The organism is Streptomyces sp. NPDC042102 (assembly GCF_055582305.1).
Map to the genome: position 1 here is coordinate 690,717 of NZ_JBVJDL010000004.1, position 52,019 is coordinate 742,735.

A 52,019-nucleotide genomic window follows, 5' to 3' on the forward strand; every position below is an offset into this window, starting at 1 on the left:
CGGCAAGCTGGCGACCGTACGCGAGGACGGCAGCCCGCACATCGCGCCCATCTGGTTCCTCCTCGACGGTGACGACCTCGTGTTCACCACCGGCAAGGGGACCGTGAAGGGGCGCAATCTGGTCCGTGACGGCCGGATCGCACTGTGCGTGGACGACGACCGGCCGCCCTTCTCGTACGTGATCCTCCAGGGCACCGCCGAGATCAGCGAGGACCTGGCGGAGATGCGGGACTGGGCGACCCGGCTCGGCCGGCGGTACATGGGCGAGGAGCACGCCGAGGCCATGGGCCTGCGCAACGCCGTCCCCGGTGAACTCCTCGTCCGGGTCCGCATCGACAAGGTCGTCTCGGAGAGCGGCGTAGCGGACTGACAGCGCCGTAGCCCCTGCCCTTTACCCCCCCTACCCCTGCCCCGGCCCCTGCCTCGGCTCCTGCCGTACGGGTGCCCCGGACCGGCCCCTCATACGGAACCCGCCTGGGGTTCCACCGAGTCCAGCAGCCGGGCGGTGTGCACCCGCCCGGCATACTCGACCAGCCTGATCAGCAATTCCTTCCCCGAATCCCGGTCCCGCGCGTCGCACAGCACCACCGGCGTCCCCGATTCCAGGTCCAGCGCCCGCGCGACCTCCGTCGCCCCGTACCGCCGCGCCCCGCTGAAGCAGTTGACGGCCACCACGAACGGGATCCGCCGGTGCTCGAAGTAGTCCACCGCCGGGAAGCAGTCCTCCAGCCGCCGGGTGTCGGCGAGGACCACCGCGCCCAGCGCGCCCTGCGACAGCTCGTCCCACAGGAACCAGAACCGGTCCTGCCCCGGGGTCCCGAAGAGGTACAGCGACAGCCCGGAGCGGATGGTGATCCGCCCGAAGTCCATGGCCACGGTCGTGGTCGTCTTCTGGGCCACACCGCCGGTGTCGTCGACCAGTTCGCCCGCCTCGCTGAGAAGCTCCTCCGTCCGCAGGGGACGGATCTCGCTCACCGCGCCGACCAGCGTGGTCTTGCCGACCCCGAAGCCGCCCGCCACGAGGATCTTCAGCGCGAGCGCGGCCAGCTCGCCCTCGTCGTCCGGCTCCACGGCGTCCGCGTCCTGGTCCGCGTCCGGTCCGACGGCCCCGCCGGGCCCCTCGGAGTTCAGTCCCATCACAGCGCTCGCAATCCCTCGATGACTTCCCGCAGAATCCGCTCGTCCGGCAGCTGGGCGGGGGGCACGGGCCGACTGACCCGGACGTGGCCCGCCTCCAGCAGATCTCCCAGCAGTACGCGCACCACGCCGACCGGCAGGTCCGCGTCGGCGGCGAGTTCGGCCACCGACTGGGTCTCCGCCCTGCACAGCCCCAGCAGTGACCGGTGTTCCGGCCCGAGCAGCGACTCGGCCGCCGCCTCGGCACCGCCCGGATCCACCACGACCAGCGCTATCAGGTCGAACCGGACCCCGTGGGGACCCGGCTTGGTCCGCCCGCCGGTCATGGCGTACGGACGCACGAGCGGGCCCGCGTCGGCGTCGTACCACTGGCCGTCCATGTGCCGGACCGCCCTCAGCCGGCGGCCGGCGGACGCGCCGCGTACCGGGGCGGGGTGTAGAGGTGTTCCCCGACCCGCTTGACCAGCCGGGCCATCTCGTAGGCGATCAGGCCGATGTCGCACGATGCGGAGCTGAGGACGGCCAGAGCAGACCCGTCACCGGCGGCGGCGACGAAGAGGAAGCCCTCGTCCATCTCCACCATGGTCTGGCGCACGCCCCCGGCGTGGAAGTGCCGTCCCGCGCCCTTGGCGAGGCTGTGGAACCCGGAGGCCACAGCGGCCAGGTGCTCGGCGTCCTCGCGGCTGAGCGCGCTGGAGGCACCCACCGCCAGGCCGTCGTTGGAGAGCACGACCGCGTGCCGGACCTCGCGGACCCGGACCACCAGGTCGTCGAGCAGCCAGTCCAGTTCGCCGGAACGGCGTGCTCCGTCGAGGTCGAATCCCTGGTGTTCGATCATCTCTGTTCTCCTTCGCTGCCTGCGGGGGTGGAGTCGTCTTCCGTGCCGCGGACCCAGCCCGCCCGGTAGGCCGCCATCCGGGCCCGGGCCTCCTCCGGACTGCGCCCCGGCGGCCCGGCCGGGGCCGCCGGACCGGCCGCCGGCCGGGGCGCGGAAGCCTCGCGCAGCTGCGGGACGAGGCTGGCCTGGCGGACCCGGCGCGGCAGTTCGGTGACATCGGCCGGAACGGGCCCGGGCCGGGAGGGCCGGGGCGGCCCGGAAGGCGTAGGCGTGGCGGGACCGGGGGCCGAAGCGGCGGCCGTCCCCCCTACGGGTGCGGAGGCGGGGCCGGGCGCGGACGCGGGTCCAGGGGCGGGCGGTGCGGGGTCGGGGGCCGGTACGGCGATCGGCCTGCGGGGACGGAGGGTCGCCACCGGCGCCGGGCGCGGCTCGCGCCGTACGACCGGCACGGCAGGCGCACCCGGCTTCCCGGACCATGCCGGTGCCGACTCGGAGGGCGGCGCGGTGCCCGCGGACTCCTTCAGGTACGGAGCCCGGTCGGCCCGGGGGTACGGGGCCGGCTCCGGCGTCTCCCGGCGCCCCCGAACCGCCCCACCGTGAGCCACCCCGCCCTGGACCGATCCGTCGCGGACGAGCGCGTCCCGGACGAGCGCGTCCCGGACCGGCGCGCCGTGGCCCGCCCCGTCCTCGGCCGGCCCGCCCTCGGCCGGCCCGCCCTCGGCCGGTGCGCTCTTGGCCGGTGTGCCCTTGGCCGGTGTGCCCGCCGTGATCGCGCCCTGGAGCAGGGAGTTGGGCATCAGCACCACGGCCGTGGTGCCACCGTACGGTGACGTGCGCAGGTGCACCCTCACACCGTGCCGCGCCGCGAGCCGGCTGACGACGAACAGCCCGAGCCGGTCGCTGTCGAAGAGGTCGAGGGCCTCGGACTGCTCGATGCGCCGGTTGGCGTCGGCCAGGGTGCCGCTCCCCATGCCCAGTCCGCGGTCCTCGACCTCCAGGACGTACCCCGTGCCGACCGGCTCGCCGCTGACCCGGACCTTGGTGTGCGGCGGGGAGAACTGGGTCGCGTTCTCGATGAGTTCGGCCAGCAGGTGGGTGAGGTCGGCGACGGCGGCGCCGACCACCGCGGCCTCGGCGAGCCGGCCGACCTCGACCCGCGGGTAGTCCTCGATCTCGGAGACGGCAGCCCGCACGACGTTGGTCAGCGGCACCGGCATGCGCCAGGCTCGGCCCGGTGCCGCGCCGGACAGGATGATCAGGCTCTCGGCGTGCCGACGCATGCGGGTGGTGAGGTGGTCGAGGCGGAAGAGGTCGCCGAGCTCGCCCGGGTCGTCGGCACGCCGTTCCATGGCGTCGAGCAGGGTGAGCTGCCGGTGGACGAGGACCTGGCTGCGGCGGGCGAGGTTGACGAACACCCCGGAGATGCCGCTGGCCAGTTCGGCGCGCTCCGCGGCGGCGCCGAGGGCCGCCCGGTGGACGGTGGAGAGGGCCTCACCGACCTGGGCGATCTCGTCCTCGGCGGCCCGGCCGGGCGGGGCCTCGGCCGCGATGTCGATGTCCTGGCCGGCGCGCAGCCGGTCCATGGCATGCGGGAGTTTGCGGTGGGCGATCTCGAGCGCGCCGTTGCGCAGCGAGACCAGTTCGACGACGAGCCCGCGGCCGATACGGACGGAGATCACGAGGGAGGCGGCAACGGCGGCGAGGCCGAGCAGGACGGCGGCTCCGGCGGGTCCGAGCAGACCCTCGGCCAGCGGGTCGGCGGGGCGCGCGGTCCCGGTGTACCCGGTGTACCCGGCGTTCTCGATGTCGCGCATCGCCCCGCCCACGGTGGTGTACGCCGCGTCCCAGCCGGTGGGCGCACCGCGGGCGTCCTTTCCGGTGCCGAGGCCGAGCACCCGGTCCTCGGCGGCGATGAGTTCGGCGTACGCGGCGCTCTTGGCGATGGCCTGCCAAGCGGCTTCCTGCACGCCGGGCAGATCGCGGGCGGTGGCCTCGACGAGGGTACGGCGGGTCTCGGCGGCGCCGGTGAACCGCCGGAGCGTTTCGGCGCTGCGCTGTCCCGGAACGGCGAGCAGCGCGTCCTCGCGGGCCAGGAGCTCCCCGGCCCGGGCGAACTCCAGCAGCACCCTGGGGTCGCCGGCCGCGCCGGTGTCCTGCGCGGCGGCGAGCGCACCACCGACCGCGAGGGCGGTGTCGACCATCTTGGTGTACGTCTCGTAGGCCGCGTCCGGCGTCGCGCGGCGGTCGGTGATCTCGGCGCGGGCCGGACCGAGCGCCTCGGTGGCGCTGACGAACGCACCCAGCCGGACGGCGACGTCACCGGGGTAGTCGCCGGCGTCGGCGACGGTGTGCCGGTCGCCCAGGCGCAGTTCCCGCACGGCGCTGTCGGTGCGGCGGGCCTGGGTCTGCAGCCCGGCGGCCCGGTCGGCGCCGGGGTCGGCCAGGAAGCGGACGGCCGCGCGGCGTTCGGCCTGGAGCTCGGTGATCGTGCGGGTGAGCGGGGCGCGCACTTCCGCGTCGATCCGCTGCACCCGGCTGAGGCGGGCGATGTCCTGGGCCGTGCTGACGGTGGCGAAGGCCCAGAGGGCAAGCAACGAGACCACGGGGACCATCAGCAGCGAGACGATCTTCGCCCGGACGGTGGCGGGGCGCAGCCGCAGCCGCAGCCGGGGGCCGCCGCTCGCGGCGGGGACGGGCGCCGCGGCGGGTGCCGGGGCGTCCGCCGGGTCCTCCTCTGCCGGTGGCCCGGCGTGCGCCCGGCGGCCGCGCGCCGGTGGCGCGGGCAGCCGGGCCGCCGTGGCGTCCGGTGTGCTGCGGGAGATGCGCATGGGCTCCTCGTTCCGGGGAGGGGGGACGGGGCGGGAGAAGGGACGGGGCGGGAGAGGCGTCAGGGCGGGGGCGGCGGGTCGGGGGCGGCGGGTCGGGGGGACGGGGGAACGGAGGAACGCGGGAACGGCGTCCGGTCGCAGGCGGCGTATGGGCTTGCGGACCGGGCCCGGCGGCGTACAGGGGCGGGGCGGGCCGCACCCCCGGACGTGATCGGGGTCAGGGCGCGGAGGTCAGGGCGCGGGGGCCGTGGAGCCGAGGGTGCGGGCCGAGGCGGAGGCGGCACGTTCGTCGGCGGTCGGGGAGAGGGCGACGAACGCGGAGGTGATGAACAGGTAGGAGCCGAGGCCGACCGCGAGGGGGAAGATGAACTGCATGGCGGTGGCGCCCGGCAGGGCCGCGTCGGAGGGGGTGACGCGCACGGCGACGGCGATCATGCCCGTGTAGTGCATGCTGCTGACGGCGGCGCCCATGACGAGCGAGGCGACGGCGACGGCGAGCGGTGACTTGATGTTGAGCGCGGCCCAGAGGGCGGCGGTGGCGGCGACCACGGCGATGGCCACCGAGAGCCCGACGGTGAGCGGGTCGTACGTGACGACACCGTGCAGCCGCAGGGCCGCCATGCCGAGGTAGTGCATGCTGGCCACACCGAGTCCGGTGGTGAGCCCGCCGAGTACGAGCGCCCGGCCGCGGTTCTTGCCGTAGCCGACGGCGAACACCCCGGCGCCGACGACCAGCATCGCCACGATCAGGCTGAGGATGGTCAGCGGCACGTTGTAGTGGATCTCGGTGCCGGTGACGTGGAAGCCGAGCATCGCGACGAAGTGCATCGTCCAGATGCCCGTGCCGATGGCGGAGGCCGCGGTGATGAGCCAGTTGCGGCGGGAGCGTCCGGTGGCGGCGAGCGCGCGGACGGTGCAGCGCAGCCCGAGGGCCGCGCCTATGCATGCCATCACGTACGACAGCACGGGTGTCAGCCAGCCATAGGCTGCGTGGTCCAGGTGTCCCATGGCCAACGGACGCTAGTGCGGGTGAGGGCGCGAACAAGGGGCGCATTTCGAAAGCCGCTGGAACTGCTGGAATATGACAGAGCTACGTTCAGGTTCGATCACGCCGAGTGTCATCCTGCGCACGGTCCGCAGGCGGCGGCCCGTGGGGGATCATGGGGCGCATGAGCGAGGACCACACACACGTGCAGGAGTTCTTCGGGGCGCGCGCCACCGACTGGGACCGCAAGTTCCCCGACGACGCGCCCGCCTTCGAGGCCGCCGTGGCCGAGTTCGGGCTGCGGCCGGGCGACCGGGTGCTCGACGCGGGCTGCGGCACCGGACGCGCGCTGACGCCGCTGCGGGCGGCGGTCGGGCCGGCGGGCACGGTGCTCGGCGTCGACCTGACCCCGGCGATGCTCGCTGCCGCCGTAGGGGCGGGGCGGGCGCGGGACGGCGCGCTGCTGCAGGCCGATGTCGCGCGGCTGCCGCTGCGTGACGGCTGCCTCGACGCGGTGTTCGCCGCCGGGCTGATCGCCCACCTGCCCGAACCGGCCGCGAATCTGCGGGAGCTGGCGCGGGTCGTACGCCCCGGCGGCCGGATGGCACTGTTTCACCCGATCGGGCGGGCGGCGCTGGCGGCGCGCCAGGGCCGGGAGTTGACTGCGCAGGACATGCGGGCCGAGCACAACCTCGGCCCGCTGCTGGCCGGTTCGGGCTGGGACCTCACCTCGTACGCCGACGAGGACGCCCGCTTCCTGGCGCTGGCCGTACGGCGCGCCTGACGCCGTACGGCGCGGCTACTGCTGGGCGTCGGCGCCCGCGGCGCGGCGGGGGTGCGGAACGGGGCAGCCACCCCGGCCAGGGACCGGGAAGGTGCCCAGCTCACCCACGTCGTAGCCGTCCGGGTAGCCCTTGATCTCCCGGTTCTGGCGTCCGTGGTGCGCGGTGGCGCGGGGCGGCAGGAGCCGGACCGCGCGCCCGCGCAGCCGCAGGGCGCCCCGGGCCAGCCGCACCGCCGCCGGGCTCGGCCGCCCGTAGCGCAGGGCCGCCAGCAGAGGCTCGTCCATCAGGGCGAGGATGCCGCCGCGTACGAGGGGCGCGAGCGGGGCCGGGTACCAGGAGACCGCCAGATCGAGGGTCGCGTCGGCGACCTTGCGGCCACCCTCGTCCCATCCGAAATGTTCCTGTTCGTAGGCGTTGAGAGCGGATTCGAACTCCTCATAGGAGCCGGGGACGTCCTGGATGCCCAGGTGGGCGCCTAGCGTCGCGTAGTAGCGGGCGCAGGCGTGCTGCTCGTGGCGGCTCAGCGGACGCCAGCCGTAGACGTCCAGCCAGCGCTTCGGAATCACCACGAACGTGCACAGGACGTACCGCATGTCCTCGTTGCTGATGTCGTAGCTGCGGTGCATCTGGTTGATGCGGCGGATGGCCGTGCGCCCGGTGTCGCTGTCGAAACCGTGCTCCACCACCGCGTCCAGCAGCAGCGCGGTGTCGTCGTAGCGCTTCTGGGTGCGGTCGGTGAATTCGGCGGTGTCGCCGAGCAGCCGGCCGATGCTGGGGACGGCGTAGGTCCGGTAGAGGGCGAGCTCCAGCGCGCGGGCGAGGTCCCAGGGGAACTCGTAGGTGGCGGTGAGCCGGTAGATGGCCAGGAAATCCTTGTCGGGATCGAGCCGGAGGATCTGCTTCAGCCGGTCGTAACGCTGCACCGGGGCGTCCCTTTCTGTGGCGGGTCCCCAACTCTACGTGCAGGTGGTGGGCTTGGAAATCGCCCGCCGCGGCCTCTCGACGCGCGGGTTACTCGCTGGTTAGGGTGCGCCGACGAGAGAGCGACCGGGAGGATCAGTGTCCGACGACGAGGGTGGCGGGTCGCTGTACGTGCTGTCCGCCGTGCTGCTGACCCCCGCGCAGTTCCCGAGCATGCTCGGCGACGACTATCCGGAGGCGTGCGCGCTGCTCGGCGTCCCGCCGGCCGCGGACGGCTACGGGCTGGTGCTGGGGCAGGACGAGGACGGCGCGCGCTGGACGGTCGTCGTGGACGACGTGTCGCTGGTCGCACTGGCGATCTCCTCCTGGGACTGCGGGATGGACTACGACCTGTCGCCCGACGAGCGGAGCATCGTGGTGTCGCTGGCGGGCTGGCCCCTGGCGCTGTCGGTGGCCGCGCCGGGCATCCCGGAGCCGCACGATCCCGAGCAGGGCGCGGACGGCACCGGACGGGTACCGCTGAGCCCGCCGACGGCCGATGTCTGGGGCCCGGTGCAGCGGCGGCTGGGCGCGGACCAGGTGGCGCAGCAGTGGGCCGAGTGGCGGGAGCGCTACGAGGCGGACGGCCGGCGCACGGTCTCGCACCCGGGGCTCACCCGTGCGCTGGCGGAGGCCCGGGCGTACGAGCGGACCCCGCCGCCGCCGGGCCGGGTGCGGTCCGCGTTCGCGGGCGAGGGCGCCCGGACGCTGCGGGTGGACGGACCCGGCTGGTCACTGGTGGCCCGCACCGACGACATCGCCTTCGTCCTGCTGGACGAGGAGCCCAGCGAGGTCATCCCGGTCCCCCGGGAGGGCGAGGCGGACCTGCCGGGGCTGCTGGAGGCACTGAACCGCGTCGCGGTACGCCCGGCATGAACGGACGGCCTGAACGCTGGTCTGAACGTGCGGGACGGCTGCCCGGCACCCGCGCGCGTACTCCTGACCGGCGCGCGGCCCATCCCCGCCGACCCGGCCGCCCGGGCGGGCGGGCCGGCGGGCAGCACGGCCGACCGGGGGGCGGCCGTCAGACCCGGTCGAGCGGGATGTGCGGCAGCGGGGGCAGGGTCACGGATATGGGGTCGCCCGGGCGGATCGTGCCGCCCTCGTGGACGACGCCCATGATCCCGGCCCTGCGGACGATCCGGCCCTCGTCGTCCCGGCCGACCACCTGCTTGAGGAGGCCGTCCTGGAAGGCGTCGATCTGCAGGCACGGGTTGCGCAGGCCCGTGACCTCCACGACCGCCTCGTCACCCAGGCGCAGCAGGGTGCCGACGGGCAGGGCCAGCAGGTCCAGGCCGACCGTGGTCACGTTCTCCCCCAGCTGTCCCGGCTCGACCGTGAAGCCGGCCTCGGCCACCTCCTCGAACAGCTCCCCGTGGATGAGGTGCACCTGGCGGAGATTCGGCTGGGTAGGGTCCTGCGCGACGCGGGAACGGTGCTTGACCGTGACCCCCGCGTGCACGTCGCCTTCGACACCGAGCCCCGCGAGCAGTGTGATGCTGTCGCGGTTGGGCTTGGTGAACGAATACTCCTCGTTCCTGCTGACCGCCGTAACCCGGCCGGCGGCCGTCCCCGTGCTCATGCCTGTCCCCCCTGCCGCGCTCAGCGGCCGATCTGCTTCCTCGATATGCCCCGCAGGCGGCGCCGCTGGGACGAGTCCAGCAGCAGGTAGGCAGCCGTCGGCACTCCGATCAGGACCAGCAGCCCTGCCCAGAATCCGACGGTCCAGAACAGCACGATGGCGGCCACGACTCCGGCCACCGCGACCTTTCCGCTGGTCGACATCTGACGGACACCTCCTCCTGCCTCCTGCTTGGGGGCGCTACTCCCTACAACGCCGGGCCGCGGCGGAGCGTTCCCACGACTTCCGGCCCGATCCGGCCTCCGGGATCCGGCCTCCGGGATCCGCGACCCCGCCCTCCCCTTCCCCCCTCCCCCCTCCCCCTCCGCCCTCCACCCGGGACCTGAACCGTGCGCGACCTGGCCGACGCGGGCCTTGCCGGGCCCCGGCGCCGGGCAGACGATGGGGCGCTCCGGGAACCGTTGCCTTCGGGAGGCTGGCATGGGCGAACCGTCAGTGGCGCTGCCGGGCGGGACCGACCCGGTCCTGCGGGCCCGTGAACTGCGGCGCGCCCACGACGCGTTCACGGCGGACGGGCGGCTCCTGGGCCGGATGCGTCCGGTGATCGCCCAGTCGTGGCGGCGGTGCGCGCGGGCCCGGCTCAGCCCCGAGTGCCACAGCGCCCCGGAGCTGGCGGACGCCGAGCTGCTGGCGTACCGCGCGCAGCATCCGCTGGCCCGGGTGATGCCGGTGTTCCGGGAGCTGGTGGGGGCGTTCGCCGCCCACGAGGCGCATCTGCTGGCGGTCTGCGACGCCCGCGGCAGCCTGCTGTGGGTAGAGGGCGACACCGCGACCCTGGACCGGGCGCAGGACCTGGGATTCGTACCGGGGACGCGCTGGGCGGAGTCCGCGATGGGGACCAACGCGCCGGGAACGGCGGTGGCGGTCGGGGAACCGGTGCAGGTGTTCGGGGCGGAGCACTTCAGCCGTCGCGCGCACCCCTGGACGTGCGCGGCGGCGCCGGTGCGGGATCCGCGGACCGGCCGGCTGCTGGGCGCCATCGACATCACCGGCGGGGACGGCCTCGCGCATCCGCATTCGCTGGCGTTCGTGCAGGCGGTGGCACGGGCGGCGCAGGCCCAGCTCGCGCTGCTGGATCCCGGCCCGCCGACCGCCACCGCGCCCACGCTGACCGCGCTCGGCCGGGACACGGCGCTGCTGGTGCTGGGCGACGGGCGGCGGGTCCGGCTCGGGCGCCGCCACAGCGAGATCATGGTGCTGCTCGCGCACCGGCCGGAGGGCATGCACGGCGAGGAACTCCTCATGACGCTGTACGAGGACGAAGCGATGTCACCGGTGACCCTGCGCGCCGAAATGTCACGGCTACGCGCCCTGCTGGGCCCGCGGGTCCTGCTCTCACGCCCGTACCGCACGGCCGTGCCGCTGGAGGCGGATTTCACGGCCGTCACCCGCCACCTCTCGGTGGGTGCGGTCTCGGCCGCGCTGACCGGGTACGCGGGCCCGCTGCTGCCCGCCTCGACGGCGCCCGGGATCGTACGGCTGCGGCGCCGTCTCGAGGACGGTGCGCGGGCCGCCCTGATCGCCCGCGCGGATCCGGGGCTGCTGGCCGACTGGGTGTGCAGCCCGTGGGGCGAGGATGACCCGGCGGCCTGGCGGGCGCTGGCGGCCGCCCTCCCGCCGGGCGCCCGGCCGGCGGCACTCAGCCGGGTGCGCGCGCTGGACGCCGAACTGGGCGGCGTACGCGGCGGGCCCGCGACCACGTAGCCGGAGCGCCCGGCGCACACCGCGCGCGGCGGGCCGGACCGTGACGCACACGGCGGCCCGCGCCACGACAGGCGCGCCAGGATCCGGGACGACGCACGCGGCGGGCCCCGGACGCCGTACGCGCGGACGCCCGACGCACCCACCGCCCGGCTGTGGGCGCCACCCACCGCCCGGCTCGGGGCGCCGCCCCCGCCCGGCCCGAACCGGCGGCGGGGAGACGCCGCACGCGCCGCGGGACGCACCGGTACCCCGCCGTGCAACGTCCTCGCAACCCGCCCCCTCCTAGCCTCGCCCCGCGCGCTGTCCGACGGTGGACGGCGCCGACCGGCATGGGGAGGACAGCATGACCCGATACGCGGCACCCGGCACCGAGGGTGCGCTGATGTCGTACGCGTCCCGCTACGGGCACTTCATCGGCGGCGAGTACGTCGAACCCGCGCGCGGCCAGTACTTCGCCGACCCCTCCCCCGTCACCGGCCAGGTGTTCACCGAGCTCGCCCGCGGTACGGCCGAGGACGTGGAGCGCGCCCTGGACGCGGCGCACGCCGCCGCTCCCGCGTGGGGCCGTACGTCCGCCGCGGAGCGCTCGACGATCCTGCTGCGCATCGCCGACCGCATGGAGCAGCACCTGGAGGCCCTCGCGGTCGCCGAGACCTGGGAGAACGGCAAGCCGGTGCGCGAGACCCTGGCCGCCGACATGCCCCTGGCCATCGACCACTTCCGCTACTTCGCGGGGGCGCTGCGGGCCCAGGAGGGCACGCTGAGCGAGCTCGACGACGACACCGTGGCGTACCACTTCCACGAGCCGCTGGGTGTGGTCGCGCAGATCATCCCGTGGAACTTCCCGATCCTCATGGCGACGTGGAAGCTCGCGCCCGCGCTGGCGGCCGGCAACACCGTGGTGCTCAAGCCCGCCGAGCAGACCCCGGCGTCGGTGCACTACTGGCTGAGCCTGGTCGCGGACCTGCTGCCGCCCGGTGTGATCAACATCGTCAACGGCTTCGGCGAGGAGGCCGGCAAGCCGCTGGCGTCGAGCCCGCGGGTCGCGAAGATCGCCTTCACCGGGGAGACGTCCACGGGGCGGCTGATCATGCAGTACGCCGCGCAGAACCTGAAGCCGGTCTCGCTCGAACTCGGCGGCAAGAGCCCGAACCTCTTCTTCGACGACATCTGGTCGGTCGACGACGACCTGCGCGACAAAGCCCTGGAAGGCTTCGCGATGTTCGCGCTCAACCAGGGCGAAGTGTGCACCTGCCCGTCGCGCGCACTGATCGAGCGGGGCCGGTACGGCGACTTCCTCGACGCGGCGATCGCGCGTACCGAGCTGATCGTGCCCGGCCACCCGCTGGACACGGAGACGATGATCGGCGCGCAGGCCTCGTCGGAGCAGCTCGACAAGATCCTCTCCTACCTGGAGATCGGCCAGCAGGAGGGCGCGAAGATCCTGACGGGCGGCGGGCGCCGGGAACTGGAGGGCGAGCTGGCGGGCGGATACTACGTCCAGCCGACGATCTTCGAGGGCACCAACCGGATGCGGGTCTTCCAGGAGGAGATCTTCGGCCCGGTGGTCTCGGTGACGTCCTTCCAGGACTTCGACGACGCGGTGCGGATCGCCAACGACACGGCGTACGGCCTGGGCGCGGGCGTGTGGACCCGCGACATGAACACGGCCTACCGGGCCGGCCGCGCGATCCAGGCCGGCCGGGTCTGGACGAACTGCTACCACGCCTACCCGGCGCACGCGGCGTTCGGCGGCTACAAGCAGTCGGGCGTGGGCCGCGAGACCCACAAGATGATGCTGGACCACTACCAGCAGACGAAGAACCTCCTGGTCAGCTACTCGCCGAAGAAGCTCGGGGTCTTCTGAGCGCCTGAGGGCGGAGCCGTCTCGGGGTAGGTGCACATCTACCGTTCGACGGCTCCGGAGCCACTCCGCTGAGGCCTCCTCATCGCCGGGCAGCAGTCCCTTGACTTCCGGACCGAGCCATCGGAACCACTCGCACTGATGGCGGTCGGGATCGAAGTCGTCCTCCGGAGCCGGGTCCCAACGGCCGACACCAGTAATCACGAAGGGCATCCCTCCGCCGAATGACTCGGCCACAACACCTCCGCCAGGGTTGACCTGAACTCACGTTCGCAGGATGTATTTCCAGCTGGTCTCCCGGCGGTTCGACGCTCCTTCGCCCGCCTGCCTGGTGCCCACATCGGAGTCGACTTGCCGCCAACCACAGCAGCACCGTCCCGAGATGACCCGTCTCCTCTGCCTCGGCGGCCGAAACGGGAAGCTCGTACACGTACTCGCGGAGCTCTCCGAATATTCATTCATGCCAATATCCGGAAAGCGTGAATGTCAACCGTGGTACGTACAATTCAGTCGCCCGAGTTGTTTACACTGCCGAAGGAAAGTGGATACGTAGAATGTGACAGATTCCCGTGGGCTCCGTCTCTCCTACCCGTTCGCCGTCCCGTTCCGCCTCGACCTCGACCCTCAGTATGAGGAATGCCGGAGGAGCCAGACCCTGACTCCGGTTCAACCTGCCCACGGCGACCCGGCTTGGCTCGCCACTCGGCATGAGGACATCCGAGCACTGCTGGCCGAAGTGCGTTTCAGCCGGGCTGAGGCCACCTGCCGGGACGAGGCCCGCCTCACTCCGTCGCCGGTCGGCACCGGCACGCTGGGCATGGACCCGCCGGAGCACACAAGACATCGGCACTTCATTGCAGCGGCCCTGGCCTTCACCCCGCAGCGCCTCGAAGAACTGCGGCACGGCGTACGTGCACACGCCACCGCGCTCGCTGCCGAAATGACCGCCCAGGGACCGCCCGCTGACCTCGTCGGCGATTTCGTCAAACCCTTCGCGAGTCACGTGGTCTACGACCTGCTCGGGATTCCCGCCGACGACCGGCCCGATTTCCTGCACTGGTCAGAGGCGTTCACCAACACCACGCTGGTTCCCGAGGACATTCAGACGCGCGCCACGGACATGTTCGACTACATCGTCAGGGTCATCGCTGCCTGGCGTGGCCAGGACACCGGGTGCGAGATCGCGCGGCTACCAGAACAGGCGACGCGGCGTCTACCCGATCTCACTGATCAAGAGCTCATCGAGCATTTGGGTCAACTCTTGATCGCCGGACCGGACATCACCTCGGCGCAGCTCTCCAACGGCCTCTACGCCCTGCTGAGTCGTCCGGACCAGGCAAACGCCCTCCGCGAGAACCCGGACCTCATCCCACTCGCCGCAGAGGAGATTCTGCGGTACGCCCCCTTCCCCTCCCACGCGACTTTCGCTCGCTATGCCATGGAGGACGTCGAGGTCGGCGGTACGGTCGTCCGTAAGGGGGAGGCGGTTTTGGCCGCTCTCGCCGCGGGCAACCGTGACCCGAGTGTCTTCCCCACACCCGAAGTATTCGACATCGGACGCAAAGAGAATCCCCACCTGAGCTTCGGCTTCGGGCCGCACCACTGCGTCGGTGCGCCACTGGTCAGGCTTCAGGTGCGCACCGCGCTGTCGGTGCTGATGGAGAAGTTTCCGCAGCTCAGGCTCGCGGTGCCCGAAGAGGATCTGCCCTGGCGTGCAGAACCGCTGATCCGACGGGTCGAGCGGCTCCCTGTCACCTGGTGAGCGCGTCCGGGCGGCCGCATCCACCTGGGCGGGAGACGTCCGCGGGCAGCGGCCAGGGGGCATTGCGAACAGCCGCCGCACTCTGAGCTCAACGTTTATCCAGTTCGTCGGAGTCTGGTGCCGGTCTTGTGGTGTGCGTGACGCGTCCCGCCTCGTAGCGCGTGGCGGGTCTCGGGAGACAAAGGCGGGGGCCCACCAGTTGGCCTTGCCAGCGAGTTGCATGAGGCAAGGGACGAGAACGCCGCGGACGAGGGTGGCGTCGATGAGGACGGCGAGGGCCAGTCCTGTGCCGAAGACCTTCAGCGGGGTGACGCCAGAGCTGGCGAGCGCGCCCATCATGGTGGCCACGATGAGGGCGGCAGCGGTGACCAGGCGGCCGGTGCGGGCAATTCCGAAAACGATGGACGGGGAGTGCGCGCCGGTACGGACGTATTCCTCCTTGATCCGTGAGAGCAGAAAGACCTCGCATTGAGCGGGCAGGCCCCCGACCAGGTGGGAGCCAGGTGCGGGTACCTGCCGTACGCGCTGTACGAGGTCGTCTGTGCCGGCCGTGTCCAACGAGGAGCGCCCGGTGACGGTCAGCCATGTGGTGGCCGATGCGATGAAGCGCTGACGGCCTGTGGCGGGCCCAATGGAGGGGGCGCCGGGTGAGAACGTGCCGGTGGCCGCTTCCACGGTGGCCACGCCGGGAACATCGGCGAGGCGTTGGGCGTAGAGGCTGAGTTCGGTGTCGTGCGTGAGGGGGTCGGTGCCGGGGAGCAGGACCGCCAGCGTCCGGTCCGCAAGCGCGGGGAAGTCGCGGCGTACGTACTCACCCGTGGCATGCGCCTCAAGGCGGGCCGGGAGGGCGCGCTCGTCGGGGAGACCGAACTGGGCCTGCTGGAAGGGAACCGTCAGGGCGATGAGTGACGGCGCCGGCGCGGTGCACGGCACCGCTGCTCTGCAACACGGACACTGGCGGATCAAACGGATCACCCGAATGCACGTGTGCTGGTGTACCACCTCGCTGCGCACCCCCTGGACCCGGATCACCATTGCCATCCGGAACCCGCTGTCCAAGGCAGCTCAGAACGATCCGTGACCTGCGCCATCGGGATGACCCCGACACACACCCCGCAAGAACCCTGGCCCCCGACAGCTCGGTTTGGACGGATCTCCGCACCATGCTGTCGAGCCCAGCCGTGGCACTCGCCAACGGCTGCCTCACTCCGCGGCTACCCCGTCGAGCAGGACGTCTACGGACTTTCACCAAACTCCGCACACGCGGCGTTCGGCGGCTGCAAGCCGTCGGGCGTGGGCCGCGAGACCCACAAGATGATGTTGGACCACTACCAGCAGACGAAGAACATGCTGGTGTCGTACTCCCCGAAGCGGCTCGGCCTCTTCTAGAGGCACGAGAACAGGCGCCTGACCTGGGCTCTTTTGCCCGGCAGCCGCCTCGCCTGAACGGGTCGCCATCACCCGAATGGCGCAACATGACGTGCCACCCGCATGGTCGAAGATCAAGCTGGCTAGTGCCCCAACCGCGGCAATCCGTGAAAGGGAAACCAATGCGCATTCGACGAATCCTCGCCGCCGTCATCGCCACGGCAGCCCTCACGGCCGGAGTCGGCCTCACAGGCGCCGCCACCGCACAGGGCGCCCCAGCCGTCGTCACCCCTTCGGAATGCCAGCAGGGCGGCGGAACGGCCGATCTGACGGCCAACTTGTGCAAGGGCGGTATGCACGACGGGCAGCAGATCGACTGACCCTCGCAAGGCGCCCCGCAGCCACGTGCTGCGGGGCGGTACCGCGGGAGCGCAGCGACCCGGCAAGGCCGGGTCGGCCTACGGCGTGCGTCCGCGTCGGTCAGCGGGTGCGGAGACTGCTGGTGTACACGTCCGTACGGTTCTGTGGTGCGCCGGAGTGGGTCTTGGTGAGCACCGCCCGTACTCCCTTGCCGTCTGCCACCAGGCCCTGGTAGTCGCCGAGGAAGTAGCCGCCGGCGAACGGCGCCTGCAGCCAGTCGAAGACCCGCGAGATCCGTCGTTCGGTCCGGAGCTTCGGGTTTCCGTGCTGCAGCGTGACCAGTTGGTAGGCGGTGGGCAGGGTTGTGGTGTTGCCGGGCTCGAGGAAGCGCAGATCGTAGTAGGTGAGCGCGACCGTGCCCCCCTCGGTGACCGCGATCGAGGGTGAGAAGGCCGGAACGCCCCTGGGGCTGATCAGCTTTGGCGTCCCCCAGGTGCGTCCGCCGTCGGTGGACCGTACGAGCTGGACGGAGTCGAACTCTCCACCGGAGAAGTCCGAGCCCTCGTAGGCCATGTACAGCGTGCCTGTCTCGGGGTCGACGGCCGGGCTCGGCAGGGTGGCCCCGGCGCGCAGCAGTTTGGTGGGGTCGTTCGGGTCGACCTCCGGTACGGACGTGTCCCGGGCCACGGTGACCGGGGCGCTCCAGGTCTCCCCGGCGTCGGTCGAGGTGACCACCGCGTAGTGGGCTTCGACGACGGTGCTCAGGTCGTCGGCGTAGGTGATCGTGTCGAAGAAGTCGTACAGGGTGCCGGTGCGCGGGTCGACGACGATCACATGGCCGATGGTCTGTGTGTTGGGTACGGCGCTGGTGTCGACGAACGGCCGGGCCTCGCTCCAGGTGCGGCCGCCGTCGCGGGTGAGGGAGATGTATCCGGGACCGTCGAGGGAGCTGGGCCCGGGCGGGTCGTTGTCGAGGCGGTCCCAGACCTGGTAGGCGGTGCCCTTGCGGACCGGGTCGGCGGTGATGGAGGGCTTGTCGTTGAAGAACGGCTGCTCGTCGACGTGCGTGGTGGTGAGGTTCTGCCAGGTACGGCCGCCGTCGCGGGACGTGGCGGCCAGGAGGGCGCTGCGCGTGCTCCTCGTGAAGTCGACGCCCTCCCCGCCGGCGTAGACGGTGCCGTCCGGTCCGGTGCTCACCCAGGGGTCGGTGGCCCGTTCGAAGTCCGCGCCGCCCGGGGCGCACAGGCTGAACGGCAGCGTGCTCCGGCGGAAGGTGCGGCCGTCCGTGGTCCAGGCGGCCACCAGGCCACGGGCGCCGCCGTCGTTCCACCGGTCCTGCTGGAACACGGTGACCACGCGCTTCGGGTCGCGCGGATCGACGGACAGGTACGGCTCGACCTCGGTGCCCGGATAGACGACGCTGTCGGGGGATCGCGCGCCGATGGTGCAGTCCGCGTACGGGTCGCCCTGGGACACCTTGACCAGTCGTGTGCCGTCGGGGTTCCGGTCTGCTGCGGCGGGAGTCGCGCCGGTGACCGTGACGAGCAGGAGCGCGGCGGTGGTGACGGCGGTCAGAGGCAGGAAGGCGCGCATGCGGGATCTCCTCCGGGCCTCTCGGCCGGGGTACGGGACAGCCGTCATCGGAGCGGCCTGGGGCGCGGAGGCGTACGGGAACGCGAGGGCGGGGCGACTCCGCTAGGTCCTTTTCGGCGCTGCAGCCGTTGCCCTTGATGGGCCGAACGACGGAGTCGTCCCCGGGGGTCGTCGAGGAGCACGGCGGAGCCGACCGGCGGGTGCGGTGCCGGTCGGCTCCTTGGTCGTGCTGTTACGGCGCCGTCTCCAGGTCCCAGGTCCCCGGAGTGGGCCGTGGGCCGCGCCGGTTGGCGGTGCCGGCGGGTCGGCCGGTTCTCAGACGGGTTGGTGGAGCGGGGTGACCTGCTGGATCTCATCCACGGTGGGGATGAATCAGGGCGGCATCGGCAAAGGGCCACCTCCATGCGGACAGCGGCGCGATCATCGCCCGCGTCAGAAGGTCAGAAGGAAGGCTCCATCACCGTCGGCACATCCAGGCGCATCCAGGCTCGAGGCCGGCCGCGGGCTGTCCACCCGACGGTGGACCGGGTGCCGTCACTCCATACCCATCGCGCCGGGCGCACCGGCCGGACTGATTGCCCAGCCGTGCGCCGATCGGTCAAGTGATCTGCTGCGTGGTCCCGTCAGGCAGCGCGCAGGCCTCGCCGGAGTAGGGGCGTGAAACGATCTGTCCGCCGGCGGCCGTGCATTCGTCCCTGGAGATGTTCGGAGACGAGGCGGCCCCGGCGCTGACGGCGCCGACGGCGCTCATGCCGGCAAGGGTCGCCGCGGCCAGGGCGAGACCCAGGATTCTTCGCATGCGCATGACTTCCTTCTCCTCTCAGGCGCCTTCGTTGGGCCTTCAGGAAGGGCAAGTCTCAAGACGACGGCGCCCTCTTATTCAGCATGGGCGCTCCGCATGGGGCCCGCGAGGCGAGGCTGGGCGCCGCGCCCGGGCGGTAACTGCCCGGGCGCGGAGAGGCATGACGTCACCAGGAGGGGACGGGCCGTACCTAGCCTCCGACCGGTGCCGGCGGGCGGCTGCCCCGCGCGGTCCGCTAGCGCGGTTCGTGGGCCGCCGCCCGGCAGGCACCGGTCGCGGCCCCGCCCGCCACTCCGGCCCCGGTCAGCCCGGTCACACAACTCTGCAGGTCTCCGACCACGCCACGGCTACAGGCCGCTGAGACGGCGCCGGAATCGGTGGCACCGGCCAGTTCGGCCATCTGTGTGCAGGCGGGGATGTCCGCCCGGACCGCGGGAGCGGCGAGGACCGCACCACCGAGGGTGAGCGTCAGGCCGGTGAGGGCACCGGCGATACGGGTCGACGTGCGCATGGGACGCACCTGCCTTCCGGGTTGGTCGCGCGGTCCTGGTCCCGACGGGTCGGATCCACGTGGTAAGGCCGTCTGGCGACGCTCGGTGAGCGGTGCCCCGGTCGGCGCTGCGTCGCATCCATCGAGCCGCACCGGGACATGGTCGCCGGGCCGAAGGAGAGGGCCCCGGACCGGATGAGACGCCCCCGGACCTCCACTCGCGGGCCCCTCACTCCAGCGTCGCATCCTTTCCCCCGGCCGTCCTGGGCATCCGGGGAGCCGCGCTGAGCACCTGCGATGACGCGAAGCGCGGCAGCCGGCCCGTCCGGCCGACCAGGTGGATCGGACGGCCCGCGTTCCGCCCGGTCTGTCCACTGCACATTCTCCGGACCAGCCCCCGCCAGAAAGCCACGCCAGCTGCCGTCTCCGCTGGTCAGCGTGGGTGTAACTGCCGTGCCGCCGGAAGACGAAGAATCTGCTGGCGTCCCACTCCCCGACGAAGCCGGGCTTCTTCCAGCGCACCCAAAAGAGGCGCCTGACCTGGGCTGGTACGGGAACAAGACCTGGATGCTCTGGTCGGCTCGGCGGGCACATTCCGCGGGGGCCACGCCGGAGTGCAGCCAGAACGAGATGCCTGTGTGGCGAAGGTCGTATGGCCTCGTGGCGAGAAGTGACGACTGGTCATGGCCTTGGAGGGCCTTCGCACATGCCCGTGCCCACGTGATGCCGTAGGCGCCTGCCTCGACGTGGTTGCCAGCCGCGCTACGGCTCCCACACCCTCCCCCTACGACACCGACCTGAAGGCCCACACCACCGACCGACGCCGGCGCACCGAGATCTTCGTGGTCGCCCTGCGACCGGACTCTGTTCGAGCGAGTTTCAGCACCGCCACCACAGGCACGCCAAGCCCGACACGACGAACTGGAACATTCGTTCACCATCCGACCCCGATTCGACCGTGACCGGCCCGATCGGGAGCCGTTCTTAGAGCACCAGTACCAGCCGTGCGCCCATCCGGAGGACCCCGTGAATCCGCTGCCGAACCAGGCCACAGCCCCCGCCGCATTCGAACATTCCGCGTCCGGCCCCCGCCTCTGCCTGGCCGCCGGGCGCCGTGTTGACGGCCGCCCCTCGTGTGGCCGCGACGCGCGACCGGATACCGGGAGGGCCGCGTGAGCAAGGACTCCACGGCGGGATCCGGCACCGCGGGGGTGTCGGATTCCGAGCGGCTCCTCTTCGGCGGCGAGCTCGCCTACGACATCGGCTGGGACCGGCACGAGGGCGCCTGGCTCAAACTCGGGCTCTCGACGATGGCGCGGCAGCTGCCGCGCCTGGTGGGAACCGGCCTGCGGCTCGCCCACCTGGCCGATGCCCGAGCCCTGCGTGTGGTCCTGGCCGCGGAGGTCGGCCGCGGCATCGCCCAGGCCGTCGGCCTGGTCGCAGTCAACAGCGTGCTCGGGCACATCCTCTCGAGTGGCAGTACCAACGAGCGCCTCGTCCAGGCGGTGCCCGCGCTCACGGTCGTGGCCGTCACGGCGCTCGTCGGTTCCCTGCTGCGGTCGGCGTCGACGGCGGCCACGGGCACGCTGGAGCCGAAGGTGCAGCGGGTGGCGACCGAGCAGTACCTCGGTCTGGTACACCGCGTGGAGCTCGCCGCGATCGAGGACGACGAGTTCCACCGGCTCCTCGATGCCGCCCGGTACGGGGCGGACTCCGCCCGGCGCATGATCCGCTACTGCACGAACACCCTCAACGCCGCGGTGTCGTTGATCGCCGCGGCCGGCGTGCTGACCGTCCTGCACCCGGTGCTGTTGCCCCTGCTGGGCCTGATGACGCTGCCGAGTGCGTGGAGTTCGCTGATGATCTCCCGCCAGAAGTACGTCTCCTTCCACGCCTTCGTCCAGCACGCCCGGGCCGGCCATCTGCTCGGCCAGCTGCTGATCCAGAAGGAAGCGGCGGCGGAAGTCCGCGTCCACGGTGTCGGTCCCTTCCTGCTCGGGCACTTCCGGACCATGGCCGAGACCAGCGAGCGCGAGCAGACCCGACTGGCCCGCCGGGCCGCGCGGATCGGGCTCGTCGCCGACGGCGCCGGCGGCATCGCCACCCTCCTCACGTACGGAGCCCTGGGTGCGCTGCTGTGGGGCGGGGCCATGGACCTCGCGGTCGCGGGCACAGCCGTCCTGGCCATCCGGACCGGCGCGACGAGTCTGGACACCCTGGTGCTGCAGATCACCGAGCTGCACCAGGAGTCGCTGTTCGTTGCCGACTTCGAGCGGCTGTGCCGGGAGGCGACGACCCGGGCGATCCCCGTGGGCGGGCAGCCGCTGCCCGAGCAGTTGCGGGAGGTCCGCTTCGAGAAGGTCACCTTCACCTACCCCGGCAGCGGCAGCGGCAGCGACCAGCCGGAGCCCACGCTGCACGACGTGAGCCTGTCGTTCCCCGCAGGGAAGATCACCGCGCTGGTGGGCGAGAACGGCTCCGGCAAGTCCACCCTGGTCAGGCTGCTGGCCGGCCTGTACCTGCCGGACGAGGGCGGTGGCACGATCTGGTGGGACGAGGTCGACGCACGCGCCGCCGACCGCGACCAGGTCTTCGGTCGTGTCGCACTGATGTCGCAGGACTTCCACCACTGGCCGTTCACCTTCCGGGTGAACGTCGCAATCGGCCAGCCCGGCCAGGCCATCGACGACCGAGCGGTCGAGGAGGCCGCCGGCTTCTCCGGGGCCGACCAGGTCCTCGACGACCTGCCGCGCGGCCTCGGCACCCTCCTGGCACGCGGCTACCGCGGCGGGCACCAGATCTCGGGCGGCCAATGGCAGCGCATCGGCATCGCGCGCGCCAAGTACCGGCAGGCCGAGATCCTCATCGTGGACGAACCCACCAGCGCCCTGGACGCGGTCGCGGAACAGCGGGTCTTCGACCAGATCCGCGCTCTGGCCGCGACCACCGGGCAGACGATCGTGCTCATCACCCACAGGCTGCATTCGGTGCGCCATGCGGACCTCATCCACGTCCTCAAGGACGGCCGGGTCGCCGAGTCGGGCACCTTCGAGGAACTGATGGACCCCGCCACGGGCACCGGGGACTTCCGCGACGCCTATCTCGTCCAAGCCGCCGCCTTCGATGCCACGATCCCGGCCCAGTCCGCCGGCGACCACGACGTCCTGCGCACCGAGGAACACACATGACCGCTACGGCCATGGACCCTGGGGTGAGCGACGCTCTTGCGGCGGAATCCCCACCGAGGTGGTCGGCGACCGACCGGCAGGCCGGGCCTTCTCCGCGTCCCGCCGTGCCCGAGGCACCGCTGCTGCCCGTCGATGGTCATCATCCGCTCCACCGTGCCCACTTCGGATTCCCCCGGCGGGTGACCTCGGCCGGCGGGGAGTGCCTGCCCGAGACCGCGTCCGGCCGGACCGGGACATGCCTGGCCCGGGCCCGCGCACGGTGGCAGGAGGTCTTGGCCTGGCGGGAGGCGCTTCGTCTGAACGCTTACGTCGCGGTGCCTGGTGACCTCCTCACCGGCCGGGCAACCCCGGAGCCGAGGCCGGCAGGCCAACTGCTGACGGAAGCAGACCTGTGGTGACCCTCCCCGTCCCCCAGCCTCCTGCCGGACAGCAGGCTTCCGCGCTCGGGCCGGGGTTCAGGCTGTATCTGAGCGGAGAGGCCGCCGGGCTGGTGGGGACATCGGTGCACCTGGTGGCCCTGCCGACGCTCGCCGTCCTCGAACTGGACGCGACGGCAGGGCAGGCAGCACTGCTGGCCTCCCTTGCCCACCTGCCCACGTTCCTCCTGGCACTGCCGGCCGGAGCCGTCGTCGACCGGCACGGAAAGCGGTCCCTGATGGTGGGCACCGATCTTGCCGCCGCCGCAGCCGTCGCGGTCATCCCGGCGGCGGCGGTGGCCGGTGTGCTGTCGATGCCGGTGCTGTACGGAGTCGCGCTCGTCCTGGGTGCGGTGAATGTGCTGCACCAGGCGGCGGCCATCGCGATCGTTCCACAGCTGGTCGAACCGGCCCAGCTCCACCGGGCCAACGCCCGCGTCGGGGCCGCGTTCGGGGCCGCCGACACCGCCGGGACATACCTGGGCACTGCGGTCGTCGCCGTCGTAGAGGCAGCCAGGGCGTTCTGGCTCGATGTCCTCTCGTATCTGGTGTCCGCCTGGTGCGCGGCCCGAATTCCCGAACCGGGCCGGCCGGTGGAAGTCGCCGCCAGGGCACGGCGCAGGAGTCGGTTCGCCGCTGAGATCTGGGAGGGCTTGGTCTATACGGGCCGTACCCCGCTGGTGCGGGATCTCGTGCTGGCGCTGACCCTCACCGGTGTGGGTGTCGGCGTGACCGGCGCCCTGTTCGCGTACTACCTGCTGACCTCGCTGGAGGCGGGGCCGACCGGGCTGGGGATCGTGATGGGGGTCTCCGGCGCCGGCGCGCTCGCCGGGGCGCTGGTGGCCCCGCGGATCGTGGCCCGCTTCGGCCCCGGACCCACCCTGCTCGCCGGCTTCGCCACCTGCCCGGTGGCGGGCGTACCCCTGCTGATCGCCGGGCGCGGCCCGAGCTGGCTGGCGGTCATCGCCGCGGCGGGCGGTCTCCAGCTCGCCGCCGCCGCGGTGGCGGGTACCACCCAGAGGTCGGTGCGCCAGCAGGTCTGCCCGCCGCAGCTGCAGGCGCGGGCGCAGCAGACCTCCACCTGGCTGGTCTCCGGGAGCAAGCCGTTCGCGGCTCTGGCCGCCGGCGCCGTGGCCACCGCGTACGGGGCCCGTACGGCGCTGGTCGCCGGGACGGTGGTGCTGCTCGTGCCGGTGGGGGTGCTGTGGCGCTCCCCCGTCAGCCGCCTGACCGCCATGCCGGTTCCCGCTCCACCGGCCTCGGCGTCCTGCCCGGTCGGGCCTGATCGCCCGCCCACCGAACCAACCGCACCAGAACCACACCCGTGAGCGTCGCCCCTCCACCGCCTTCGCCCCGCCCACTCCCCTACGTGTGAGGCTCGCTTTGCGCGCTCCAGGAACGCCTTGAGGGAGCCCGCTCAAACAACCGCTTCGCCGAGAAACGCATCGCCGACCTGGAGGCCCAGCTTGTCGAGCTTCACCACCACGCCCAGCTCGTCCCCAGGACCACCGAGTGACGGGCACTTCGTATCAGCGGCCGGAGACTTCACGCAGCCATCGCGCATGCTGACGGACCCGCGAAGCGTCCTCGGGGAAGTAGCTGGCCCAGTCCTCGTTCAGGGACATCCAGGCCGCCGGCTGTCCACTCTCTGTGACCAAAGGCGTTGCTGCACTCGCAATCGCAACGAACGACAGCCCAAGAGTCGCTGGCCACTCCGCGCGGTAGGAACGCACCGTCGCCGCGGCAGGTTCGGGCAGCAGCTCCACTTCGACGCCGGTCTCCTCGAAGAGCTCGCGGCGTGCTCCTTCCCGGGGTGTTTCTCCGGGCTCAACGCGCCCGCCCGGCGGAACCCAACCACGCCACCGGTGCTGAACCAGCAGCACCCGAGCGAAATCCTCGTCGAAGACCCACACTTCTGCGGCAAGCGGCTCCGAGAGTCCCTGGCCGTGGGCAGTCAGCCACTGGCCAGCACCGTCGAACTCCATTTTCGCCAGTCGGACATCAGCGGCTGCGGCCTCTACCACTCGGTGGTCAAACGCGTCACGAATCACCGGGACAACATAGGGCGGGGGTCTGACACCGGGACGGCGCTGGACAACGTCCCGGACTCCTACGCGACGCTCAGGAGCAGGTCACGGACGATCCGAACGCCGCGCAGGTCGGTAAACTCGCTGAAGTTCCACGAGCGGGAAGTCGCCGCGTACCGGTCGTGGGTGCCTGCGCTCGGGCACAGGGCTCCCCGGCTCATCGCTGCCGACACCGAGGGGCAGGCCATGGTCGTCACCGCGCTGGCCGGACGTCCGCTGCACGGCATGGTCCTCCCCGCTGCCGACGAGGCACGGGGCGGCCGGCACGATCTGGGCCGTCTCCTCCGCACCCTCCACAGCAGCGCGCCCGAGCAGCCCGCCGAGTCCGCCGAGTCCGCGACGGCCGCCGACAAGATCAAACGCCATCTCGAAGGCGCCCGCCCCTACCTGGCCGAAGGAGATGAGGCCCTGCTCCTCGCCTTGGCCGGCACCTACGCGGACCTGCCGAAGCCGGTGCTCGTGCCCACCCACGGGGACCTGCAGTACCGCATCGTCCTCCACGCCGCCCGACACGCGTGACCTGTCACCCTCCGTCTCCACCTGCCCTTCGAGAAAGGAAGTTCCGTGTCCGAACCCCGCTTGGCCACCCCCGCGGGTGCCGCGGAGATCGCCCGCCTGAGGTCGGAGAACATCCTCAGCGAACCCCTCGACCCAGCCTGGCTGGCCATCGGCGCCGACCAGCTCGCGTTACGCCTCCGCGAGGGCGGTGACGCGGTGGCCACCGACCCCGCCCACCGGCGCCGCGGCCACGCCCGGGCCGCGCTCGCCGCCCTCCTCGACCACCTGGAGCGCGACGGAGTCACCGTCTACGAGCTGTACGCCAGTGCCGGATCCGCCCCGCTGTACCAGGGGCTCGGCTTCACGGCCGACCCCGCGCTCATGCGCATGACCCGCTTCCCCGCCGAAGGGACCGCATCGTGAGCAGGAAGTGGCTTCCGCCGGAGGAGTTCGCCGCGACACTGCCGAAGGCGACGGTCTTCGGCGCGGTGTTCTTCACCGATCAGGACGACCGGCCCGTCCAGCTGCGCGCCACCTACTCCAGCGCCCACCCCTGGCAGTGGCCCGGCGGCATCGCCGAGGCCGGCGAACGGCCCTGGGAGACCGCCGTACGCGAGTGCCGGGAGGAGACCGGACTCCACGTGGCGGGACCCCCGAAGCTCCTGGCCACGGTGTTCGGGCTACCCGGCAAGGACTGGCCGCTCGCCGCCGTCGGGTTCGTATTCGACGGCGGCCGGCTCTCCGCCGGGCAGCTCGCCGGGATCGTGCTGGACCCGGACGAGCACGACCAGGTCCGTGCCCTGACCGTGCCCACGTGGCAGGAGCTGATGCCGGGACGGGACCACGCACGGCTCGAAGCCGTGATGGCCGCCCGCCACACCGGGATTCCGGCGTACTTCGACACGTGGGACTGGGAGGCCTGATGCGCATCGTCTTGATGTCCGACCCGCGGGTCGCCGCGACCCCCGTCGCCGACAACGGCCAGCCCCTCGCCGACGTCCGCGCCGGCGGCCAGCTCCTCCTCGACGACCGCCGCTCCGATCCCGCATACGCCTTCGCCCACCTCCGCTCCGGCGTCCTCGACCGGCTTCTGAACGCGCAGTCGCTTCTGCCCGACGGCCCGCGCCTGCTCGTCGTCGAGGGATTCCGGCCGCCCGCGCGGCAGCAGCGGTACTTCGAGGAGAACGCGGCCGAGCTGCGTGCCGCGCATCCGGGCTGGTCCGCGGAGGAGCTGCGGGCGCAGGCGAGCCGGTACGTGTCTCCGCCGGAGACCGCCCCGCACAGCGCCCCAGCAGCCTCCGACCTGTCCTGAGCAACCCCGACGAACAGGGAGCCCACACCGCCATGAGCACCACGTACACCGCGCTGGACTGGCACGCCCACTACGAGGGCGGCGGGGACTTCCGCCCGCTGACCGTCGCCGAGAAGACCGTGCTCGCCGAGCACCTGGCCCTGGCGGAGGACGCCCAGGGTGCCCGAGCCTTGGACGTGGCCTGCGGGACCGGAGAGCTCGCCCGCCTCCTCGCCGCGGCCGGGTACCGGGTCGACGGGGTGGACTGGGCCGAGTCCGCCATCGAGCGGGCCCCCGCCGCTCCGTCCGACGCGATCGCCTACCACCGGATCGACATCACCAGCGAGGGCATCACCGCACTCGTCCCGGTCGCCGGCCCCTTATACCGGGTCATCACCATGCGCCGGGCCCTGGCCCACCTGCCCGACCGCACCCGCACGGTCTCCGAACTCGCTGCCCTGCTCGACGAGGACGGCACACTGTGTGTGATCACCCCGCACGCCGACCTGCACCCGCAGGAGCAGCGCGGGATCTGCCTGGACGACGCCGAGATCGATCTCCTCGCTGACGGCTGGCAGCACGTCGAGCGCATCGAGGCCGACGACTCCACCGTCCTGCTGCTGCGGGGGCCCAGGACCGACCCGGTCACCTACAGCGAGAAGCGGGCTCCGAAGCCGGCCGCGATGGCCGGTGTAGCGGTCGTCGTCACCAACGACCGCGGGCAGGTCCTCCTCGGCTGGAACGGCTCCCACGCCATGTGGGAGCTCCCGGCCGGGAAGGTCGAGCCGGGCGAGGCGTTCGAGGCCACCGCGGTACGCGAACTCGCCGAAGAGGCAGATCTGCACGCCCGGCCGGAGGACGTGCTCCTGCTGGGGACGCTGTGCGACTCCACCCACGGCTTCACCCGCATCACCGAAATCGCCCGCATCACCGACTACACCGGCCAGCCCACGGCGCAGGAACCCGAGCTGATCAGCCGCTGGGAATGGCACACCCCCTCCGACCTGCGCCGTCTGCCACAGCCGTTGTTCACAGCCTCCGCGCAGGCCCTGAACGTCGCGTGCCCGGGCCTGCTGCCCGAGGTCCCGCCCGCACACCACACCCCCAGGCCCGCCGGCCACGTGCCACTGACCTTCGGCGAGCCGACCGCGGCGGTCCGGCTCCGCGAGTAGCTGATCCGGGATTGCCCGACACCATCACAGCCCCGCCGACGCGGGGATGTCCGCCAGGGACTCCGCGAGCGTTCTCAGGGCAGGCTCACGGCCGATCAGGGAAGCGTCCATGCCCCGAGTCAGCCTTCAGGACTGTCAGCGTGTCCTCGGATACAGCTCCAGTGTGTCCTTGGAGGCGCCGCCGCCGCAGGTGGGGGCGCCTGCGGCGAAGTAGGCGCGGCCGTGCACCGCGCCGGCGCCGAATCCGTGCCGGTTCCGGGGCAGAGGGCTTGTGGCGGACCAGTCGTCGGACTGCGGGTCGTAGACGGTCACGTCGCCGAAGGTGGTCCCGCCGGAGCCGCATTCGCCGCCGGCGTAGACGATCCGGCCGTCGAGGACGACCGCGGCCCCGGCCGACCGGGGTGCCGGAAGCGGCGCCGCCGTGCTCCAGCGGCCCGTGCGGGGGTGGTAGACGTCGTGGCGGGCCAGGTTGTCGGTCACGTCGGCCACCCTGCCGCCGAACACGTGGATGTCGCAGCCGAGGACCGCGATGCCTGCGTGATCGCGAGGCTCGCCGGGCAGCGGCTGCGCGCCGGACCATCGACGCCGTCGCGGGTCGTACACGAGGTGCCTGTTCACCGTGCCGAACCCCAAGGAGATCGGGGGATCCGGAATCGTGACGACCGACGTCGATTCCCGCCCGCCGATGACGTGGAGCTTGCCGTCCACGGCGGCGACGGCGACCGATCCGAGCTTGTGGGGCATGTCGGGCAGCCGGCTCCATCTGTCTCTGGCCGGGTGGTAGACGTAGGCCACCGGCTGCGGGTTCAGGTGCACCGCGTCGGTGAACCCACCGAAGGCGTACAGCCTTCCGTCGAGGGCGGCCACCCCGACGCGGGTGAGCGGGCGGGGCAGGGGTGCGTGTGACGACCACCGGTCCATGCGCGGGTCGTAGCTGGTGACCACGTCCGATGCCCACACCGGTGCCGCGTTGTCCCGTTGGAGGGTGCCGCCGACGACATACAGGCGGCCGTCGAGCGTGGCGGCCCCGACTTCGGCGCGGGCCTGCGGCATCGGGGTCCTGGCCCGCCACTGGGCACGGTCGCCGGCAGCGGACTCCATGGCCTGGGCGCTGCCGCGGGGCGGGGCCGGACCGACGGCGGTGATCGACAGTCCCACCAGCGCGCTCAGGGCGCTTCGTCGCGAAAGAGGCATGACACGACCACCACGCGGCTCGGCGCCATGTCGGTCAGCGGGACGACGGCCAGTTCCTCGGACAGGTCGTGCCCGAGCGGAGTCATGCCGACCGTGCCGTTCCACAGCACGGCCTGCACACACTCCGCAACGCCCCGGACGACGGGGCCCTGGCGCGGTTCACCGCCGTTCCAGTACGACCGCCAGTACGGGTCGGTGCCGTCCGGGAACTGGAACCAGCGCCGCCCCGCAAGGTCGGCCAGTTCCAGGTGGTCGTGTCGGGCCAGCGGGTCGTCGGCGCGCAGCACCGCGCCCACCGGGTCGGCGCGCAGTTCGCGCACGGTCAGGCCGGTCTCGTCGAACGGTGCGCGGGTCAGGGCGACGTCGACCAGTCCGGCGCGCAGTCCGCAGGTCGGGTCGGTGAGGTCGGTCTCGCGGATGCGGACCTCGACCTCCGGGTGCCGGCGCCGGTACGCGGCGGCCAGCCGCTGGGCACCCCGGTCGGTGCCGTCACCCAGCATGCCGACCGTCAGGACGGAGGTACCGGCGGCCGCGGCGACCCGCACCCGCACCTGATCGGCGCGGTCGAGCAGGGTGCGTGCCTCGTTCAGGAGCACCGCGCCGGGCGGGGTGAGCGTGACTCCTGCGGGGGAACGTTCGAGCAGAGAGGTACCGAGGTCGGCCTCCAGCTGCTTGATCGCCCTGCTCAGGGGAGGCTGGCTCATGCTCAGCCGCGCGGCGCCCGGCCGAAGTGGAGTTCCTCGGCCACGGCCACGAAATAGCGAAGGGTGCGCAGCTCCACGGCCGTTGACGGTACCCGTACGGTATCCGGCCTGGCCAAGGCCTGCCTGGAGCCGGCGCCGCGCACGGGGGTCTGCTCACTCACCCGCAGGAGGTGAGCGCCGCCCTCCTGGGCTTCCCGACCCGCCATTGACCGCCCATCAGCCGTTCGTGCGGTGCCAGGGGATCTCGGCCCACACCTGTTTGCCGCCGCTGAGCGGGACCGAGCCCCAGGCCATCGTCATCGCCTCGACGATGAGCAGCCCTCGGCCGCCGGTCGACTCCCAGCTCACCGAGACCGGTTTGACGGGGCTGCGCGGCGAGGCGTCGTTCACGGCGATCCGCAGCCGGTCCGCCGAAAGGGTCAGGTCCATCCCCACCTCGCCCTGCGTGTGCGCGATGGCGTTGGTGACCAGCTCGGACACGACCAGCAGAGCCGTGTCGACTTCCTCCACCAGTCCCCAGGACCGCAGGGTGCGCGCGGTGAAGCGGCGGGCGTGCATGACCGCGTCGGGCAGCCGCCACACCGTCCAGTGGTTCCGCATCGGCCGGTCCTGTGCGCCGTCGTAGCGCAGCAACAACAACGCCACGTCGTCATCGCGTCGGCCCACGGTGACGACCAGCTCGTCGGCGACCCCTCCCACATCGACCGGGTTGGCCGCGGCGAGCACCTCGCGCACCCGCCGCATGCCCTCGTCCAGGGGCAGCCTGGCGGACTCGACCAGGCCGTCCGTCAGCAGAGCGAGCAGGGTTCCGGGGAGCAGCCCCGCCTCGGTCATGGGGAATTCGGCTTCCGCGAGCACGCCCAGGGGAGGCCCGCCCTCGACGGCCATCTCCTCGGTGACGCCGTCGGGATGGCGCAGTATCGGCGGCAGATGGCCCGCCCGTACGACCTTGGCGATGCCCTCCTCCATGTCCAGGTCCACGTACGCGCAGGTGGCGAAGAGATCGGTCTCCATGCCGACGAGGAGCCGGTTGGCCCGCGCGACCACCACATCGGCCGGATGGCCCTCCACCGCGTAGGCCCTGACCGCCGTACGTATCTGGCCCATGATGGTGGCCGCTCCCGTGCTGTGCCCCTGCACGTCCCCGATGACGAACGCCACGTGACCGCCGCTGAGCGGAATGACGTCGTACCAGTCGCCGCCGACCTCGAGTCCCGCCGTCGCGGGAAGATAGCGGGCGACGGCGATCCCGCCCGGCAGCTCCGGGAGCTTACGGGGCAGCAGACTGCGCTGGAGCATGGTGGCGAGTTCGTGGGCCGCGTCCAGCGCGTGGGCGCGCACCAGCGCCTGCCCCACCAGCCCCGCGGTCGCGGTCAGCAGCGACCGCTCCTCCGGTCCGAACCGGTGCTCGGCGTCCCACCCCACCAGGCACACTCCCACCATCCTGCCCTCGGCGGGCAGCGGCAGCACCGCGAGCCCCCCGGGCCCGACGCCCAGCAGACCGCGCTCGAGAGGCGCGCCCGGCGGCCACAGGCTCATATGCCCCTCGCGCAGCGCGCTCTGCAGCGTGGGCAGATCGCCGAGCGACACGTCGGGCCACTCGGACCGCCAGTCCGAGCGCCAGACCTCGGGCCAGGCATCGGGCTCCGGCGGGTCGAGGGCGGTGACGATGAGCCGCTCCGGCTCCAGTTCACCGACCGCGATCCGGGAGGCGCCCAGCGGCTCGCGCAGCGCGGCGACCACCAGTCGGCTGACCTCCCGGACGGTCCCCGCTCCCACCAGCGTGGCCGACAGCCTCTGCACGAGGGAGACCTCATCGGCACTGGGCCGCAGATAGGCCGCATCGGCCACGACGCCCAGGACGCGCCGCGGCGTGCCGTCGGAGTCCACCTCCACGCGGCAGCGCAGCCCCAGCCAGCGCAGCTCACCGTTCGGGCGGCGGATACGGAACGCCAGCTGCTGCCCGTCGCCGGCCAGCCGGTCCGGCTCCACGATCGCCATCAGCGCGGGCATGTCGTCGGGGACGGCACGGGCGAGCAGCGTCTCCACCTGCCCGTCGAACTGCTCGGGGGGCAGACCGAGCAGTTCCAGCACATGCGCGTGTGCCTCCATGCGGCCGGTGCTCAGTTCCAGGATGAAGGCGCCGCCTTGGTGCGGCACCAGGGGCTGTGCCAGGTGCACCTGCGGGGCTTTGCGACCTGCGGAGCGGGCGGCGACCGACTCGAGTCCGGCGGCGACCTGATCGGCGTAGAGCTCCAGAAGGCTGCGGTCGTCGGCGCTGAAGCCGTCCCGGACCTCCCCGGCCACGATCAGGCACCCGAGCTCCTGGTCGCCGTGTCCCAGGGGCAGCGCGCCCAGCGAGATCGTGGCCGGCGAGTGGGGGTCACCGTCCCGGACCCGGGTGGGGACGTGGTGGGGATCCTCCTCGATGAACGTGGCGAGTTCCTTGGGGGTCAGCCACAGCGGGCGGCCGGAGCGGAAGGCATTGGCGGCGGGCGAATGGCCGCTCACGGCCAGGACCGCGGGCAGTCCGTAGAGAACGCCGCGGTTTCCGGTCAGCTCGGCCAGATGGAGCTCCCGGCCCTGGTCGGCGACCACATAGACAGCGGCAAGCTCAGCGCCGCAGAACGCGAAGCCATCTCCGGTCACCGTCTGTATCGCCTCCTTCCGGAGACATCCCGCCCACCCGCTCTCTCTCCATGCTGTCCCGCCCGGGACCGTCCGGGCGAGTCGGAACGCCTGGCGACGTTCATCCCGCGCGCGGGGGCGGGGGCGGGGGCGGGGGCTGATCCTCGGGCGGGTCTTCGTACGACCCGGGCCGCGGCTCCATCCGGGCCACCATCTCCGTGAGCCGCACGCAGACCCGTTTGATCTCCTCATATGTCTTGTCACGTTCGGTGATGACGGCCGCGAGGAGGAGGGCCGTCAGCGCCGTCGTGCCGTTGAAGGCCTGGAGCGTGACCATGTCGGCGAAGACGTCCTCGCCGGCGAAGGGGCCTCGGTCGGCGGCGGCGGCCAGAATCGCGAGCGTCGACACCGCGAGCGCGCACGGCGCCGCGCCGGGCAGCCGGAAGCGGAAGGCCGCCCAGATCAGGAACGGCGAGACGAGGAAGAGCAGGTTCGAGTCGGGCGTGCGCGTCACCAGGAGCGTGACGGAGACGGTGCCGAGCGCCAGCGCCACCGCCTCGAACCATCGGCCGGGCCCGGCCCGCGACGGCCACCGGGCCTTGCGCAGGACGAGCAGGAAGGGTGTGACGACGAGGATGCCCATCGCGTCCCCGGTCCACCACACCGACCACGTCGGCCAGAAGTCGCCCGCGTCCACGGCTCCGGACAGGACCAGTACGCCGCTGCCGATGGTCGAACTGATCACCATCCCGACGAGCGCGCCGAGGAAGACCAGCGCCAGTACGTCCCGCAGGCGGTCCAGCTCGTTTCTGAACCCGGCTCTGCGCAGCATCAGACAGGCGCAGACCGGCGCCAGCGTATTGCCCGCGGTGATGGCCAGTACGGAGATCAACGACGGCCCGAGGACCACATTGACGAAGAACGCGCCCAGTGCGATGCCCGGCCAGACGCGCATCCCCAGCAGGAGCAGCCCGGCCAGCGCGACGCCCGTCGGCGGCCACAACGGGGTGACCTGGTCACGCACCAGCTGCAGCAGAAGGCCGACCCGTGCGGCTCCGTAGTAGACGGCGGCGACGGCGAGGATGCGCAGAGCGATGGACCCGTGACGACCCATCTCCGCGCTGCGCACGACAGCAGTCTGCACGCGGATCCCGCCACCGGCGACTCCGGCGGCCCCGGCGGCCCCGGCGGCCCCGGCGACGCGACGCCCATCGGTCAGGCCGGCTCGTCCGGCCCGTCGTAGCGGAGGACGAGGACCGCGGCATCGTCGCGGTGTCCCGTCAGGTCGGCCACGTGGACGACGTCGGAGGCCAGCACCTCGGGATCCGCGTCGACCCCCGCGCGCGCCAGTTCGACCACCTCGGCCAGACCGGATTCCATCGGGTAGTGCGGGCCCTCCACCACTCCGTCGGTGAGCAGCACGAGGACCCCTGCCTCGGTCAGCCGCCGGTGGGTCACCGGATATCGCTGACCGGTCACGATGCCGAGCGGAGGTCCGCCACGGTCGAGTGCTGTGCCGCATCGGCCGGCGGCCGTGGCCCAGACCATCGGGACATGACCGGCTCTGGAGTCCGTCAGATCGCGGCTGACGGGGTCGAAACGGAGGAAACAGCACGTCGCGAAGAGGCCGCCCCCCATGGCGATCAGCAGATCGTTGGCGCGGCCCAGCACCTCGCGGGTGTCGGTCGTCGCCTGGGCGAGGGCGCGCAGGCTCGTACGCACCTGCCCCATGAAGGCGGTGGCCTCCACGTCATGGCCCTGTACATCACCGACCGTGAGCGCCAGTGACCCGTCATGCATGACGAAGGCGTCGTACCAGTCGCCGCCCACGTCCAGACCGCCTCGTGACGGCGCGTACCGGGCGGCCATGTGCAGCCCGGGCAGTTCCGGCAGCCCGGGCGGGAGCATATGGCGCTGGAGAGCCATGGCCAGCTCGACCCTTGCCCGCTGGTACTCGACCCGTTCCAGGGCCTGGTCGACGAGCTGCCCGAGTGCGACCAGAAGTTCCTCGGCATTGTCGGACGGCTCGGGACGGTGTCCGCGCATCACGGCTCCTGGCTCTCCCACCGCCTTCTCACCTCACCCTAGCCGCCGCTGCGGCACGCCACCCGTCGGGTCCGGTCCGGTCGATCTGTACTGTTCGTCGCATCGACGACAGAGAGTGATGAGGCTGCCATGAGTGAACCGACGAAGCCCGAGGTCGAGGTTCCGGAGGGCGACCCTCCTACCGAGCTGACCATCCGGGACCTGGTCGTCGGGGACGGGGCCGAGGTGAAGCCGGGCATGGTGGTCAGGGTCCACTACGTCGGGGTGACCTTCGCGTCCGGGAAGGAGTTCGACGCCTCCTGGGACCGGGGCCAGCCGTTCAAGTTCGCCCTGGGCGCTGGCCGGGTCATCAAGGGCTGGGACCGGGGGGTGCGGGGGATGAGGGTCGGCGGCCGGCGCGAGATCATCGTTCCCCCGCGGCTCGGCTACGGCGATCAGTCGCCCTCGCCGTTGATCCCGGCGGGCTCGACCCTGGTCTTCGTGGTGGATCTGCTGGACTCGTACTCCGGCACGGCCGGGTGGAGCGGCGCGGGCTCCGGCGGCGCCCGCTGATCCCGCCGGCAGCCGCACGGCCCCCCGTGCCCGCTTCCGCCATGTCGCTCAGCGGCCGCCCGCGGGGTGCGGGCAGTCCGGCAGCGACGGCCGGTCCCTGGTGCGTACGGCGGGGAGCCAGACCGCGGGCGGCGGGGAGCCCGACGGGAGGCGGACGCGGTACCAGTGGGTGGAGCGCACGTCCTCCTCGTCGATGATGGGCTCGCCGCCGGCCAAGCGGCAGTCGGCGATCAGGACGTCGCCGTGCCACACCCTGGTCTCCACCACGTTGTCCGCCGTGTACGGCCGGGCCGGGTCGATGGCCAGGCCCAGGCTGCACTGCCGGTCCCGGTCGGCCCGCTCCCGGCAGCCGCGCTCCGCGTTGAACACCCGTACCGCACCGGCCGTCGCGCCCGCACGGTCCGGCGGCGCGGACGGGCCCGTCCGTACCGCGTCCGAGCAGAGGCTCGCGCCGGCGATCCCGCACAGCGCGGTGGCGAGGACGGCGGCGCGGCCCCGGCTCCGCAGCCGCCCCGTCCCCGGCCCCGCCCCCGGCCCCGCCCCCGGCCCCGCCCCGGGCCGCTCCTCGTGGGCGGTGATACGGGCGAGCAGGCTCTCCGCGGTGTGCGGGGCGCGGGTCTCGTGGTCCGGGGCGAGGCAGTCGGCGGCGAGGGCCCGCCAGAACGCCGGGACCTCGGGGTCCATCCGCAGCGGGACACGCCCCTGGCCGTACGCCTGGACCGAGGCACCCCGCGCCATGGGAGTGGCGCCGGGGAACGGTGAGCCGCCCGACGCGAACACCTCGTGGACGACGATGCCCAGGGCCCAGATGTCGGCGGTCGGCCTGACCCGTACGCCCAGTTCGCCGAGCGGCGCCCGCCAGCGCTCGGGCGGGAGGTAGTCCAAGGTGCCCATGGGCGGGGCGTACCCGTGCGTGCCCGTCAGTTCGGTGGCGAGGCCGAAGTCGGAGAGCTTCACGGAGCCGTCCCTGCCCAGCAGGACGTTCTCGGGCTTGAGGTCGGCGTGGACCCAGCCCGAGCGGTGCAGATGGGCGAGGCCCTCGCAGATGCCCGCGATCAGCCGGCCACGGTCGGCCTCGGGCACCCCGGCGTCCAGGAACTCCCGGAGACTGCCGGCGGCCCGCTCCATGACCAGGACGATCGCGCCCTCCAGCGAGGGGTGGCCGGGCGCGGCGAGCACGAACGACTCCACGAGACCGATCAGCCGGGGATGCCCGGCCCTGCGCCCGAGATCGACCTCGCGGCGGGCGGAGTCCACGATCCTGCGCGTCTGCAGCGGCGCGAGCCCGGCCGTCGGCATGATCTTGAGCGCCACGTCGGTGGGGCCGCCGGAGGACGTGCTCGCCGGCCGCGCCGCGTACACCGTGGACCAGCCTCCGGCGCCGATCAGCTCGGTCACCACCCAGTCCCCCACCGGGAAGCCGGGAGGGAGCGGATCCGTCCGGTCGCACTCCGTGGTGTCTCCCGGGCCGTGCAGCCGTGTCATCGTGCGGCCTGCCGCTCCCGCCCGCCGGCCGCGGACAGGGGCGGCAGCAGCGCGAGGTGTTCCTCCCGTACGAGTCCGAAGCGCAGCGCGAGTCCGACGATCTCCTCCCGCTTGCCGTTGCGGCGGTCGCCCTTGCCGGGTTCGTGGGCGTCCTGGCCGCCGATGCGCAGCTTCTCCTCGGCGAGGTAGTCGATGTGCGAGCTGACCGCCCGCGCGGTCAGCGTGCCGCAGCCGGCGTGCCCCCTGAGCCGCTCGACGATCTGGGGCGTCGTGGGGACCGCCACCCGCGACTGGTCGCGCAGCCGCGGTTCGCAGAGCGCGACGAGCACCAGGAAGTAGGTGGCCGTCTCGTCCAGGGAGTACGCGGTGACCGTGCTGTTGCCCCAGGGGAGCCCCATGGCCTCCGGATCGAGATAGATGTGGTCGGGGGCGAACACCTGGAAGGAGACCGTGACGTCACCGCGGGTGGGCAGCACCACGCGGGAGAACTCGAAGGGGATGGGCGCCCCGACCCGGCGCGGCGGCACCCTCAGGTACTCCCCCGCGCCCTCCGGGTTCTCCACGAGATAGCTGTGGGTCGTGCTGTGGTTGGTCAGCTGCCAGTGGTCGTCGGTCACGCGGATCTCCCCGGCGAGCCGGGAGATCGCCGGGTCGGCGAGGCACAGCTCGACGGGGACCTTCGGGGAGCCCCGCCCGAAGCGGGCGACCTCGCCGGGGCCGAGCCGTAACGTCACGGCTTCGCCGTGCGGTTCGGCGCCGTCGGCGCCACCGCTCCCCCGCGGCAGATGGACGACTACGCCGCTCACCGCTCCCCCCGTTCCCCCGCGTCGCTTGTCGGACGAGCGGAACGATACTCATCTCTGGGGGGAGTTCACCGGCGCACCTCGGCCACATCGCCGAAACCGGTCCCCGGTGGCGGCTCGCCCGCCGGGCGGGGGCGGGCCGGTCCGGCCGGTGAACTCGCCGCGAGGAGTGGGCAGACGGGCCGCCGCCGCGTGGTGGGCCGAGCGCGGGCAGCCGCGTCCGGGCCCGGCGCGCGCGACGGCGAGGGCTCCGTCCACTTGGCGCGATCCGCACCCTCCTCAGAGCGCGGGGCTGCCCGGTACGAGCGGCGCGACCGCGCGCTCGCCGAAGGCCGCCCAGGGCCGCCAGCCGCCGCTCGGCCGCTCCTGGACGCGGGTCCGGATCAGGCCCGCGACGGTGACGGCGAAGACGTGCTGCCGCCCGGTGGAGTCGAGCGCGGACGTCGGTGTGGCCGCGAGCCGGAGGCCGGGCTCGCCGAACTCCCCTCCGGGCGCCCAGTCCCCGCCCGGTGCGACCTGCCAGCGGTGGCCGAGCCGGGCGCCGCCGGGCGACAGCGAGAACGCCTCGAGCCGGCCGTCGGCGTTGGCCGCGAACGCCGGGGCGGCGGCGGACCAGCCGAACAGCGGCAGCCACCCGGCCCAGCCGCCGCTCGCCACGGCCTGGCGGCGGGCGAAGGTGCCCACGCCCGACGGTCCGATCGCGGCGACGGTGAGCCGGCCGCTGCCGTCCCGGGCGACCCGGGGCGCGGCGCCTGCGGCGGTGCCGTACGGGTGCCATGCCGCGGTCCACGGACCGCCGGGGGTCTCCTGCCAGCGGTGGCGGATCCCCGCGCCGCCGGGCGAGAGGACGAAGACCTCGAGGCGGCCGTCGGCGTTCGCCGCGACCACCGGTGGCGCGCCCGCCGCCCCGCCGAAGCCGGTCTCCCAGCCGTCCCAGGCCAGTGACCCCGCCGACCGCTGCCGCCGCCGGGCGACGGAGCCGCCGCCGGGGCTCAGCGCGAAGGCCTCCAGCCGGCCGTCGGCGTCGCGGGCCACGGCCGGTGCCGCGCCGGCGGGGCCACCGAACTCCTCCCACCCGTACCAGCCGCCGTCCGGCCGTTGCACCCGGTGGTGCAGGTTGACTCCGCCCGGGGCGAGCGAGAACACCTCCAGCCTGCCGTCGGTGGTGCGGCCGAGCGTGGGCACCGCCCCGGCCGGCCCGCCGAACGGTTCCCACTCCGACCAGCTGTCGGTGGACGGGTCGGTCTGGACGCGCCGCAGCATCGAGCGGTCGGCGGCGTCGAGCGCGAACACCGTGAGGCGGCCGTGGACGTCGAGGCCGGCCACCGGGTTGTCGGGGCTCTGCCACGGTGGCGGTGCGTCGCGCCAGTGCAGGGGTGCCAGGTACAGCCCGTGCCGGAACCAGCCCGCGGCACTGGCGTACCAGGTGTCCCCGTCGCGGACCACCTCGACGGCGTGACCGGCCACATGGCCCGCGTAGCCGCCGAGTTCGAAGTGGAAGGGGTCGCGGGAGGCCAGCACGTCCGTGCCTTCGTAGCCGCCCCGCGGGCCGATGAACAGGTAGTACCAGCCGTCGCGTTCGACGGCGTACGGCGACTCGGTGACCGAGACGGTCGCGTCCGTGCTCGCGTCGGTGAACGCGACGCCCGGCTCGCTCCAGCTCAGCAGGTCCGCGGAGCGCCGGTACGCCACGACGTGGTGCCCGCCCGGTCCCGACAGCTCGGTGTAGTACATGACCCACTCGCCGCCGATCCGCACGACCATCGGGTCCCGTGCCGCGAGACCCCGGAAGAGCGGGCCCGACGGCTCGCGGGTCCAGGTGAACAGGTCGGTCGACGTGGCGAGATTGACGGCCGCACCGCTCGCGCCGCCCGCGGCGTAGAACATCCAGTACCTGCCGTCGGCCTCGACGACGTACGGCGCCCACAGGTGCTCCTCGCCGAAGTACGACGGGTCGACGGTGAGCGCGTCGGCGTGGCTGGTCCACGGCCCGTGCGGGCTCGGCGCTGAGGCGTGGGCGAAGGTGATCTCCTCGGAGCTGTCCGGGGATTCGCCGCGCGGGGCGCTGTCGCCGACGATGCCGAACAGGTGCCAGCGCCCCCGGGCCTGCACCAGGGTGTGGTCGTTGAGATAGCGCGGGCCGGTGGAGGCGGAGGGGTCGTGGACGTACGCGAAGGGGCCCGCGCCCACCCAGCGGGCGGGCGGGGCGTCCCCGGAGGACGCGGCGAGGGCCGGGGCGGCCGCCGCGCCCAGGAGCGGGAGCGCGGCCGCGCCGGCCGCTCCGCGCAGCAGGCTCCGTCGGCTGATCGCAGGCATGGGTCCTCCGGACGTGCCGCGCGGCCGGCCGTGTCGCAGGGGCACGGCCGGCCACGGAGTGGTGGGGGTCGGGGCGGGGACGGTCAGTCGAGGGCGGGACCGGCGGTGTCGTTGACCCAGACCCAGTCGGCCCAGGAGGCGAAGCCGGTCTGCCAGGTGTGGAAGGTGCCGCCGGGGTTGGTGCCGAAGACCTCGATGCGGCCGTCGGCGTTGGAGGCGGCGGTGACCTCGGTGCCGCCGGTACCGAAGGAGGCCCACTGGCTGTAGGGGGCGTTGAGGCCGGTCTGCCAGATGTGCATGGCGGACGTGCCGTTCATGGCGAAGACCTCGACGCGCCCGTCCGGGGTGCGTTCGCTGGTGAGCTGCGCGTTGGCGGGGCCGCCGCCGGTGCCTTCCCAGCCGGACCAGCCGGCCGGACCCGTCTGGTATCGGTGGAAGACGCCGACCGGGCCCGAGGCGAAGACCTCCAGCCGGCCGTCGGCGTTGTGGTCCACGGTCAGGTCGTGGCCGCCTTCGCCGAAGGCGCCCCAGGCCGACCAGCCGCCGTTGGGGGCGGTCTGGTACTTGTGCTCGAAGGTGCTGCCGTTGAGGGCGAAGACCTCCAGGCGGCCGTCGGGCGCCTTCCCCATCTCCACCCGGCTGTCGGCGGGGCCTCCGCCCGTGGGCTCCCACTCCGACCAGCCGCCGTTCGGGGCGAGTTGGTAGCGGTGGAAGAGCCCGACCGGTCCGGACGCGTAGACCTCGATGCGGCCGTCGGCGTTGACTCCGGCCGCGGTGTCCCGGCCACCGACACCGAAGGTCTCCCAGTTCGACCAGCCCCCGGACGGGTTCAGCTGCCAGCGGTGCTGGAAGGTGTTCCCGTTCAGGGCCAGCAGCTCCAGGCGGCCGTCGGCGTTGGGCGCGATGGCGAGCTGGGCGTTGCCGGGTCCGCCGAGGGATTCCCAGGACGACCAGTCGCCGTTGACCCGCTGCTGCCAGGCGTGGTGGATGCCGTCGGCCGCGGCGGCGAATACCTCCAGGCGTCCGTCGGCCGACCGCGCGGACACGACCCGGCCCGACTCCGCCGGATAGACCAACGGCCTGGGCTGCGGACCGGTGCCCGGCGTGCAGGGCAGCACGATGCCGCGCTCCGCGAGGTGGACCTCGGGGTCGACGCCCCACGAGGCCGACCGGTCTCCCCAGATCCGCAGATGGAGGTGGGGGCCGGTGGACTGCCCCTCGGAGCCCATCAGCGCGATCTGCTGGCCGGCCACGACGCGGTCGCCCTCGAAGACGTCCCGGCGGGTCATGTGCCCGTACTCGGAGATCCTCCCGTCGGCGTGCTGGACCCGGATCCACTGGCCGTAGCCGGGCTCGTGACCGGAGATGGTCACCACGCCGTCTCCGACGGCGTGGATCGGTGTCCCGACGACGTTGGCGATGTCCACGCCGTTGTGGCCGCTGTGGTAGTGCTGGGTCACGGTGCCGGCGGCCGGGCAGGCCGCCCCGGAACCGGCGGCGACGGCGCCGACGGCTCCGACGGCGTCGGCGGACGCGCGGGCCGGAGCGGCGGCCGCGGCCGGGGCCGGCGTCGTCGGGAGCAGCAGGGCGGCGGTCGCCGCGAGTACACAGGTCAGTGCGCGTCGGGAGAGTCCACGGAACACGGGACGCTCCTCCCCTCGGCGGTCTCGGGGTGAGTGGGACGGGATCGCGGTGCGAGCCGTACGGTCACGCCTTGCGCAGCCGGTCGATCACGCCGTCGATGTCGCGCACCAGCATGTCGTGGCGGACGAAGTGGCCGCCGGGCAGTTCGTGCCACTCGTGCGGGATGCCCGCGTGGCCCAGGGCGGCACGGAACTCCCGTTGTCCCGCCAGCACCTGGGTCTCGTTGGCCGTGTCGAACCAGCTGATGGGACTCGGGCTGGTGCCGGCGACCAGGAAGACGCGCTTGTTGCGGTAGCTCTCGATCCGCTGCATCGGGTTGTCGGCGTTCACCCGGGCCTCGTCCCAGAACGGCGCGCCGTAGACCGTGCCGCCGGCCAGGTCCAGGCCGGCGGAGGTGGCGTTGGCCCAGTGGACCACGAGGCCGTTGTCCCGGCGCAGGCTGGCCGGGCCGGAGTGGGAGCTCACGGAGGCGAAGTGCCCCCAGTACTTGGCGGCGTACTTCAGCGCGCCGAATCCGCCCATCGAGAAGCCGGACACGGCACGGCCGTCGTACTCCGGATAGGTGCGGAAGTTCGCGTCGATCCACGGGATCAGCTGCTCGATGTGGAACGTCTCCCAGTTGCGCGGGCCGACGTTGGAGCTCACGGGGTTGGAGTACCAGCCGGCGCGGCCGCCGTCGGGCATGACGACGATGAGCCGCTTGCCCGCGGTCCAGTCGCGGATGCGCTCGCGGTCGAAGGTGATGAAGTCCTGGCCGTTGCCGCCTCCGTGGAAGAGGTAGAGCACGGGATAGGTGCGGCCGCTCCAGTGGTAGTCGTCCGGGAGGAGCACGTTGACGGCGGGGTTCCAGCCGATCGCGTTCGTCTGGAACCGGTAGTACCACATGCGGGGGTCGGCCTCGCCGCGCTCCACGATGCGCAGGCCGAAGCCGTCACCGACGGCGGCGGCGGAGGACGCGCCCGCGAGGACGCCTCCGGCGCCGAGGGCCAGAGCGGCCGAGAGGCCTCCGGCGGACTTCAGGATGCTCCTGCGGGTGGGCTGCTGCGCGCTCAACGTGTCCTCCTGGTCGGGAGTGCGGCGTGGTGTCCGATGCGGCGGGAAAACGCCGTGGGAACGGGCGTCTGGAAGGTAGCAACGCCGGCGCGCGGGGGGACTCCGGAAGGTTACGGACTGACAGGCCGCGGGCTCGTCGGCTAGGGCCTGGTGTGTCATCGGGATTTCATCGCCCCTCCCTAGCGTGTCCGCGTTCGGACCAAGGCCCGTACCCCAGGGGAAGGACGGCTCGATGGCACGGAGGAGACGCGGAGCGAGGCTGCCGATGGTGGTCCTGGCCGCCGTGGCGGTGATGGGCACGATGGCGGCCACGGGATCGCCGGCCGGGAAGCCGGCCGCCGCCGAGCCGCGGCAGCAGCCGCCGAAGGCGACGATCCGCTACACCGAGTACGGCATCCCGCACATCGTCGCCGCGGACTGGGAGGGCCTGGGCACGGGCTACGGGTATGCGGCGGCCAAGGACAACATCTGCACCCTGGCCGACACCTATCTGATGGTCGACGCCCAGAGGTCCCGCTTCCTGGGGCCCGCGGGCAGGGCGAGCCCCGGCCAGAACCAGAACACCACCACCAACCTCAACAGCGACCTGTACTTCCAGCGGCTCAAGGACGACCGGGTGGTGGAGCGGCTCCTCGCCCGGCCCGCACCCGAGGGCCCCGCCCCGGAGGTGGTGGAGGGCATCCGCGGCTACGTCCAGGGATACAACCGGTACCTGGCCGAGACGGGCGTGGAGAACCTCTCCGACCCGGCCTGTCGCGGCGCGGCCTGGGTGCGGCCCATCACGGAGCTGGACGTCTACCGGCACGCCCATGCCGAGATCATCATGGGCAGCGCCGACGCGCTGCTGGACGGCATCGTGAACGCGGCACCCCCGGGCGCGTCGGCCGCCGCCGCGGAGCCGGCGCCCTCGCCCGCCGCGACCGCGGAGAAGATCCGTGACGCGATGGCCGTGAGCCGTGAACAGAGCATGGGCAGCAACGCGCTGGCGGTCGGATCGCAGGGCGTGTCCGGCGGCACGAGCATGCTGCTGGCCAACCCGCACTTCCCCTGGCAGGGCAAGAACCGCATGTGGCAGAGCCAGCTGACGATCCCGGGCAAGGTCAACGTCTCCGGGGCCAGCCTGCTGGGGCTCCCCGCGATCAACATCGGCTACAACGAGAACGTCGCCTGGAGCCACACGGTCGCCACCGTCGCCCCGTTCGGGCTCTTCGACGTACAGGTGGATCCGCTGAACCCCACCATGTACCTGGTGGACGGCGCCTGGGAGCGGATGACCTCGCAGCAGGTCACCGTCGACGTGCGCAACGCCGACGGCACCCACTCCAAGGTCACCAGGACCTTGTGGTCCACCCGCTACGGCCCGGTCACCACCTCCCTGCAGGGCGTTCCCCTGCCCTGGGTGGTCAGCGCGCACGCGGTGCGCGACGTGAACATGGACAACCTGCGCGCGCTGAACACCTGGTTCCGCCTCGACCAGGCCCGGGACGTCCACGAGGTCGTCGACACACTGGAGAGCACGCAGGGCGTGCCCTTCTTCAACACCGTCGCCTCCGATCGCCAGGGCAACGCCCTGTACGCGGACATCCAGGCCACCCCGAACATCACCGACGAGCACGCCCGGTCGTGTCTCACGGAGACCGGCAAGCTGCTGTTCCACCAGACGCTGCGGCTGCCGACCGTCCCGCCGATCTCCGTCTTCGACGGCAAGCGCAGCGCGTGCGACTGGCCCGACGACCCGAACGCGGTCGCGCCGGGACTCCTCGACCCGAAGAAGCAACCGCGCCTGATCCGCACCGACTTCGTGGGCAACGCCAACGACAGCCCCTGGCTGGCCAACCCCGAGCAGCCGCTGGCCTTCCCCCGGGTGATGGGCGACAGCGCGGCGCCGCGCTCACTGCGCACCCAGGAGCTCATCCTGACCGCGCAGCGCCGCATCAACGGCACCGACGGACTGCCGGGCAGGGGCTTCACCCCGGAGACCATGGGGCGGTTGCTGTTCGCCGACAACAGCAGGGCGGCCGACCTGGCCCTGGGCGCCACGGTGTCGATGTGCCAGAGCGTCCCCTTCGGGCTCGTCCTGGTGGACGGCACCCTGGTCAACGTGAGCGAGGCGTGTCCGATCCTGGCCGCCTGGAAGAGTCACGACTACACGTCGGACAGCAGGGGATCGTGGCTGTTCGCGAACTACTGGTCCTTCCTGCAGGGCGGGCAGGGGATCGAGAAGCTGCCGTGGCGGGTTCCCTTCGATCCCAGGGACCCGGTGCACACGCCGAATTCGCTGGATTCCGGGAGTTCCGCCGTCCGGGACGCGCTCGGCCGGGCCGTTCTCGCGCTGCGCAAGGCGGGCATTCCGTTGAACGCCCGGCTGTCGGACGTCCAGAAGGTCAGCCGCGGTGGCGAACAGATCCCGATCCACGGCGCGATCGGCCAGCTGGGCGTGCTGAACGTGATCACTCCGGGCCAGGTCGACGGAAAGTTCGACATCGTGTACGGGTCGAGTTTCGTCCAGCAGGTCCGGTTCACCGCCGACGGCCCGCCCCAGGCCCTGTCCGTCATGGCCTACTCCCAGTCGGCCGACCCGAATTCACCGCACTACGCCGACCAGACGAGGCTGTTCTCGGCCGGAGAGTGGGTGACCGAGCGATTCACCGAGGAACAGATCGCGGCTTCACCGCACCTGCAGATCAAGGTCCTGAACTGAGAGTTCCGCAGGGCGAACTGAAAGAACACCCGAGAGATCAGGAAGGAGAACACGGTGATTGGACGGATGAAAGGGTGGCGCGTGCTCGCGGCCTGGATGCTCGCCGCCGTGGCGGCCATGGTCGCGCCGGCGGGTGCGGTACAGGCTGCCGACGGCGGCACCGCGCCACCGCCGATGGCGAACGGCTTCGGGCTGACCCAGGTCGGCCCGGCGAAGGGCAGCTCCCTCAACTTCTACCTCACGGTGACCACGCCCGAGGTCGCCGGCGAGCAGCACATCAAGATCATCCTGCCGAGCGGCTACTACGACGACCCGGGCAGGCGCTACCCGGTGATGTACTTCCTGCACGGCTCGCCCGACGACCCGGTCCAGCAGAACTACCCGGCGCTGTCCATGTCGAACTCCATGATCACCGTCATTCCGGACGGCGGTGCCCGCGGCTGGTACGCGAACTGGCTGAACCAGAGGACGGCGGCAGGCGCCCAGAACTGGGAGAACTTCCACCTCAAGCAGGTGATCCCGTTCATCGACGCCAACCTGCGGACCGTCGCCACCAAGAAGGCGCGGGCCGTGGCCGGCGTCTCCATGGGCGGCTTCGGGGCCTTGCGCTACGCCCAGGCCCGCCCCGACCTGTTCAGCCAGACCGCCTCCCTGTCCGGCGACATCGACCTGTCGGTCAGGTCCATGGACCTGCGGCTGGCCGTCGTCGCCTCGCTCATCGACGCGCAGGGCGCCATCTGCGGCTCGGCGTCCGGTGTCTGCGACCCCGCCGACTCCCCGTACAAGCCGGGCGTCGACAGTGACGCCGCGTTCGGCTCGCCGTACCCGGTGTTCAACGCCGACTGGCGGTGGAACGAGGTCGATCCGTCGCAGCACATGGACCGGCTCAAGGCCGGCGGTGTCGGTGTCTCCGTGTACGTCGGCAACGGCGGCGGCTCGCCGACCGACATCGAGTTCTGGCTCGAAGGCGCGGCCAAGCACGTCAAGAACGCGATGGACGCCCAGGGCATGTCGTACTACTACGTCAACTACGGCGACGGTGCGGGCTGGGGCACCCAGTGCAACGGCGGCCACAACGGCGGCTGTTGGGAGGAGTCCCTGCGGGACCTGATCCCCCGGCTGGAGCGGGCGTTCGCCTCCTGATCCGGATCCGCCTCCGGCGGTACGGGCCCGGCCCGGGGCCCCGGCGACGAGCGCACTGCCGTCGCCGGGGCACGGGCCGTGTCCGTGCAGGGCCGTGCCGTGCCGTGCCGTGCCGTGCCTAGTTGATCGCGGGACCGGAGTCGTTCAGCCAGCCCCATTCCGACCAGCTGGCGAAGCCGGTCTGCCACCGGTGGTAGACACCGGCGTGGCTGGTGCCGAACACCTCGACGCGTCCGTCGGCGTTGTTGCCCGCACCGATCGTCGTGCCACCGCCACCGAACGTCTCCCACTGCGCGTACGCCGCGTTCGGACCGGTCTGCCAGGCGTGGCTCGCGGTGGTGGCGTTGATCGCGAACACCTCGACGCGGCCGTCCACCGACCGCGAGGTGGCCAGCTCGGCGTCGGGGATCCCGCCGGTGCCCGTCCACGCGGACCACGAGGTCGGGCCGGTCTGCCAGCGGTGGAACACACCGGTGGCGTTGGACGCGAACACCTCGAGCCGGCCGTCCTGGTTGTGGCTGACGGCGACGGCCTTTCCGCCGGTGCCGAAGTCCTCCCAGGCGGACCAGCCGCCGTTGACGCCGGTCTGGTACAGGTGCCCGAACGTCGCGTCCGACAGCGCGAACACCTCGAGCCGGCCGTCCGGCGCGTTCTCCATGGCGAGGCGGGCGTTGGCCGGGCCGCCGCCGGTGCCCTCCCAGGCGGCCCAACCGCCGCTGGGGGCGTTCTGCCAGCGGTGGAACACACCGCCCGCGTTGGAGGCGAACACCTCGATACGGCCGTCGGCGTTGGTGCCCGCCGCCACCCGGTACCCTCCGGTGCCGAAGTTCGCCCAGGCGGACCACCCCGCGCTGGGCCCGGTCTGCCACATGTGGTCGAACGTGCTGTCCGACAGCGCGAACAGCTCCAGCCGGCCGTCCGCGTTGGACGCCACCGCCAGCTGCGCGTTGCGCGGACCGCCCGCGAAGCGCCACGGCGACCAGGCGCCGTTCACCGAGGTCTGCCATGCGTGGTACACGCCGTCGGCGCCGGCGGCGAAGGCTTCGAGGCGGCCGTCCGCCGACCGTCCTGCGACCACCCGGCCCGAGGCGTACGGGTGCTCGGGCCCGCCGCTCGTCCCCGCCCACAGCGCGTTGGCCAGCAGCGCCGCGTCGCCGGCTTGGATGCCGTACAGGTGGCGCAGGTCCTCGCGCGGCTGCTGGACGTTCCAGGCGACGTGGCCGATCTCGTAGTTGTTCCAGGAGCCGCCGGGGAACTGCCGCTCCATCGCGTCGAGGAAGGCGTTGGTGGCGTAGGTCGGGTCCAGCCGCTGCTCGCGGCTGCCCCACCAGTCCTGCTGCTGGAACAGTCCGAGGCTGGTGTGGTCGACGGCCGCGGAGTAGTTGTTCATGCTGGCCTCGACGATGATCGTGGCGATGGAGATCGTCGCGGCCCTCGGGCTCAGCCCGCGGTCCTTCACCGCCTGCGTGACCATGCGGGCACAGGAGATCCTGTACGCGTCGAGATGGCCGGCCATCTTCGCGTTCAGCTGCGGGTTGAGCTGGTCGGCCATGACGGCGTCGGTGGCCGACGGGCCGGCCGGATCACACGGGACGGTGGGGATGACCATGCCCCTCACCGTCCCCTCCGGACCCATGAAGTACCGGGAGACGCCGTACCGGTCGTCACCCGGTCCCGGGACGGGCACGGCGCGGGCGAGGCCGGCCGGGGCGGTCAGGCCTATGAGCAGGGCCCATAAGCCGGTGATGACGGCGAGTCTGGAGAGCATGCGGGACAGGCCTGTTCCGGCCATGGTGTGCCTCTCTGTCGTGGGAAGTGGTGCGCGGGGGGCGGGGAAGGGAGGGGCGCGGCCGGGCTACGGGTGACGGCGCCGCGCGGTCGCGGCGTTGCCGGAAGGCCCCGGGCCGAGGGCGTCGTCGCCGCGCAGGATCGTCAGCCGCGTGCGGCGCAGCAGCCGGCTCGGAGGTACGCCCAGCTCGTCGGCGAGGCGGCGGCGGGCGACGTCGAAGACGGTCAGGGCGTCGGCCTGGCGGCCGTCGAGGTACAGCGCGCGCATCAGCGTCGCGGCCAGCTGCTCGTCCAGGGGGTGCGCCGCGGTCAGGGGGAACAGCTCGGCGATCGCGTCCGCGCCCCGGCCGAGCCGCAGTTGCCACTCGGCCTTCCGCCGGGCGATGGCGATCCGGCGCTCGGTCAGCCTCAGCCGCTCCAGTTCGGCGAGCGGCCCGGGCACGCCGGCCAGGGGTTCTCCGCGGAACAGCGCCAGCGCCTGGGCGCACAGCCGGACCGCCTCGGCCCGCTCGCCCGCGCGCTCGGCCGCCGCGACGCCGGTGACCAGTTCCTCCATGTGCGCCACGTCGACGTCGACGGCGTCGGAGACCAGCCTGTAGCCGCACCGGGCGCGTTCGATGACGGAGTCCGGGTCGTCCCCGAGGCGCAGGGCCTTGCGCAGTCGGTAGACGTAGACCGGGATCACGTTGGTGGCGGGCGGCTCCATCCCCCAGACGTCGTCGAGGAGTTCCCGACGGCTGAGCGTCCGGCCCGTGCTGAACGCCAGCGCCGCGAGCACGGCTTGCTGCCGGAGGTGCCCGAGCTCCAGTGGGCGCCCGTCCCGGGAGGCCCGCAGGGGCCCGAGCAGCGAGATCCGTACCCTCGGGCCGGCCGGCGCCGCGGGGCTCGCCGGCCGGGTGCGGGGGCCGCGTCCGGGAACGATCAGGCCGCTGTCGAAGGCGTGCACGATGGCGGCGGCCCGGTCGCGCAAGCCCAGCTTGACGAGGATCCGCGCGAGGTCCGCGGCGACGACGCCCTCCGGGACGGCGAGGGCGGCGGCGATCTCGTCGTCCCGCAGGCCGCACCCGACCGCGGCGAGCACCTCGCGCTCCTGCCGCCCGAGGGCGGCGGCGGTCGGGCGGTCCGTGGCGGCGGTCGTCGGCATCACTGCTCCCCGGCTCCCTGCTGGTCGGTCGGGCGGGCGCCGTCGACAACGTAGGGGGCGTCGCGCGGGGGAAGGCATCCGGAACGATCCGGAGTGACACGCGCGGCGACGGAGCCCCGGCCCCTTCCGGAACGGGAAGTCGGGCTCCCGGCGGGGAGATTGCCCTCGGCGACGTCCGGATGTTGGACACATGCTCGCCGCTGAGCGATCCGGGCCTCTAGGCTGGCGGGGCAGCTGGTTCGCCCCGTCCGCCAGGCGGGATGCGTCGTAAGAGGGAACCCGGTGGGAATCCGGGACTGCCCCGCAGCGGTGAGCGGGAACGACCGCCGTCATACGCACTGGGACCGCCAGACCGGTCCTGGGAAGCGACGGCCAGTAGGGGCCTGCCTCGGCAGAGGCCGGCGTGCCCGCGAGTCCGAAGACCTGCCCGTTGCCCGTGCGCGGAACCGTTTCCGCGTACGGAGATCCCGGTGACCTCGTGGGCGGGTCGGCGTACAAGGCGAGCGGCACGTGCGGTGGTCCACCGCGGCGTGGTCCGCGCGTTCTGTCGTTCCTTCGCGTCCGCGTCCCGTCTCCGGGACGTTTCTGGACACATCTCGCGAAGGAGAGTTCCGTGACAGCGAAGCCCGCAGCCGCGGCAGCACGAGCCACCGTGTACGGCTACCCCCGCCAGGGGCAGAACCGCGAACTGAAGAAGGCCATCGAGGGCTACTGGAAGGGCCGCGTCACCGCCGGCGCCCTCCGGGACACGGCGGCGGGCCTGCGCCGTACCCACTGGCGGCAGCTGGCCGAGGCCGGCATCCACGAGGTGCCGACCGGCGACTTCTCGTACTACGACCACGTCCTGGACACCAGTGTCATGGTCGGCGCCGTCCCCGCGCGCCACCGTGCGGCGGTCGAGGCCGACGCCCTCGACGGCTACTTCGCGATGGCGCGCGGCACCCAGGACGTCGCCCCGCTGGAGATGACCAAGTGGTTCGACACCAACTACCACTACCTGGTCCCCGAGCTCGGCCCCCGCACCGTCTTCACCGCCGACTCCGCCAAGCAGGTCGCCGAACTGAAGGAGGCCCTGGCTCTCGGGCACACCGCCCGCCCGGTCCTCGTCGGCCCGGTCACCTATCTGCTGCTCGCCAAGCCCGCCCCGGGCGTGGCAGCCGACTTCGAGCCCCTGACCCTGCTGGACCGGCTGCTGCCCGTCTACGCCCAGGTGCTGGCCGACCTGCGCGCCGCCGGCGCCGAGTGGGTGCAGCTGGACGAGCCCGCCCTGGTGCAGGACCGCACCCCGGCCGAGCTGAACGCCGCCGCGCGCGCCTACCGCGAGCTGGGAGCGGCCGCCGACCGGCCGAAGCTGCTGGTCGCCTCCTATTTCGACCGGCTCGGCGACGCCCTCCAGGTCCTCGCGGCCGCACCCGTCGAGGGCCTGGCCCTCGACTTCACCGACTCCGCGGCCGCGAACCTGGACGCCCTCGCCGCGGTCGGCGGGCTGCCGGGCAAGCGGCTGGTGGCGGGCGTGGTCGACGGCCGCAACGTCTGGATCAACGACTACCAGAAGTCCCTGACCACCCTGGGCACCCTGCTCGGGCTGGCCGACCGGGTCGACGTCGCCGCGTCGTGCTCGCTCCTGCACGTCCCGCTGGACGCCGCCGCCGAGCGCGACATCGACCCGCAGATCCGGCGCTGGCTGGCCTTCGCCCGCCAGAAGACCGCCGAGATCGCCACCCTCGCCCGCGGCCTCGCCCAGGGCACCGACACCATCGCCGCCGAACTCGCCGCGAACCGCGCCGACCTGGCGTCCCGTGCCGGCTCCGCCATCACCCACGACCCGGCGGTCCGGTCCCGTACCGCCGCGATCACCGACGCGGACGGCCGGCGCTCCCAGCCGTACACCGAGCGCGCCGCGGCCCAGCGCGCCCACCTCGGCCTGCCCGTGCTGCCGACCACCACCATCGGCTCGTTCCCGCAGACCGACGAGCTGCGCGTGGCCCGCGCCGACCTGCGGGCCGGCCGGATCGACAGGGCCGGGTACGAGGAGCGGATCGAGAACGAGATCCGCGAGGTGATCTCCTTCCAGGAGAAGACCGGCATCGACGTCCTCGTGCACGGCGAACCCGAACGCAACGACATGGTGCAGTACTTCGCCGAGCAGCTCACCGGCTACGTCGCCACGCAGCACGGCTGGGTCCAGTCGTACGGCACCCGGTACGTGCGCCCGCCGGTCCTGGCCGGTGACATCTCCCGCCCCGAGCCGATGACCGTGCGCTGGACGACGTACGCGCAGGCGCAGACCGCCAAGCCGGTCAAGGGCATGCTGACCGGCCCCGTCACCATGCTCGCCTGGTCCTTCGTACGGGACGACCAGCCGCTCGGCGAGACGGCCCGCCAGGTGGCCCTCGCCCTGCGCGACGAGGTGAACGACCTGGAGGCGGCGGGTACGCCGGTCATCCAGGTCGACGAGCCGGCCCTGCGCGAGACGCTGCCGCTGCGGTCCGCCGACCACGCCGCGTACCTGGCCTGGGCCACCGAGTCCTTCCGGCTCAGCACCAGCGGCGTCCGGCCGGACACCCAGATCCACACGCACATGTGCTACGCCGAGTTCGGCGACATCGTCCAGGCCATCGACGACCTCGACGCCGACGTCATCAGCCTGGAGGCCACCCGCTCGCACATGCAGGTGGCCGGTGAGCTGGCCGAGCACGGCTACCCGCGCGAGGCCGGCCCGGGCGTCTGGGACATCCACTCCCCGCGCGTCCCGGGCACCGACGAGGCCGCCGCGCTGCTGCGCAAGGGGCTGGAGGCCATCCCGGCCGAGCGGCTGTGGGTCAACCCCGACTGCGGTCTGAAGACCCGTGGCTGGCCCGAGACCCGCGCCTCCCTGGAGAACCTCGTCTCCGCCGCCCGCGCGGTCCGCGCGGAACTGGCGGCCGGCAACGGCTGACGCCGCGAGGGCCGGGGGGGGGGGGGGGGCCGGGCGGCCCCCCCCCCCCCCCCGCCCCCCCCCCCCCCCCGCGGCCGGGGCCCCCCCCCCCCCCCCCCCCCCCCCCCCCG

Annotated in this window: 43 protein-coding genes, 2 pseudogenes and 1 riboswitch (1 of these 46 only partly in view); of the genes and pseudogenes, 20 read left to right on the forward strand and 25 right to left on the reverse strand. The window is 72.7% G+C overall.

Annotated elements, in window-relative coordinates:
- Positions 1-370, forward strand: partial view of a PPOX class F420-dependent oxidoreductase gene (locus ACZ6KO_RS21195; protein ID WP_469305532.1) — the 3' portion only. 59 nt of this gene lie to the left of the window's left edge; only the last 370 of its 429 coding nucleotides appear in the window; its start codon lies beyond the left edge, outside the window; the stop codon is at positions 368-370.
- Between the two features lie 89 nt (positions 371-459).
- Here the strand turns inward: ACZ6KO_RS21195 and ACZ6KO_RS21200 are convergent, their stop codons facing one another.
- The 5 genes from ACZ6KO_RS21200 to ACZ6KO_RS21220 all read right to left on the reverse strand — a co-directional run bounded on the left by ACZ6KO_RS21200 (position 460) and on the right by ACZ6KO_RS21220 (position 5,811).
- Positions 460-1,137, reverse strand: coding sequence for a GTP-binding protein (locus ACZ6KO_RS21200; protein WP_469305533.1), 678 nt, complete (start codon positions 1,135-1,137; stop codon positions 460-462).
- Entirely contained in the window at positions 1,137-1,517 is a 381-nt protein-coding gene (locus tag ACZ6KO_RS21205; RefSeq protein WP_469305534.1) for a DUF742 domain-containing protein, read from the reverse strand. The genes ACZ6KO_RS21200 and ACZ6KO_RS21205 overlap by 1 nt, the downstream gene beginning before the upstream one ends.
- Before the next feature lie 14 nt (positions 1,518-1,531).
- Complete coding sequence (locus ACZ6KO_RS21210) at positions 1,532-1,975, reverse strand: roadblock/LC7 domain-containing protein (protein WP_469305535.1); 444 nt, start codon at positions 1,973-1,975, stop codon at positions 1,532-1,534.
- Positions 1,972-4,803, reverse strand: coding sequence for a sensor histidine kinase (locus ACZ6KO_RS21215; protein WP_469305536.1), 2,832 nt, complete (start codon positions 4,801-4,803; stop codon positions 1,972-1,974). Before ACZ6KO_RS21215 ends, ACZ6KO_RS21210 begins: the two co-directional genes overlap by 4 nt.
- Before the next feature lie 231 nt (positions 4,804-5,034).
- Positions 5,035-5,811, reverse strand: coding sequence for an MHYT domain-containing protein (locus tag ACZ6KO_RS21220; RefSeq protein ID WP_469305537.1), 777 nt, complete (start codon positions 5,809-5,811; stop codon positions 5,035-5,037).
- A 161-nt stretch (positions 5,812-5,972) separates the two neighbouring features.
- Between ACZ6KO_RS21220 and ACZ6KO_RS21225 the strand changes: the two genes are divergently transcribed.
- Positions 5,973-6,572: a class I SAM-dependent methyltransferase gene (locus ACZ6KO_RS21225; RefSeq protein ID WP_469305538.1), complete on the forward strand. Its 600-nt coding sequence runs from the start codon at positions 5,973-5,975 to the stop codon at positions 6,570-6,572.
- Positions 6,573-6,587: 15 nt separating this feature from the next.
- Here the strand turns inward: ACZ6KO_RS21225 and ACZ6KO_RS21230 are convergent, their stop codons facing one another.
- Entirely contained in the window at positions 6,588-7,496 is a 909-nt protein-coding gene (locus ACZ6KO_RS21230) for an oxygenase MpaB family protein (protein ID WP_469305539.1), read from the reverse strand.
- Positions 7,497-7,632: 136 nt separating this feature from the next.
- On the opposite strand from ACZ6KO_RS21230, the gene ACZ6KO_RS21235 reads away from it, so the two are divergent.
- Entirely contained in the window at positions 7,633-8,409 is a 777-nt protein-coding gene (locus tag ACZ6KO_RS21235; protein ID WP_469305540.1) for a hypothetical protein, read from the forward strand.
- A 148-nt stretch (positions 8,410-8,557) separates the two neighbouring features.
- On the opposite strand, the gene ACZ6KO_RS21240 is transcribed toward ACZ6KO_RS21235, so the two are convergent.
- Together ACZ6KO_RS21240 and ACZ6KO_RS21245 are read right to left on the reverse strand one after the other, a co-directional pair.
- A complete protein-coding gene (locus ACZ6KO_RS21240; RefSeq protein ID WP_469305541.1) occupies positions 8,558-9,115 on the reverse strand; it encodes an MOSC domain-containing protein in 558 nt (185 codons plus the stop codon).
- Positions 9,116-9,135: 20 nt separating this feature from the next.
- Positions 9,136-9,318, reverse strand: a complete 183-nt coding sequence (locus ACZ6KO_RS21245; RefSeq protein WP_382638313.1) for a hypothetical protein — start codon at positions 9,316-9,318, stop codon at positions 9,136-9,138.
- Positions 9,319-9,595: 277 nt separating this feature from the next.
- Here ACZ6KO_RS21245 and ACZ6KO_RS21250 point away from each other — a divergent pair, with 277 nt between their 5' ends.
- The 3 genes from ACZ6KO_RS21250 to ACZ6KO_RS21260 all read left to right on the forward strand — a co-directional run bounded on the left by ACZ6KO_RS21250 (position 9,596) and on the right by ACZ6KO_RS21260 (position 14,505).
- Positions 9,596-10,879: a helix-turn-helix domain-containing protein gene (locus ACZ6KO_RS21250; protein WP_469305542.1), complete on the forward strand. Its 1,284-nt coding sequence runs from the start codon at positions 9,596-9,598 to the stop codon at positions 10,877-10,879.
- Positions 10,880-11,222: 343 nt separating this feature from the next.
- Positions 11,223-12,746 carry an acetaldehyde dehydrogenase ExaC gene (gene exaC / locus ACZ6KO_RS21255; protein WP_469305543.1) on the forward strand — a complete coding sequence of 508 codons (1,524 nt, stop codon included), beginning with the start codon at positions 11,223-11,225 and terminating at the stop codon, positions 12,744-12,746.
- A 553-nt stretch (positions 12,747-13,299) separates the two neighbouring features.
- Complete coding sequence (locus ACZ6KO_RS21260) at positions 13,300-14,505, forward strand: cytochrome P450 (RefSeq protein WP_469305544.1); 1,206 nt, start codon at positions 13,300-13,302, stop codon at positions 14,503-14,505.
- Positions 14,506-14,685: 180 nt separating this feature from the next.
- Here ACZ6KO_RS21260 and ACZ6KO_RS21265 read toward each other — a convergent pair.
- Positions 14,686-15,189 (reverse strand): annotated as a pseudogene (locus tag ACZ6KO_RS21265) (MMPL family transporter); the annotation flags it as partial.
- Positions 15,190-15,237: 48 nt separating this feature from the next.
- Here ACZ6KO_RS21265 and ACZ6KO_RS21270 point away from each other — a divergent pair.
- The 3 genes from ACZ6KO_RS21270 (at position 15,238) to ACZ6KO_RS21280 (ending at position 16,253) form a co-directional block, all read left to right on the forward strand.
- Complete coding sequence (locus tag ACZ6KO_RS21270) at positions 15,238-15,414, forward strand: hypothetical protein (protein WP_469305545.1); 177 nt, start codon at positions 15,238-15,240, stop codon at positions 15,412-15,414.
- A complete protein-coding gene (locus ACZ6KO_RS21275; protein ID WP_469305546.1) occupies positions 15,407-15,586 on the forward strand; it encodes a hypothetical protein in 180 nt (59 codons plus the stop codon). The genes ACZ6KO_RS21270 and ACZ6KO_RS21275 overlap by 8 nt, the downstream gene beginning before the upstream one ends.
- A 469-nt stretch (positions 15,587-16,055) precedes the next feature.
- Positions 16,056-16,253 carry a hypothetical protein gene (locus tag ACZ6KO_RS21280; RefSeq protein ID WP_469305547.1) on the forward strand — a complete coding sequence of 66 codons (198 nt, stop codon included), beginning with the start codon at positions 16,056-16,058 and terminating at the stop codon, positions 16,251-16,253.
- 100 nt (positions 16,254-16,353) lie between these two features.
- Here ACZ6KO_RS21280 and ACZ6KO_RS21285 read toward each other — a convergent pair whose 3' ends face one another.
- The 3 genes from ACZ6KO_RS21285 to ACZ6KO_RS21295 all read right to left on the reverse strand — a co-directional run bounded on the left by ACZ6KO_RS21285 (position 16,354) and on the right by ACZ6KO_RS21295 (position 19,139).
- Positions 16,354-17,826, reverse strand: coding sequence for a sialidase family protein (locus ACZ6KO_RS21285; RefSeq protein WP_469305548.1), 1,473 nt, complete (start codon positions 17,824-17,826; stop codon positions 16,354-16,356).
- A gap of 598 nt (positions 17,827-18,424) precedes the next feature.
- Positions 18,425-18,631, reverse strand: a complete 207-nt coding sequence (locus ACZ6KO_RS21290; RefSeq protein WP_469305549.1) for a hypothetical protein — start codon at positions 18,629-18,631, stop codon at positions 18,425-18,427.
- 232 nt (positions 18,632-18,863) lie between these two features.
- The gene (locus ACZ6KO_RS21295; RefSeq protein ID WP_469305550.1) at positions 18,864-19,139 is read right to left on the reverse strand and encodes a hypothetical protein; all 276 of its coding nucleotides are present in this window, start codon (positions 19,137-19,139) and stop codon (positions 18,864-18,866) included.
- Positions 19,140-20,290: 1,151 nt separating this feature from the next.
- Here ACZ6KO_RS21295 and ACZ6KO_RS21300 point away from each other — a divergent pair.
- Both ACZ6KO_RS21300 and ACZ6KO_RS21305 read left to right on the forward strand, forming a co-directional pair.
- Positions 20,291-22,306 (forward strand): ABC transporter ATP-binding protein, encoded by a 2,016-nt coding sequence (locus tag ACZ6KO_RS21300; RefSeq protein WP_469305551.1) that lies wholly within the window; start codon positions 20,291-20,293, stop codon positions 22,304-22,306.
- Positions 22,307-22,700: 394 nt separating this feature from the next.
- A complete protein-coding gene (locus ACZ6KO_RS21305; protein WP_469305552.1) occupies positions 22,701-24,050 on the forward strand; it encodes an MFS transporter in 1,350 nt (449 codons plus the stop codon).
- Positions 24,051-24,251: 201 nt separating this feature from the next.
- Here the strand turns inward: ACZ6KO_RS21305 and ACZ6KO_RS21310 are convergent, their stop codons facing one another.
- Positions 24,252-24,773: an NUDIX domain-containing protein gene (locus ACZ6KO_RS21310; protein ID WP_469305553.1), complete on the reverse strand. Its 522-nt coding sequence runs from the start codon at positions 24,771-24,773 to the stop codon at positions 24,252-24,254.
- Positions 24,774-24,935: 162 nt separating this feature from the next.
- Here ACZ6KO_RS21310 and ACZ6KO_RS21315 point away from each other — a divergent pair, with 162 nt between their 5' ends.
- The 5 genes from ACZ6KO_RS21315 to ACZ6KO_RS21335 are packed head-to-tail and all read left to right on the forward strand — an operon-like array spanning position 24,936 to position 27,770.
- Complete coding sequence (locus tag ACZ6KO_RS21315; protein ID WP_469305554.1) at positions 24,936-25,328, forward strand: hypothetical protein; 393 nt, start codon at positions 24,936-24,938, stop codon at positions 25,326-25,328.
- Positions 25,329-25,373: 45 nt separating this feature from the next.
- Positions 25,374-25,730, forward strand: coding sequence for a GNAT family N-acetyltransferase (locus tag ACZ6KO_RS21320; protein ID WP_469305555.1), 357 nt, complete (start codon positions 25,374-25,376; stop codon positions 25,728-25,730).
- On the forward strand, positions 25,727-26,230 hold the full coding sequence (locus tag ACZ6KO_RS21325) for an NUDIX domain-containing protein (protein ID WP_469305556.1): 504 nt from the start codon (positions 25,727-25,729) through the stop codon (positions 26,228-26,230). The genes ACZ6KO_RS21320 and ACZ6KO_RS21325 overlap by 4 nt, the downstream gene beginning before the upstream one ends.
- Entirely contained in the window at positions 26,230-26,619 is a 390-nt protein-coding gene (locus tag ACZ6KO_RS21330) for a M15 family metallopeptidase domain-containing protein (protein ID WP_469305557.1), read from the forward strand. The genes ACZ6KO_RS21325 and ACZ6KO_RS21330 overlap by 1 nt, the downstream gene beginning before the upstream one ends.
- A gap of 32 nt (positions 26,620-26,651) precedes the next feature.
- Positions 26,652-27,770 carry a bifunctional class I SAM-dependent methyltransferase/NUDIX hydrolase gene (locus tag ACZ6KO_RS21335; RefSeq protein ID WP_469305558.1) on the forward strand — a complete coding sequence of 373 codons (1,119 nt, stop codon included), beginning with the start codon at positions 26,652-26,654 and terminating at the stop codon, positions 27,768-27,770.
- A 135-nt stretch (positions 27,771-27,905) separates the two neighbouring features.
- Here the strand turns inward: ACZ6KO_RS21335 and ACZ6KO_RS21340 are convergent, their stop codons facing one another.
- From ACZ6KO_RS21340 to ACZ6KO_RS21360, 5 genes and pseudogenes are all read right to left on the reverse strand, one after another.
- On the reverse strand, positions 27,906-28,964 hold the full coding sequence (locus tag ACZ6KO_RS21340) for a Kelch repeat-containing protein (protein WP_469305559.1): 1,059 nt from the start codon (positions 28,962-28,964) through the stop codon (positions 27,906-27,908).
- A pseudogene (locus tag ACZ6KO_RS21345) lies at positions 28,937-29,745 on the reverse strand (LysR family transcriptional regulator). The gene ACZ6KO_RS21340 and the pseudogene ACZ6KO_RS21345 overlap by 28 nt, the downstream one beginning before the upstream one ends.
- Before the next feature lie 139 nt (positions 29,746-29,884).
- Entirely contained in the window at positions 29,885-32,317 is a 2,433-nt protein-coding gene (locus ACZ6KO_RS21350; protein ID WP_469305560.1) for a SpoIIE family protein phosphatase, read from the reverse strand.
- Positions 32,318-32,417: 100 nt separating this feature from the next.
- On the reverse strand, positions 32,418-33,425 hold the full coding sequence (locus tag ACZ6KO_RS21355) for an MASE1 domain-containing protein (protein WP_469305561.1): 1,008 nt from the start codon (positions 33,423-33,425) through the stop codon (positions 32,418-32,420).
- Positions 33,426-33,511: 86 nt separating this feature from the next.
- On the reverse strand, positions 33,512-34,342 hold the full coding sequence (locus ACZ6KO_RS21360; RefSeq protein WP_469305562.1) for a PP2C family protein-serine/threonine phosphatase: 831 nt from the start codon (positions 34,340-34,342) through the stop codon (positions 33,512-33,514).
- 129 nt (positions 34,343-34,471) lie between these two features.
- Between ACZ6KO_RS21360 and ACZ6KO_RS21365 the strand changes: the two genes are divergently transcribed.
- On the forward strand, positions 34,472-34,894 hold the full coding sequence (locus ACZ6KO_RS21365) for an FKBP-type peptidyl-prolyl cis-trans isomerase (RefSeq protein ID WP_469305563.1): 423 nt from the start codon (positions 34,472-34,474) through the stop codon (positions 34,892-34,894).
- 48 nt (positions 34,895-34,942) lie between these two features.
- On the opposite strand, the gene ACZ6KO_RS21370 is transcribed toward ACZ6KO_RS21365, so the two are convergent.
- The 5 genes from ACZ6KO_RS21370 to ACZ6KO_RS21390 all read right to left on the reverse strand — a co-directional run bounded on the left by ACZ6KO_RS21370 (position 34,943) and on the right by ACZ6KO_RS21390 (position 42,195).
- Positions 34,943-36,379, reverse strand: coding sequence for a serine/threonine-protein kinase (locus tag ACZ6KO_RS21370; RefSeq protein ID WP_469305564.1), 1,437 nt, complete (start codon positions 36,377-36,379; stop codon positions 34,943-34,945).
- A complete protein-coding gene (locus ACZ6KO_RS21375; protein ID WP_469305565.1) occupies positions 36,376-37,185 on the reverse strand; it encodes a serine/threonine protein kinase in 810 nt (269 codons plus the stop codon). Before ACZ6KO_RS21375 ends, ACZ6KO_RS21370 begins: the two co-directional genes overlap by 4 nt.
- 276 nt (positions 37,186-37,461) lie before the next feature.
- A complete protein-coding gene (locus ACZ6KO_RS21380) occupies positions 37,462-39,498 on the reverse strand; it encodes a DUF8189 domain-containing protein (protein WP_469305566.1) in 2,037 nt (678 codons plus the stop codon).
- 83 nt (positions 39,499-39,581) lie between these two features.
- Positions 39,582-41,141, reverse strand: coding sequence for a DUF8189 domain-containing protein (locus tag ACZ6KO_RS21385; protein WP_469305567.1), 1,560 nt, complete (start codon positions 41,139-41,141; stop codon positions 39,582-39,584).
- 64 nt (positions 41,142-41,205) lie between these two features.
- Positions 41,206-42,195, reverse strand: a complete 990-nt coding sequence (locus ACZ6KO_RS21390) for an alpha/beta hydrolase (protein WP_469305568.1) — start codon at positions 42,193-42,195, stop codon at positions 41,206-41,208.
- Positions 42,196-42,427: 232 nt separating this feature from the next.
- Here ACZ6KO_RS21390 and ACZ6KO_RS21395 point away from each other — a divergent pair, with 232 nt between their 5' ends.
- Entirely contained in the window at positions 42,428-44,896 is a 2,469-nt protein-coding gene (locus tag ACZ6KO_RS21395; protein WP_469305569.1) for a penicillin acylase family protein, read from the forward strand.
- Between the two features lie 96 nt (positions 44,897-44,992).
- Positions 44,993-46,039 (forward strand): alpha/beta hydrolase, encoded by a 1,047-nt coding sequence (locus tag ACZ6KO_RS21400; protein ID WP_469305722.1) that lies wholly within the window; start codon positions 44,993-44,995, stop codon positions 46,037-46,039.
- 118 nt (positions 46,040-46,157) lie between these two features.
- On the opposite strand, the gene ACZ6KO_RS21405 is transcribed toward ACZ6KO_RS21400, so the two are convergent.
- Positions 46,158-47,831 carry a PLL family lectin gene (locus ACZ6KO_RS21405; protein WP_469305570.1) on the reverse strand — a complete coding sequence of 558 codons (1,674 nt, stop codon included), beginning with the start codon at positions 47,829-47,831 and terminating at the stop codon, positions 46,158-46,160.
- Positions 47,832-47,894: 63 nt separating this feature from the next.
- Positions 47,895-48,971: an AfsR/SARP family transcriptional regulator gene (locus ACZ6KO_RS21410; protein WP_469305571.1), complete on the reverse strand. Its 1,077-nt coding sequence runs from the start codon at positions 48,969-48,971 to the stop codon at positions 47,895-47,897.
- A 218-nt stretch (positions 48,972-49,189) separates the two neighbouring features.
- Positions 49,190-49,416: riboswitch (cobalamin riboswitch) on the forward strand.
- 168 nt (positions 49,417-49,584) lie between these two features.
- Here ACZ6KO_RS21410 and metE point away from each other — a divergent pair.
- A complete protein-coding gene (gene metE, locus ACZ6KO_RS21415; protein ID WP_469305572.1) occupies positions 49,585-51,909 on the forward strand; it encodes a 5-methyltetrahydropteroyltriglutamate--homocysteine S-methyltransferase in 2,325 nt (774 codons plus the stop codon).
- Positions 51,910-52,019: the final 110 nt, after the last annotated feature.

What these genes read in the sequence shown, in the direction of transcription:
- ACZ6KO_RS21365 (WP_469305563.1), top strand. Translation starts at nt 34,472, where the DNA reads ATGAGTGAACCGACGAAGCCCGAGGTCGAGGTTCCGGAGGGCGACCCT.
- ACZ6KO_RS21250 (WP_469305542.1), top strand. Translation starts at nt 9,596, where the DNA reads ATGGGCGAACCGTCAGTGGCGCTGCCGGGCGGGACCGACCCGGTCCTG.
- ACZ6KO_RS21405 (WP_469305570.1), bottom strand. Translation starts at nt 47,831, where the DNA reads ATGGCCGGAACAGGCCTGTCCCGCATGCTCTCCAGACTCGCCGTCATC.
- ACZ6KO_RS21225 (WP_469305538.1), top strand. Translation starts at nt 5,973, where the DNA reads ATGAGCGAGGACCACACACACGTGCAGGAGTTCTTCGGGGCGCGCGCC.
- ACZ6KO_RS21335 (WP_469305558.1), top strand. Translation starts at nt 26,652, where the DNA reads ATGAGCACCACGTACACCGCGCTGGACTGGCACGCCCACTACGAGGGC.
- ACZ6KO_RS21330 (WP_469305557.1), top strand. Translation starts at nt 26,230, where the DNA reads ATGCGCATCGTCTTGATGTCCGACCCGCGGGTCGCCGCGACCCCCGTC.
- ACZ6KO_RS21295 (WP_469305550.1), bottom strand. Translation starts at nt 19,139, where the DNA reads ATGCGCACGTCGACCCGTATCGCCGGTGCCCTCACCGGCCTGACGCTC.
- exaC (WP_469305543.1), top strand. Translation starts at nt 11,223, where the DNA reads ATGACCCGATACGCGGCACCCGGCACCGAGGGTGCGCTGATGTCGTAC.
- ACZ6KO_RS21285 (WP_469305548.1), bottom strand. Translation starts at nt 17,826, where the DNA reads ATGCGCGCCTTCCTGCCTCTGACCGCCGTCACCACCGCCGCGCTCCTG.
- ACZ6KO_RS21380 (WP_469305566.1), bottom strand. Translation starts at nt 39,498, where the DNA reads ATGCCTGCGATCAGCCGACGGAGCCTGCTGCGCGGAGCGGCCGGCGCG.
- ACZ6KO_RS21280 (WP_469305547.1), top strand. Translation starts at nt 16,056, where the DNA reads ATGCGCATTCGACGAATCCTCGCCGCCGTCATCGCCACGGCAGCCCTC.
- ACZ6KO_RS21290 (WP_469305549.1), bottom strand. Translation starts at nt 18,631, where the DNA reads ATGCGCATGCGAAGAATCCTGGGTCTCGCCCTGGCCGCGGCGACCCTT.
- ACZ6KO_RS21245 (WP_382638313.1), bottom strand. Translation starts at nt 9,318, where the DNA reads ATGTCGACCAGCGGAAAGGTCGCGGTGGCCGGAGTCGTGGCCGCCATC.
- ACZ6KO_RS21395 (WP_469305569.1), top strand. Translation starts at nt 42,428, where the DNA reads ATGGCACGGAGGAGACGCGGAGCGAGGCTGCCGATGGTGGTCCTGGCC.
- ACZ6KO_RS21340 (WP_469305559.1), bottom strand. Translation starts at nt 28,964, where the DNA reads ATGCCTCTTTCGCGACGAAGCGCCCTGAGCGCGCTGGTGGGACTGTCG.
- ACZ6KO_RS21400 (WP_469305722.1), top strand. Translation starts at nt 44,993, where the DNA reads ATGCTCGCCGCCGTGGCGGCCATGGTCGCGCCGGCGGGTGCGGTACAG.
- ACZ6KO_RS21200 (WP_469305533.1), bottom strand. Translation starts at nt 1,137, where the DNA reads ATGGGACTGAACTCCGAGGGGCCCGGCGGGGCCGTCGGACCGGACGCG.
- ACZ6KO_RS21410 (WP_469305571.1), bottom strand. Translation starts at nt 48,971, where the DNA reads ATGCCGACGACCGCCGCCACGGACCGCCCGACCGCCGCCGCCCTCGGG.
- ACZ6KO_RS21205 (WP_469305534.1), bottom strand. Translation starts at nt 1,517, where the DNA reads ATGGACGGCCAGTGGTACGACGCCGACGCGGGCCCGCTCGTGCGTCCG.
- ACZ6KO_RS21215 (WP_469305536.1), bottom strand. Translation starts at nt 4,803, where the DNA reads ATGCGCATCTCCCGCAGCACACCGGACGCCACGGCGGCCCGGCTGCCC.
- ACZ6KO_RS21220 (WP_469305537.1), bottom strand. Translation starts at nt 5,811, where the DNA reads ATGGGACACCTGGACCACGCAGCCTATGGCTGGCTGACACCCGTGCTG.
- ACZ6KO_RS21275 (WP_469305546.1), top strand. Translation starts at nt 15,407, where the DNA reads ATGAGTGACGGCGCCGGCGCGGTGCACGGCACCGCTGCTCTGCAACAC.
- ACZ6KO_RS21240 (WP_469305541.1), bottom strand. Translation starts at nt 9,115, where the DNA reads ATGAGCACGGGGACGGCCGCCGGCCGGGTTACGGCGGTCAGCAGGAAC.
- ACZ6KO_RS21210 (WP_469305535.1), bottom strand. Translation starts at nt 1,975, where the DNA reads ATGATCGAACACCAGGGATTCGACCTCGACGGAGCACGCCGTTCCGGC.
- ACZ6KO_RS21360 (WP_469305562.1), bottom strand. Translation starts at nt 34,342, where the DNA reads ATGCGCGGACACCGTCCCGAGCCGTCCGACAATGCCGAGGAACTTCTG.
- ACZ6KO_RS21370 (WP_469305564.1), bottom strand. Translation starts at nt 36,379, where the DNA reads ATGACACGGCTGCACGGCCCGGGAGACACCACGGAGTGCGACCGGACG.